General features: G+C 64.2%; 51 protein-coding genes and 1 rRNA gene (1 of these 52 running past the window's edge). 16 read left to right on the top strand and 36 right to left on the bottom strand.

Annotated features, from left to right (window positions below; translation table 11 throughout):
• From GTP90_RS10905 to GTP90_RS10890, 4 genes are all read right to left on the bottom strand, one after another.
• A protein-coding gene (locus tag GTP90_RS10905) for an arginine N-succinyltransferase (RefSeq protein WP_161083543.1) crosses the window boundary here: on the bottom strand, nucleotides 1–993 show its 5' portion. The gene continues 45 nt to the left of window position 1, outside the view; only the first 993 of its 1,038 coding nucleotides appear in the window; its start codon is at nucleotides 991–993; its stop codon lies beyond the left edge, outside the window.
• A gap of 145 nt (nucleotides 994–1,138) precedes the next feature.
• Nucleotides 1,139–2,383: an acetylornithine/succinylornithine family transaminase gene (gene astC, locus GTP90_RS10900; protein WP_161083542.1), complete on the bottom strand. Its 1,245-nt coding sequence runs from the start codon at nucleotides 2,381–2,383 to the stop codon at nucleotides 1,139–1,141.
• Nucleotides 2,384–2,525: 142 nt separating this feature from the next.
• Nucleotides 2,526–3,470, bottom strand: coding sequence for a GlxA family transcriptional regulator (locus GTP90_RS10895; RefSeq protein WP_161083541.1), 945 nt, complete (start codon nucleotides 3,468–3,470; stop codon nucleotides 2,526–2,528).
• 7 nt (nucleotides 3,471–3,477) lie between these two features.
• On the bottom strand, nucleotides 3,478–4,392 hold the full coding sequence (locus GTP90_RS10890) for a DMT family transporter (protein WP_161083540.1): 915 nt from the start codon (nucleotides 4,390–4,392) through the stop codon (nucleotides 3,478–3,480).
• An 80-nt stretch (nucleotides 4,393–4,472) separates the two neighbouring features.
• On the opposite strand from GTP90_RS10890, the gene GTP90_RS10885 reads away from it, so the two are divergent.
• From GTP90_RS10885 to GTP90_RS10875, 3 genes are all read left to right on the top strand, one after another.
• Complete coding sequence (locus GTP90_RS10885; protein WP_161083539.1) at nucleotides 4,473–4,946, top strand: MarR family winged helix-turn-helix transcriptional regulator; 474 nt, start codon at nucleotides 4,473–4,475, stop codon at nucleotides 4,944–4,946.
• Entirely contained in the window at nucleotides 4,943–5,224 is a 282-nt protein-coding gene (locus GTP90_RS10880; RefSeq protein WP_161083538.1) for a hypothetical protein, read from the top strand. Before GTP90_RS10885 ends, GTP90_RS10880 begins: the two co-directional genes overlap by 4 nt.
• A gap of 85 nt (nucleotides 5,225–5,309) precedes the next feature.
• Nucleotides 5,310–6,146, top strand: coding sequence for an HDOD domain-containing protein (locus tag GTP90_RS10875; protein ID WP_161083537.1), 837 nt, complete (start codon nucleotides 5,310–5,312; stop codon nucleotides 6,144–6,146).
• A 130-nt stretch (nucleotides 6,147–6,276) separates the two neighbouring features.
• Here GTP90_RS10875 and GTP90_RS10870 read toward each other — a convergent pair whose 3' ends face one another.
• From GTP90_RS10870 to eat, 6 genes are all read right to left on the bottom strand, one after another.
• On the bottom strand, nucleotides 6,277–6,894 hold the full coding sequence (locus tag GTP90_RS10870; protein WP_161083536.1) for a glutathione S-transferase family protein: 618 nt from the start codon (nucleotides 6,892–6,894) through the stop codon (nucleotides 6,277–6,279).
• A 61-nt stretch (nucleotides 6,895–6,955) separates the two neighbouring features.
• Complete coding sequence (locus GTP90_RS10865; RefSeq protein ID WP_175048049.1) at nucleotides 6,956–7,651, bottom strand: helix-turn-helix transcriptional regulator; 696 nt, start codon at nucleotides 7,649–7,651, stop codon at nucleotides 6,956–6,958.
• 43 nt (nucleotides 7,652–7,694) lie between these two features.
• On the bottom strand, nucleotides 7,695–8,540 hold the full coding sequence (gene eutC, locus GTP90_RS10860) for an ethanolamine ammonia-lyase subunit EutC (RefSeq protein WP_161083535.1): 846 nt from the start codon (nucleotides 8,538–8,540) through the stop codon (nucleotides 7,695–7,697).
• An 11-nt stretch (nucleotides 8,541–8,551) separates the two neighbouring features.
• Nucleotides 8,552–9,943, bottom strand: a complete 1,392-nt coding sequence (locus GTP90_RS10855; protein WP_161083534.1) for an ethanolamine ammonia-lyase subunit EutB — start codon at nucleotides 9,941–9,943, stop codon at nucleotides 8,552–8,554.
• 10 nt (nucleotides 9,944–9,953) lie between these two features.
• The gene (locus tag GTP90_RS10850) at nucleotides 9,954–10,781 is read right to left on the bottom strand and encodes a TorF family putative porin (RefSeq protein ID WP_161083533.1); all 828 of its coding nucleotides are present in this window, start codon (nucleotides 10,779–10,781) and stop codon (nucleotides 9,954–9,956) included.
• A 23-nt stretch (nucleotides 10,782–10,804) separates the two neighbouring features.
• Nucleotides 10,805–12,184 (bottom strand): ethanolamine permease, encoded by a 1,380-nt coding sequence (gene eat / locus GTP90_RS10845; RefSeq protein WP_161083532.1) that lies wholly within the window; start codon nucleotides 12,182–12,184, stop codon nucleotides 10,805–10,807.
• A gap of 205 nt (nucleotides 12,185–12,389) precedes the next feature.
• On the opposite strand from eat, the gene GTP90_RS10840 reads away from it, so the two are divergent.
• Entirely contained in the window at nucleotides 12,390–13,301 is a 912-nt protein-coding gene (locus GTP90_RS10840; protein ID WP_254451817.1) for a helix-turn-helix domain-containing protein, read from the top strand.
• Here GTP90_RS10840 and GTP90_RS10835 read toward each other — a convergent pair.
• Together GTP90_RS10835 and GTP90_RS10830 are read right to left on the bottom strand one after the other, a co-directional pair.
• Entirely contained in the window at nucleotides 13,298–13,831 is a 534-nt protein-coding gene (locus GTP90_RS10835) for a chromate transporter (RefSeq protein WP_161083530.1), read from the bottom strand. The genes GTP90_RS10840 and GTP90_RS10835 overlap by 4 nt on opposite strands.
• Complete coding sequence (locus GTP90_RS10830; protein WP_161083529.1) at nucleotides 13,828–14,382, bottom strand: chromate transporter; 555 nt, start codon at nucleotides 14,380–14,382, stop codon at nucleotides 13,828–13,830. The genes GTP90_RS10835 and GTP90_RS10830 overlap by 4 nt, the downstream gene beginning before the upstream one ends.
• 92 nt (nucleotides 14,383–14,474) lie before the next feature.
• On the opposite strand from GTP90_RS10830, the gene GTP90_RS10825 reads away from it, so the two are divergent.
• Nucleotides 14,475–15,365: a LysR family transcriptional regulator gene (locus GTP90_RS10825; protein WP_161083528.1), complete on the top strand. Its 891-nt coding sequence runs from the start codon at nucleotides 14,475–14,477 to the stop codon at nucleotides 15,363–15,365.
• A gap of 32 nt (nucleotides 15,366–15,397) precedes the next feature.
• Here GTP90_RS10825 and GTP90_RS10820 read toward each other — a convergent pair whose 3' ends face one another.
• From GTP90_RS10820 to queA, 6 genes are all read right to left on the bottom strand, one after another.
• Entirely contained in the window at nucleotides 15,398–17,467 is a 2,070-nt protein-coding gene (locus GTP90_RS10820) for a tetratricopeptide repeat protein (RefSeq protein WP_161083527.1), read from the bottom strand.
• 62 nt (nucleotides 17,468–17,529) lie between these two features.
• Nucleotides 17,530–18,552: a protein translocase subunit SecF gene (secF, locus tag GTP90_RS10815; RefSeq protein WP_161083526.1), complete on the bottom strand. Its 1,023-nt coding sequence runs from the start codon at nucleotides 18,550–18,552 to the stop codon at nucleotides 17,530–17,532.
• A 13-nt stretch (nucleotides 18,553–18,565) separates the two neighbouring features.
• Nucleotides 18,566–20,428 carry a protein translocase subunit SecD gene (secD, locus tag GTP90_RS10810; RefSeq protein WP_161083525.1) on the bottom strand — a complete coding sequence of 621 codons (1,863 nt, stop codon included), beginning with the start codon at nucleotides 20,426–20,428 and terminating at the stop codon, nucleotides 18,566–18,568.
• A 66-nt stretch (nucleotides 20,429–20,494) separates the two neighbouring features.
• Entirely contained in the window at nucleotides 20,495–20,830 is a 336-nt protein-coding gene (gene yajC / locus GTP90_RS10805; protein WP_161083524.1) for a preprotein translocase subunit YajC, read from the bottom strand.
• 116 nt (nucleotides 20,831–20,946) lie between these two features.
• Nucleotides 20,947–22,086: a tRNA guanosine(34) transglycosylase Tgt gene (tgt, locus tag GTP90_RS10800; RefSeq protein ID WP_161083523.1), complete on the bottom strand. Its 1,140-nt coding sequence runs from the start codon at nucleotides 22,084–22,086 to the stop codon at nucleotides 20,947–20,949.
• Between the two features lie 8 nt (nucleotides 22,087–22,094).
• The gene (queA, locus tag GTP90_RS10795; protein ID WP_161083522.1) at nucleotides 22,095–23,123 is read right to left on the bottom strand and encodes a tRNA preQ1(34) S-adenosylmethionine ribosyltransferase-isomerase QueA; all 1,029 of its coding nucleotides are present in this window, start codon (nucleotides 23,121–23,123) and stop codon (nucleotides 22,095–22,097) included.
• Nucleotides 23,124–23,252: 129 nt separating this feature from the next.
• Here queA and recG point away from each other — a divergent pair, with 129 nt between their 5' ends.
• A complete protein-coding gene (recG, locus tag GTP90_RS10790) occupies nucleotides 23,253–25,319 on the top strand; it encodes an ATP-dependent DNA helicase RecG (protein WP_161083521.1) in 2,067 nt (688 codons plus the stop codon).
• Between the two features lie 115 nt (nucleotides 25,320–25,434).
• On the opposite strand, the gene GTP90_RS10785 is transcribed toward recG, so the two are convergent.
• From GTP90_RS10785 to pyrC, 4 genes are all read right to left on the bottom strand, one after another.
• Nucleotides 25,435–26,652 carry an MFS transporter gene (locus GTP90_RS10785; protein ID WP_161083520.1) on the bottom strand — a complete coding sequence of 406 codons (1,218 nt, stop codon included), beginning with the start codon at nucleotides 26,650–26,652 and terminating at the stop codon, nucleotides 25,435–25,437.
• A gap of 70 nt (nucleotides 26,653–26,722) precedes the next feature.
• Nucleotides 26,723–27,718 carry a Gfo/Idh/MocA family protein gene (locus GTP90_RS10780; RefSeq protein WP_161083519.1) on the bottom strand — a complete coding sequence of 332 codons (996 nt, stop codon included), beginning with the start codon at nucleotides 27,716–27,718 and terminating at the stop codon, nucleotides 26,723–26,725.
• 46 nt (nucleotides 27,719–27,764) lie between these two features.
• A complete protein-coding gene (locus GTP90_RS10775; RefSeq protein WP_161083518.1) occupies nucleotides 27,765–28,562 on the bottom strand; it encodes a DUF3025 domain-containing protein in 798 nt (265 codons plus the stop codon).
• A 3-nt stretch (nucleotides 28,563–28,565) separates the two neighbouring features.
• Nucleotides 28,566–29,618 (bottom strand): dihydroorotase, encoded by a 1,053-nt coding sequence (pyrC, locus tag GTP90_RS10770; RefSeq protein WP_161083517.1) that lies wholly within the window; start codon nucleotides 29,616–29,618, stop codon nucleotides 28,566–28,568.
• Between the two features lie 116 nt (nucleotides 29,619–29,734).
• On the opposite strand from pyrC, the gene GTP90_RS10765 reads away from it, so the two are divergent.
• Nucleotides 29,735–29,977, top strand: coding sequence for a type II toxin-antitoxin system Phd/YefM family antitoxin (locus GTP90_RS10765; RefSeq protein ID WP_161083516.1), 243 nt, complete (start codon nucleotides 29,735–29,737; stop codon nucleotides 29,975–29,977).
• Entirely contained in the window at nucleotides 29,974–30,237 is a 264-nt protein-coding gene (locus GTP90_RS10760) for a Txe/YoeB family addiction module toxin (protein WP_161083515.1), read from the top strand. The genes GTP90_RS10765 and GTP90_RS10760 overlap by 4 nt, the downstream gene beginning before the upstream one ends.
• 15 nt (nucleotides 30,238–30,252) lie before the next feature.
• Here GTP90_RS10760 and GTP90_RS37395 read toward each other — a convergent pair whose 3' ends face one another.
• Nucleotides 30,253–32,235, bottom strand: a complete 1,983-nt coding sequence (locus tag GTP90_RS37395) for an oxidoreductase (RefSeq protein WP_161083514.1) — start codon at nucleotides 32,233–32,235, stop codon at nucleotides 30,253–30,255.
• A gap of 105 nt (nucleotides 32,236–32,340) precedes the next feature.
• On the opposite strand from GTP90_RS37395, the gene GTP90_RS10750 reads away from it, so the two are divergent.
• Nucleotides 32,341–33,243, top strand: coding sequence for a LysR family transcriptional regulator (locus GTP90_RS10750; RefSeq protein WP_161083513.1), 903 nt, complete (start codon nucleotides 32,341–32,343; stop codon nucleotides 33,241–33,243).
• Between the two features lie 8 nt (nucleotides 33,244–33,251).
• On the opposite strand, the gene GTP90_RS10745 is transcribed toward GTP90_RS10750, so the two are convergent.
• Nucleotides 33,252–33,977, bottom strand: a complete 726-nt coding sequence (locus GTP90_RS10745; RefSeq protein ID WP_161083512.1) for an amino acid ABC transporter ATP-binding protein — start codon at nucleotides 33,975–33,977, stop codon at nucleotides 33,252–33,254.
• 217 nt (nucleotides 33,978–34,194) lie between these two features.
• On the opposite strand from GTP90_RS10745, the gene GTP90_RS10740 reads away from it, so the two are divergent.
• Entirely contained in the window at nucleotides 34,195–35,448 is a 1,254-nt protein-coding gene (locus GTP90_RS10740; protein ID WP_161083511.1) for a dicarboxylate/amino acid:cation symporter, read from the top strand.
• Nucleotides 35,449–35,504: 56 nt separating this feature from the next.
• On the opposite strand, the gene GTP90_RS10735 is transcribed toward GTP90_RS10740, so the two are convergent.
• Together GTP90_RS10735 and GTP90_RS10730 are read right to left on the bottom strand one after the other, a co-directional pair.
• Nucleotides 35,505–35,705, bottom strand: coding sequence for a hypothetical protein (locus GTP90_RS10735; RefSeq protein ID WP_161083510.1), 201 nt, complete (start codon nucleotides 35,703–35,705; stop codon nucleotides 35,505–35,507).
• Nucleotides 35,702–36,112, bottom strand: coding sequence for a hypothetical protein (locus GTP90_RS10730; protein ID WP_161083509.1), 411 nt, complete (start codon nucleotides 36,110–36,112; stop codon nucleotides 35,702–35,704). Before GTP90_RS10730 ends, GTP90_RS10735 begins: the two co-directional genes overlap by 4 nt.
• Nucleotides 36,113–36,300: 188 nt before the next feature.
• Between GTP90_RS10730 and GTP90_RS10725 the strand changes: the two genes are divergently transcribed.
• The gene (locus GTP90_RS10725) at nucleotides 36,301–37,860 is read left to right on the top strand and encodes a family 43 glycosylhydrolase (RefSeq protein WP_161083508.1); all 1,560 of its coding nucleotides are present in this window, start codon (nucleotides 36,301–36,303) and stop codon (nucleotides 37,858–37,860) included.
• Between the two features lie 8 nt (nucleotides 37,861–37,868).
• Here GTP90_RS10725 and GTP90_RS10720 read toward each other — a convergent pair whose 3' ends face one another.
• A complete protein-coding gene (locus GTP90_RS10720; RefSeq protein WP_161083507.1) occupies nucleotides 37,869–39,287 on the bottom strand; it encodes a M20/M25/M40 family metallo-hydrolase in 1,419 nt (472 codons plus the stop codon).
• 10 nt (nucleotides 39,288–39,297) lie between these two features.
• Nucleotides 39,298–41,160, bottom strand: coding sequence for an ABCB family ABC transporter ATP-binding protein/permease (locus GTP90_RS10715; protein ID WP_161083506.1), 1,863 nt, complete (start codon nucleotides 41,158–41,160; stop codon nucleotides 39,298–39,300).
• A gap of 61 nt (nucleotides 41,161–41,221) precedes the next feature.
• On the opposite strand from GTP90_RS10715, the gene GTP90_RS10710 reads away from it, so the two are divergent.
• Genes GTP90_RS10710 through GTP90_RS10700 form a run of 3 tightly spaced genes read left to right on the top strand, consistent with a single transcriptional unit; the run spans nucleotide 41,222 to nucleotide 43,614 of the window.
• The gene (locus tag GTP90_RS10710; protein WP_161083505.1) at nucleotides 41,222–41,671 is read left to right on the top strand and encodes an acyl-CoA thioesterase; all 450 of its coding nucleotides are present in this window, start codon (nucleotides 41,222–41,224) and stop codon (nucleotides 41,669–41,671) included.
• Nucleotides 41,672–41,682: 11 nt separating this feature from the next.
• The gene (locus tag GTP90_RS10705; RefSeq protein WP_161083504.1) at nucleotides 41,683–43,263 is read left to right on the top strand and encodes an alkaline phosphatase D family protein; all 1,581 of its coding nucleotides are present in this window, start codon (nucleotides 41,683–41,685) and stop codon (nucleotides 43,261–43,263) included.
• Between the two features lie 54 nt (nucleotides 43,264–43,317).
• On the top strand, nucleotides 43,318–43,614 hold the full coding sequence (locus GTP90_RS10700; protein WP_161083503.1) for a hypothetical protein: 297 nt from the start codon (nucleotides 43,318–43,320) through the stop codon (nucleotides 43,612–43,614).
• A 38-nt stretch (nucleotides 43,615–43,652) separates the two neighbouring features.
• Here GTP90_RS10700 and GTP90_RS10695 read toward each other — a convergent pair whose 3' ends face one another.
• The 4 genes from GTP90_RS10695 to GTP90_RS10680 all read right to left on the bottom strand — a co-directional run bounded on the left by GTP90_RS10695 (nucleotide 43,653) and on the right by GTP90_RS10680 (nucleotide 50,423).
• Nucleotides 43,653–45,323, bottom strand: coding sequence for a long-chain-fatty-acid--CoA ligase (locus GTP90_RS10695; protein ID WP_161083502.1), 1,671 nt, complete (start codon nucleotides 45,321–45,323; stop codon nucleotides 43,653–43,655).
• A 3-nt stretch (nucleotides 45,324–45,326) separates the two neighbouring features.
• Nucleotides 45,327–47,018, bottom strand: coding sequence for a long-chain-fatty-acid--CoA ligase (locus GTP90_RS10690; RefSeq protein ID WP_161083501.1), 1,692 nt, complete (start codon nucleotides 47,016–47,018; stop codon nucleotides 45,327–45,329).
• A gap of 189 nt (nucleotides 47,019–47,207) precedes the next feature.
• Entirely contained in the window at nucleotides 47,208–48,335 is a 1,128-nt protein-coding gene (locus tag GTP90_RS10685) for an aminopeptidase (protein ID WP_161083500.1), read from the bottom strand.
• 9 nt (nucleotides 48,336–48,344) lie between these two features.
• The gene (locus GTP90_RS10680) at nucleotides 48,345–50,423 is read right to left on the bottom strand and encodes a molybdopterin-containing oxidoreductase family protein (protein ID WP_161083499.1); all 2,079 of its coding nucleotides are present in this window, start codon (nucleotides 50,421–50,423) and stop codon (nucleotides 48,345–48,347) included.
• Nucleotides 50,424–50,570: 147 nt separating this feature from the next.
• On the opposite strand from GTP90_RS10680, the gene GTP90_RS10675 reads away from it, so the two are divergent.
• Entirely contained in the window at nucleotides 50,571–51,764 is a 1,194-nt protein-coding gene (locus tag GTP90_RS10675; protein ID WP_161083498.1) for a M20 aminoacylase family protein, read from the top strand.
• On the opposite strand, the gene GTP90_RS10670 is transcribed toward GTP90_RS10675, so the two are convergent.
• Nucleotides 51,761–52,657 carry an NAD(P)-dependent oxidoreductase gene (locus GTP90_RS10670; protein WP_256369099.1) on the bottom strand — a complete coding sequence of 299 codons (897 nt, stop codon included), beginning with the start codon at nucleotides 52,655–52,657 and terminating at the stop codon, nucleotides 51,761–51,763. The genes GTP90_RS10675 and GTP90_RS10670 overlap by 4 nt on opposite strands.
• A 114-nt stretch (nucleotides 52,658–52,771) precedes the next feature.
• On the opposite strand from GTP90_RS10670, the gene GTP90_RS10665 reads away from it, so the two are divergent.
• Nucleotides 52,772–53,317 (top strand): acyloxyacyl hydrolase, encoded by a 546-nt coding sequence (locus tag GTP90_RS10665; RefSeq protein WP_161083496.1) that lies wholly within the window; start codon nucleotides 52,772–52,774, stop codon nucleotides 53,315–53,317.
• 97 nt (nucleotides 53,318–53,414) lie between these two features.
• On the opposite strand, the gene GTP90_RS10660 is transcribed toward GTP90_RS10665, so the two are convergent.
• From GTP90_RS10660 to rrf, 3 genes are all read right to left on the bottom strand, one after another.
• Nucleotides 53,415–54,644 (bottom strand): L,D-transpeptidase family protein, encoded by a 1,230-nt coding sequence (locus GTP90_RS10660; protein WP_254451815.1) that lies wholly within the window; start codon nucleotides 54,642–54,644, stop codon nucleotides 53,415–53,417.
• On the bottom strand, nucleotides 54,644–55,972 hold the full coding sequence (locus tag GTP90_RS10655) for a L,D-transpeptidase Cds6 family protein (protein WP_161083593.1): 1,329 nt from the start codon (nucleotides 55,970–55,972) through the stop codon (nucleotides 54,644–54,646). The genes GTP90_RS10660 and GTP90_RS10655 overlap by 1 nt, the downstream gene beginning before the upstream one ends.
• A 183-nt stretch (nucleotides 55,973–56,155) precedes the next feature.
• Nucleotides 56,156–56,267, bottom strand: a 5S ribosomal RNA gene (rrf, locus tag GTP90_RS10650).

Raw genomic sequence — 56,267 nt, 5'->3', positions numbered from 1 at the left:
CGCTTCCAGCACATCGGCAGGCAGCGCCACGTTGACTTGCGATTCCAGCGCGGCGCAATGCGTGATCACCGCGCGGAAGTTATGTTCGGCGCCGGAGGCCACCGCGTAACGCACCTGCGGCTCGCGGCCGCGGTCCGGCGATTCGGCGGCGGTGGTCGCGCGGCGCTGCAGCGCGCCGTTGAAGGTGCGCAGCGAATTCTTGTGCGCCTGCAGGATCGGGCCGCCGTCGAAGATGTCGATGTAGTCGTCGGCTTCGAAGCCTTCGGCCGTCAGCAGGTTGAACGCCAGCTCGCCCGACGGATGGATCTGGCCCATGGCCGCCTGCGCGTCGCCCGGCAGCAGCGGCACGTAAACCGGATAGTGCGGCATCAGCTCGACGATCAGCGTGCGGTTGCGCGCGCCGCCGATCACGCGCTCGGCGTCGAGGAAGTCCATCTTGAAGAATTTGCGGCCCAGCGCATCCCAGAACGGCGAACCGCCGTCGGCATCGGTCACGCCGGCCAGCGGCACGAAGAAGCGGTCGGCGAAGCGGTGCGGCGCCAGCACGGCGAACATCAGCCGCGCGCGCGACAGCAGCGCCGCTTCCGGCGTGCCGTGTTCCTGCTCGCCGACGTAAAAACTCGACAGCTGCGAATAGCCGGTCAGCTCGGAGCACAGCGTCAGCGCGTGCACGCTGTGGCTGATGTTCAGGTCGCGCGAGACCTGCTGGATCACATCGTTACGGAAGGAGAAATAGGTGCCGTTGGAACCGGCCGCCGCGAAGATCGCGGCGGTGCCGACGATGGTCTTGTCCTTCGGCGACTCCAGCACCAGCAGGTAGGATTCCTCGCTGGGGATGTCGACGTGGGCGGCGAACGAGGCGATCGAGCGCTCGATCATGTCGGCGATCTTCTCGCGCGTTTTCGGCAAGGTGTGCACACCCGGCATGGTGACCGCGGCCAGCGCTTCGAGGGCAGCGATATCCGCAAGTTCGACCGGACGGACTACATACATGTGAACTCCTTAGTGCTTTGAATGCATGCAAGCCCGTGGCGAACGCCCGGGCCGTTAACGTCGTTCCCGCGTAGGCGGGAACCCATAGAACGCTGGCCAGGATGCTCAGCATGGATTCCCGCGTACGCGGGAATGACGGCGGTGATTACGCTGCCTTGAGCATGCCGTCCAGCGACAGGCGCAGGATGCGGTCGGCTTCGGCGATCTGCGCGTCGGTGACGATCAGCGCGGGCGCCAAACGCACCACGTCCATGCCGGCGATCAGTACCATCAGGCCATTGCCTTCGGCGGCGCGCTGGATGTCTTTCGAACGGCCCTTCCAGGCGTCGGTCACGACCAGGCCCAGCAGCAGGCCGGCGCCACGCACCAGCGTGAACACCTGTGGATAATCGGCCACCAGTTTTTCCATCGTCGCGCGCAGCTTGGCGCTGGCTTCCTTGACGCGGGCCAGGAAGGCCGGCTGGTTGATCGTGTCCAGCACGGTCAGCGCCACGGTCGCGGCCAGCGGATTGCCGCCGTAGGTGGTGCCGTGGCTGCCCACGCCCAGCGTCTTGGCCAGTTCGTCGGTGGTCAGCATGGCGCCGATCGGATAGCCGTTGCCCAGCGCCTTGGCCGAAGTCAGGATGTCCGGGGTGATGCCGTAGGTCATGTAGTGGAACAGGTCGCCGGTGCGGCCCATGCCGCACTGTACTTCGTCGAAGATCAGCAGGGCGCCGGTCTTGGTGCACAGGTCACGCAGCTCTTGCAGGAAGGCCTTGTCGGCAGGGACCACGCCGCCTTCGCCTTGCAGCGGTTCGACGATCACGGCGCAGACGTCGTCGCCGATGGCGGCGCGTGCGGATGCGATGTCGTTATAGGTGACGTGTTCGATCGCTGGCGGCAGCGGCTCGAAGCCTTCGGTGTACTTGGACTGGCCGCCGACCGACACGGTGAACAGCGTGCGGCCGTGGAACGACTGGTAGCACGACACGATGCGCGACTTGTGCGGGCCGAATTTGGTGTGGGCGTATTTGCGGGCCAGCTTCAGCGCGGCTTCGTTGGCTTCGGCGCCGGAGTTGCAGAAGAAGGCGCGGTCGGCGAAGGTCGCTTCGGTCAGCGCGAGGGCCAGGCGCAGCACTGGCTCGTTGGTGTAGCCATTGCCCAGGTGCCACAGGGTGTTGGCCTGGCGGGTCAGCGCCTCGACCACGATCGGGTTGCAGTGGCCCAGCGCGGCCACGGCGATGCCGGACGTGAAGTCCAGGTAGTGCTTGCCATTCTGGTCCCACAGGTCCAGGCCAGCGCCTCGGACCGGTACCATCGCTGCAGGTGCATAGGTTGGCACCAGAACTTCATCAAAAGTCTGACGAGTTACAGGACGGGTGGTTACGGTCGTATCGAGCTTGGCGTTCATGGCATTCCCTATCAATGTTGGGTAAGGCGCGGCACAGCACCGCGTGGACCCATTATAAAAAGCGGCATGCTAAAACTCTTTTCTAATGGCGACAAGGATTTTCACTTTTGGCCGCGAAAGTAAGATTGTCAGAACAACCAGTCTATACAGGTGGCGACAATTTACGCTGGCGCTCTTCGCGCGGGGTGTTGCCGAACAGGGCGCCGAAGGCGGTCGAGAAGTGTGAGCCGGACGAGAAGCCGCACATCAGCCCCACCTGCACGATGGAGTGGTTGGTCTCCAGCAGCAACTGGCGCGCGCGCTGCAGGCGCAGCTCCAGGTAGTAGCGCGACGGCAGGCTGCCCAGGTATTGCTTGAACAAGCGCTCCAGCTGGCGCCGCGACAAGCCGACCAGGTTGGCGATGTCGTCGGTGGACAGCGGCTCCTCGATATTGGTCTCCATCAGCGTGACCGCCTCGGACAGGCGCGGCTGCAAGGCGCCGAAGCGCGCCTGCAAGGCGACCCGCTGGCGCTCCTCGTGGCCGCGCACGCGCTCGATGCACAGGCTTTCCTTGACGGACGCCTGCACGGTGGCGCCGAACAGGTGCTCGATCATCGTCAGCGCGAAGTCGATGCTGGCGGCGCCGCCGCAGCAGCTCAGGTGGCGGCCGTCCAGCTCGAACAGGTGGGGCGTCAGGATGGCGCGTTCGGAGATGCCCTCGGTATCGGCGTACAGCGCCCACGGCAGCGCGATGCGCACGCCCGCCATCAGGCCGGCGGTGGCCAGCCACAGCACGCCGGCGCCCACGCCGCCCCAGTATTCAGCCGAGCGGCAGCGCTCGATGACGGCGCGGCTCAGCTCGGGCGCCAACGGCGATTGGCGCTCATCGGCCACCAGCAGCGCGATATGCCAGCCCGGCTGCGCCAGCACCACCTGCGACGGGGTCATGGTTTCCAGGTGCAGCACGTCGCGGCCGAGCACGGCGGCGGCCAGGCGCAGCGGCTGCACCAGGCCGGCCCAGGTGATGGCCTCCGCCTCGCCCGCGTTCACCAGCAGCATGCGCAACGGCCGCTCTTGCGTGACGCGGGATAAATTATCAAAAGACATAGAACACTTACTCCGGTGCCAGCGCGGCGGCGGGCCGCTCGGTGCTCCACTGGCTGACGATCATGCCGCCGATGAGCAGCATGGCGCCCAGCAGCCCGTTCCAGGCCAGCGTCTCGCCCAGCCAGAAATACGCGAAGATGGCCGCGCACGCCGGCTCGAAGGCGTAGATCACCGCCGCCTCGTTGGCGCTGCTGTGGCTCTGGCCCCAGGTCTGCAGCGAGATGATGGCCGCCGTGGCGACCACGCCCAGGTAGGCCAGGTTCAGGCCGTAGATCCGCAAGCCCTTGCCGATATAGCTCACATAGTCGGGCAAGTCCTGGCTGCGTTCGGCCAAGCCCAGCGGCACTTCGCGGATCAGCAGCCAGATCGCGGCGCACACGGCCACCGTCAGGATCTGCGACGCGGTCAGGACCATCAGCTTCTCGACCTTGCGGGTGGTGGACTCCATCAGCTTGACGTAGATGCCGAAGAACAGCGCGCACAGCAGCGCCAGCGTATCGCCGCGGCCCCAGGTGAAGCTGCCCTCCCAGCACAGCACGAACAGGCCGGCCAGCGCCAGCACCAGCGCGACCACGATGCGGCGCTCCAGCCGCGCGCCCATCAGCACGCCCAGCAGCGGCGGCACCAGCACGTTCAGGCCGGTGACGAAGGCGTTGCGGTTGGAGCTGGTCAGCGCCAGGCCCTCGATCTGGAACACGTAGCACAGGAACAACACTGCGCCGGCAACGATGCCCCATCGGACATCGTTCCACTTGGCGCGCCACATAAACGGCGACAACAGCAGGCCGGCCAGCGCGAAGCGGCACAGCACGATCCAGCTGGCCGACAGGTAGCCGGTCATATTCTTCATCGCAGGGAAAGTCGTGCCCCAAACCAGGGTCACGATCAGCAAAGCGGCGATGCCGCGCAAGTGTTGAGGCATGGTTTTTTTATTATGAATGTGCGTCCGCCATTATAGTCCCGGCCAAGATTGCCTGCGCGAACCGGCTATAATCACCGTCTATGGGTGAACGATTTTTGAAAAGTATCCGGCTGCTGGCCGATTGCTTACAGAGCTACGAACGGCTCTCTGGACAGTATGTGCGCCAGAGCGGCCTTACGCACGCCCAGTTCGACATCATCGCCACGCTGGGCAATACGCCCGGCATGTCCTATAAAGAATTGGGCGACAAGACGCTGATCACCAAGGGGACGCTGACCGGGGTGATCGAGCGATTGGAGCAAAAAGGTCTGGTGGAGCGTCAGCGCAATGATTGCGACAAACGTTCCTTCTTTGTCCGGCTGACGGCGGAGGGCGAGCAGGTGTTCTGCAATGTCTTCCCGAAAGTCGTCAAGGAAAGCGGAAAAGTGTTCGCGCACTACAGCGAAGACGATTTCGCCGCCCTTGAAAAAACCCTGACCGATCTTAAAACTGTAATCACGGCCGGCCATACCGAATGCCCGTCCACCCGCGACTCAACCAAGGAAATCATTTGAAAACGACTCTGCTCGAAGGCAAAAAGCCTGCCAAATTCGACAAACACATTATCGGCAACCTGCTGTTGAACCAATCGACGCCGGACGTGGTCCGCCAGGAAAAGCTGATCATCGGCATCCGCAACGAAGACGGCGAGATCTACCGCCTGATCGGCGCGACCAAGCACAACAGCTTCATGAACGCGATCGAGGAACTGTTCGACCTGGGCCTGACCGACGAACTGCAAGACACCGACGCCACCCAGGACGGCTGCGACGCCATCTTCAGCGAGCAGTAATCCCGCTGAAGGCTGTTGTTGTGCCAGGCAAAAGTATTTTCAGAAGAAGTGCCACATGGCAATATTCCGAGTATAATTTTTTGCAATGGACAGACTCGACGCCTTCAAGACCATTGCTGCTCAGGCGAGCCGGGGGGAGCTTTCGTTCCCGGCAAACGTCAATGCCTCGCTGCGCCTGCAGCAGGCGCTGAGCGATCCCGATTGCCACTTCGAGGCGGCAGCCAAACTCATCCAGGCAGACCCGTTGCTGGCGGCGCGCAGCGTCGCCATTGCCAACTCGGTGGCCTACAACCGTTCCGGTAATGAAATCTCCAGCGTGCGCGCGGCCGTGCAGCGGCTCGGCGTGCGCACCCTGCAATCGCTGGTGGCGGCGCTGATCGTGCGCCAGATCGGCAGCCAGGTCACGGAACCTTCCCTGCTGGCCAAGGTCAATCAACTGTGGGAACACACGGCACACGTGGCGGCCCTGTCGCAGGTGATCGCGCGCCGCGTCACCCGCGTCGATCCCGACACGGCGCTGTTCGCCGGCATCGTGCACGAGGTGGCGGGCTTCTACATGCTGTCCTGCGCCGGCGAGTTCCCGGAAGTGATGAACGGCGAGCCGGAAGACTGGGTCGAGCACGGCGAGGTGGAAATCGGCCGCGGCGTGCTGACCAAGCTGGGCGTGCCGGACGGCGTCTACAAGGCGATCGAATCGATGTGGGTCGGCCTGCGCGCGCTGCCGCCGGAAACCCTGGGCGATACGCTGTTGCTGGCCAATGATTTGTCGCCGGTGCATTCGCCGCTGTACCAGCGTCCGGGCGCGACCACGCTGCAGGGCGCGCGCACCATCGACTTCGTGGTCGGCGAGGGTACGCTGCATGCCATCATGAGCGAATCGGCGCTGGAAGTGCAGTCGCTGTACGCGGTACTGATGCTCTGAATAAAAAAAAGCCCGCTGGGGAGCGGGCAAAGTCCAAAACTAGGGATCTCCTCCAGAGGAGACAAACCCAGAATACCCGCCCTGCCGCGCCCGCTCTGTGCGCCAGTTCACATATGGAAGTACATTTCCATCACCACACCGGCTCGGTTTGTTTCCACGCATCCAGCTGCTGGATACGTCCCAGCCACGCCATCAATTTCGGATATTGGGTGACCGGCAATTTGGCTTGCTCGACATACATCAACGACGAGGCCACCGCGAAGTCCGCCAGGCTGAGTTTATCGCCGACCAGCCACTCGCGCCCCGCCAGATGCTGCTCCAGCACGGCGCCGAACTGCGCCACCTGGCGGCCGTAGCGCTCCAGCTCGTGCGCGTCCGGGCCGCCGGCGCCGGTCAGTCCCTTCCAGATGTTTTCATAAACAATGCCGCCCAGCGCCGGCGCGAAATGCTGCGACGACCACAGCAGCCAGCGGTTGATGTCGGCCCGCACCACGATATTGTCCGGATACAGCGTCTGCCCCAGCGTGCGGTCGGCCAGGTATTGCATGATGGCGCAGGATTCCCACAGGATGAAGTCGCCATCCTGCAGCACCGGCACCTTGCTGTTGGGGTTGATCGCGACCAGGCGGCGGCGGTCTTCCGGGCTCATCAGGTTTACTTCGGTCAGTTCCAGCGGCGTGCCCATGTGCAGGGCGGCCAGCATTACACGGCGCGAGCTGGTGGAAGCGGGGTGGTGGTATAAGCGCATGGCAGGTCTCCGATGTATGGGTTGAGGACTTCATCGTAGACCCAGGCTGCGACAGGTTTTGTCAGTAGTCTTCTTGCAGCTTCATTTCCTGGCGCCAGGTCTTGAGCAGGTCGCTGCGGCGGGCCGGATAGCGCTGTCCCAGCGACTCCACCTCCGCGATGCGGTCGATGCGGAAATGGCGGAAGGCCATGCGCAGCTCGCACCACGCAGCCAGCAGGCGCTTGCCCTCCAGGAAGGCCAGCGCGAACGGCCACACCACCCGGTCCGACGGCTTGCCGTGCTCGTCCTGGTAAGCCATGCGCAACCGGTGCTGGTAGCGGATCGCCTCGCGCACCGGGCGCACGTGGACGTCGCTGGCGCTGTCCTGGTCCTGGCCCAGCGGCACCCACAGGCTGGTCTCAGCCATGTCGTCGCGCAGGTCTTTCGGCGTGGCGGCGGCGATCTTGGCCAGCGCGTTGTTGGCGGCGGCGGCCAGCGCCTCGTCGCCCTGCCGGCGCACCCAGCGCGCGCCCAGCACCAGCGCCTCCAGCTCGTCGGCGCCGAACATCAGCGGCGGCAGGAAGAAGCCGGCCTTGAGCATGTAGCCGACGCCGGCCTCGCCCTCCAGCGGCGCGCCCAGGCCGGACAGGGTCTGGATGTCGCGGTAGATGGTGCGCTCGGAGACGCCCAGCTGCTCGGCCAGGCGGGCGGCGGTGACGGGGCGGCGGTAGCCGCGCATCGCATCCATCAGCATGAAAAGTCGGCCGGTACGGCTCATTGTCGGTCTCTCGCTAGTCGGTTGGCTGACGGCCGCCCGCCGACTAGTCGAGGTCGAGCAGGAAGTTGCGCGGCGGCGCGTCCAGCGTGGTGTTGTCGGTGGCTGTCTCATCCTTCAGCGCGACGCCGGACAATTGCCGCTGGCGCGATTCGGATAACAAGTAGTGAAGCTTGAAGGCTGCGTCGTCGTAGGTCAAGCCCGCCGGACGCACATTCGAGATGCAATTGCGGGCGGCGTCGGTCAGGCCGGTGCGCGGCGCCCAGGTCAGGTACAGGCCCATGCTGTCGGGCGAGCTCAGGCCGGGACGTTCGCCGACCAGCACCACCACCGCGCGCGCGCCCAGCAGCTCGCCCACCTCGTCGCCCACCGCCACCCGCCCCTGCCGCACGATGGACAGCGGCGCCAGCGACCACGACTCGGCGGCCAGCCGCGCCATCAGCACCTTCAGGAAGGGCACGGCGTTCTGCTCGATGGCCAGCGCCGACAGGCCGTCGGCGATGACGAAGGCCAGGTCGTAGCCGGCGCGGTCGTGAGGACGCTCCAGCAGCGCCTGGCGCGAGGCCTCGTCCAACCGCCGGCCCAGGTCGGGACGTTGCAGGTAGATGTCGCGGCTGGCGGCGGCGCTGTGCAGCGCCAGGCAGGGCAAGCCGGTCCCGGCCTGCAACGCGTCGCCCAGCGCGGCCTGATCCAGTGCCAGGTGCACGGCGTCGCGCGCGCGGGCGTGTGCGAGCTGGAACTCCAGCTGCGGCGCGGTCGGCTGGCTGACGCCGCTGCGTCCCAGTGCGATGCGCGCCGCCGTGAAGCGCCGCAGCGACAACCACGGATTGGCCGTCACCACGCCCTCATCGCCGGCAGGGCCGGAGGGCAGCAGGTGATCGTCGTCGTTCATGCGGGCTCCCATCAGTTCAGTCTGGCCAGCGCTTGCTGGAAGGAGGCCGGCAGCGCTTTGCCCAGTGTAACGTAATCGTCGCGGGTGAAGATCTCCATCTCCTTCAGCCAGGCCTCGAATTCCGGCGCCGGCTTCAGGCCCAGCACGCGGCGGGCGTACAGCGCGTCGTGGAAGGACGTGGTCTGGTAGTTGAGCATGATGTCGTCCGAGCCCGGGATGCCCATGACGAAGGTGCAGCCGGCCGTGCCCAGCAGGGTCAGCAGGATGTCCATGTCGTTCTGGTCGGCCTCGGCGTGGTTGGTGTAGCAGACGTCGCAGCCCATCGGCAGGCCCAGCAGCTTGGCGCAGAAGTGATCCTCCAGCCCGGCGCGCACGATCTGCTTGCCGTCGTACAGGTACTCGGGGCCGATGAAGCCAACCACCGAATTGACCAGCAGCGGCTGGAACTTGCGCGCCACCGCGTAGGCGCGCGTCTCGCAAGTCTGCTGGTCGACGCCGTGATGGGCGTTGGCCGATAGCGCGCTGCCCTGTCCCGTTTCGAAATACATGACGTTGTTGCCCACCGTGCCGCGCTGCAGCGACAGCGCCGCCTGCTGCGCCTCCGCCAGCAGGGCCAGGTTGATGCCGAAGCTGGCGTTGGCCGCCTCGGTGCCGGCGATCGACTGGAACACCAGGTCGATCGGCGCGCCGCGCTCGATGGCGGCGATGGTGTTGGTGACGTGGGTCAGCACGCACGATTGCGTGGGGATGCCGTAGCGGTCGATGATCTCGTCGAGCATGGTGACGATCTTGATCACCTGCGGGACGTTGTCGGTGGCCGGGTTGATGCCGATCACCGCGTCGCCGCTGCCGTACAGCAGGCCGTCCAGCACGCTGGCGGCGATGCCGGTGGCGTCGTCGGTCGGATGGTTCGGTTGCAAGCGGGTCGACATGCGTCCCGCCAGGCCGATGGTGTTGCGGAAGCTGGTGACGACGCGGCATTTCTTCGCCACCAGGATCAAATCCTGGATGCGCATGACCTTGGAAACGGCCGCCGCCATCTCCGGCGTGATGCCGGGGGCGACGGTGGCCAGCACGGCCTCATCGGCGGCGTCGCCCAGCAGCCAGTTGCGGAAGTCGCCCACGGTCAGGTGGGCGATGCGGGCGAAGGCCACGCGGTCGTGATCGTCGATGATCAGGCGCGTCACCTCGTCCTGCTCATACGGCACCACCATCTGGTTCAGGAACAATGAAAGCGGCAGCTCCGCCAGCGCCATCTGCGCGGCCACCCGTTCCTCGGCGCTGGCCGCCGCCAGCCCCGCCAGGTAGTCGCCGGAACGCGCCGGCGTCGCCTTCGCCATCAAGTCCTTCAGGTCGCGGAACTGGTATGTCCTGCTGCCTACCGTATGTGCAAAGCTGCTCATCGCCGTTCCTCTAGAAATTGCGCGAGGCCGTCACCACCAGGCGCTTTTGTGCCACGTTCTTGCCGCTGCCGTCGGCGTTGAAGAAGGTCCACAGGGGCGTGCCGTTCTTGCTGGCGTCGCCGCTGTTGTAGGTGCCCGCCGCCGTGAACGCCCACACGTCCATCGTCTTGGTCACGCCGACCTTGACGTCGAAGAAATTGAAGTCGCTCATGTTGCGTACTTGCTGGCGGCCCGCGTGCAGGTTCAGCGCCAGGCCCGGCATCAGTTCCGGATTCCAGTTCACTTCGGCGTAGGCGGTGCCGCGCGTGTTGGCCAGCTTGCCGGTGTCCGGCTGCACCGCGAAGCCGAACCAATACTGGCTCAGCGCCACCCACGCATAGGCGTTGAAGGCGCCGACGTTCACGCCCAGCTTGGCCTCCTGCGTATGGTACTTGATGTCCTTGCCACCCGCAGCGAAGTGCGCGCCGGGATACCAATAGGTGACCAGGCCGGCGTCAATGTTGCTGTCCGCGCTGAGCGGATAGCGATAGCCGCCGTAGAGGTCGATCTCCGAACCGCTGCCGTTGTTATAGGCCGCGTGCGAGACGCCGGATCCGAACAGGCCGACATAGAAGCCGCTGGCGTGCGTGAAGTCCAGGTTGGCCTGCACGGTTGGCTTGGCCTGGGTCTGCGAGATGCCGCGGAAAATATAGTCGGACACCACCGTCACGTTGCCGGTGTTGGTCCAGGCCGGCGCGGGCGCGGGCGCGGCCGGTGCGGCGTCGGCGGCCAGCGCGGCGCCTGCCACGCAGGCCAGGCATCCGGCCGCGGCCAGCAGGGAGGGTATGGATTTTGACATTGAAGAGGCTCCGTTGGTTTGGGTTAGACGGCGTCGTACACCGCGTGTTGCTGGCGATTACCCTTAGTGGCCAGGAAGAATGCATAGCCGACGGCCATGAAGCCGACGAACACACCGAAGATCAGCAGGTTGTAATAGATCATCGTCACCAGGCAGACCAGCGCGCCGATCAGCGCGAGCGCCGGGAACAATGGATAGAACGGCGCGCGGAACGGACGCACCATGTTCGGCTCCTCGCGGCGCAGCTTGAACAGGCTGAGCATGCTGAGGATGTACATGGTGATCGCGCCGAACACCGACATGGTGACGATGTTGGCGGTCAGGGTCTGGCCGCCGATCTTGATCAGCTCGTCGCTGTAGATGGCGGCGATGCCGATCACGCCGCCCGCAAGAATGGCGCGGTGCGGCGTCTTGAAACGCGGGTGGATCTTGGCGAAGTAATGCGGCAGGTAAGCCTCGCGCGCCAGGGCGAAGATCTGGCGCGAATAGCCCAGGATGATGCCGTGGAAGGAAGCGATCAGCCCGAACAGGCCCAGCCACACCAGCATGTGCAGCCAGTTGCTGTGTTCACCAACGATGATCTTCATGGCCTGCGGCAGCGGATCGTTGATGTTGGCGAGCTTGGTCCAGTCGCCCGCGCCGCCGGCGAACACCATCACGCCGACCGCCAGCAGCACCAGCGTGATGATGCCGGCGATGTAGGCGATGGGAATCGAACGCTTCGGATCCTTGGCTTCCTCGGCCGCCATGGCCACCCCCTCGATCGCCAGGAAGAACCAGATCGCGAACGGAATCGCCGCGAACATGCCGGGGATGGAAGCGATGCTGAAATGATCCTGCCCCGACCAGCCGCCCTTGACGAAGTTCACCACCGAGAAGCCCGGCGACACCACGCCCATAAACACCAGCAATTCAAAGATGGCCAGCAGCGTCATCAGCAATTCGAAGGTGGCCGCCACCTGCACGCCGACGATGTTCAGCGTCATGAACACAATATAGGCACCGACCGCCGCCGTCTTCGGATCGACAGAGGGGAACTGTACATTCAGATAGGCGCCGATCGCCAGCGCGATGGCCGGCGGCGCGAACACGAACTCGATCAGCGTGGCCGCGCCTGCCAGATAGCCGCCGGTCGGACCGAAGGCGCGCTTGCTGTAGGCGAACGGGCCGCCCGCGTGCGGAATCGAGGTGGTCAGCTCGGTGAAGCTGAAGATAAAAGTCGTGTACATCGCCGCGATGAACAGCGCCGTGATGGTAAAGCCCAGCGTCCCCGCCGAGGCCCAGCCGTAGCTCCAGCCGAAGTACTCGCCCGAGATCACCAGGCCCACCGCGATGCCCCACAACTGAAAGGTGCCTAGCGACTGTTGCAGCGCCGGTTGCCCGGCCGCCTGTTTTGCACTCATGAGTTTCTCCCTTTAGATAAAGCGTGTCTGGTATGGAAGTTGCAGCAGAATCGAGTATAGGAGCCAGCCAAACGCCAGCGTTATCGAAAATCGGCAAACATGCAGGGACTGGGCGCCTCGGGAAGAAATAACAACAGCGGAGAAAAATAATATGCACCAGACTGCGACAGAGTTGTTACACAGTGCGCCAGATTTGCGCACTGTGATGGCGCACGACGCCGATGAACTGGCCAGCAAGCTCACCAACTGGCAGCAGAGCTACGACCAGATCAGCTCCGGCCTGTTCCACGGCGCCCTCACCGAACTGCGGCTGCCGCAGTTGCAGGTGTTCCGTGAAAGCCTGAGCCAGTCGGTGCGCCAGTCCTGCCGCGTATGGCCGGACGCCATCTGGTTCGGCCTGCCCGACCACGGCGCCACCACCCGCATCAACGGCCGGCAAACCGCCGCCGACTGGATCATGGTGCAGCCTGGCAACGTAGAGTTCGAACTGGTAACACCGAGCGCGTACAGCATCTTCGGCATCGTCGCCAGCCGCGAGCTGCTGGCCGAGACGGCGCGGCGCCACGGCTGCCAGGTCGACTGGGAGCGCGTGCAATCGGCCGAGCTGTTGCAGGTGGATGCGCAAGCCCAGGCCAAGTGCCTGCGCATCCTGTCGCAGCTGCTGCCGGCCGATGGCAACACCACGGCCGATGGCGCGGCGCAGTGGCAGGAGACGGTGTTGTCCACCCTGCTCGACATGCTGGACCACAGCTGCGTGGAGCCGGCGCTGGCCGCGAGCCTGCAACGGCGCCGCCATGTGGTGGCGCTGGCGCGCGAGTACATCATGGCGCACCGCAGCGAGTCGATCACCGTGCCGGAGCTGTGCGAGCGGGTGCACGTCAGCCGCCGCACGCTGCAATACTGCTTCGAGGACGTGCTGGGCATGAGCCCCATGCTTTACCTGCGCATGGTGCGCCTGAACGGCGTGCGCCGCCAGTTGCAGGACGGCGTCGCCATCGGCGACGTGGCCGACTCGTGGGGGCTGAGTAACTTCAGCCAGTTTTCCAGCGACTACCGCAAGCTGTTCGGCCAGTGCCCGTCGGCGTCGCTGCGGTCGCGTTCAATGGCGCGCGCTTAGATGAGGCCCAGCGCGCCGCCCAATGCGCCGGCCGCGATCAGCAGCACCGGATTGATTTTTGTACGCAGCAGCACCAGCGCGGCCAGCACCGTCAGCGCGTCCGCATGCCAGCTGACGTTGGAGATGCGGGTGAACAGCCACGCGGTGGCGGCCAGGAAGCCTATCGATATCGGCGCGAAGGCATCGCCCAGCGCCTGCGTCAAGCGCCCGCCGGCATGGCGCGCCTGCAGGCGTATCGCGGTGAGCGTCAGCAGCGTGGATGGCACCAGCACCGCCAGCGTGGTGAAGACGGCGCCCATCCAGCCGGCGATCAGCCAGCCCACCAGCGATATGAACAACAGGTTGGGACCAGGCGCCGCCTGCGCGATCGCGTAGGCGGCCGAGAACTGCTCGTTGTTCAACCATTGTTTACCTTCGACGACATAGTGGCCGACCTGCGGCCCAAGCAGCACCACGCCGCCACCCACCGCCATCAGCGACATCAACGCGATGTGCAGCGACAGTTCCATGACTGGAGATTGCTCGTTCATTTTTCTTCTCCCAACAGGTAGGTCGCGGCGGTGCCCAGTGGCGCCAGCACGCAGAACACCAGCGCCAGCTGCCATTGCAGCAGACCCAGTCCGATAAAGGCCAGCGCCAGCAAGGCCGCCTGCAGGCGCGCACGGTTGGCGCGCCAGTCGGCCTTGGCGAACATGGACTTCGCCATCTTTACGGCGGTGGCGAGGATCAGCCCCGCCGCCACCGCCGCCATGCCGCGTATAGCGTGGCGGAACATGTCGATTTCGCCGAAGCGCTGGTACACCACGCCCAATGCGATGACCACCATGAACGGTCCGGTGATCATGCCGGCCAGCGCGGCCAATGCGCCGCTGGTGCCGGCGTAGCGGTTGCCCACCATCAGCGCGACGTTGCAGATGGTGGGACCGGGCAGCATCTGGCTGGTGGCGAGATACTTCGCGAACTCCTCGGCCGTCAGCCACTTGTGCTGCTCGACCAGCGCGCGGTAGGCGAACGGCATCACACCGCCAAAGCCCACCAGTGCCAGCCTGGAAAACACCAGGAAAATTGTTGATAGCGGCATGGTCTTCTCCTTCGGTTTCAATGGGGCGAATTTTCCGCTTCGGAGAAATATAAGTACAATGAATTTATTTAGACCATATATTCATTTTTCTGATGAAAATCGACACACTCGGCGTGCAGGCTTTTGTCGCGATTGCGGACTTCGGCGGATTCCAGAAAGCGGCGGAGACGCTGCACATCACGCAAACCGCCGTCACGCAGCGGCTGCGCAATCTGGAGGACTTCCTGGGCGTGATGCTGATCGAACGCACCACGCGCTCCATCGCGCTGACCGGCATCGGCAAGGACTTCCTGCCGCAGGCGAGACGGCTGCTGGATGAGCTGTCATCCACGCTGAACGAGATCCGCGAGACCGGCAAGGCGCAGCGCGGCGACGTCTCCCTCGCCTGCGTGCCGACGGTGGGCATCCAGTATCTGCCGCGGATCATCCAGGCCTATTCGGCGCGCTTCCCGGAGAACCGTATCAAGATCCTGGACTACGCCTCGTCGCGCGTGGCGGAGGCGGTGCAGCGGCGCGAAGCGGAGTTTGGCATCGGCCTTGGAGGCGGCGTGCATCCGGAGCTGGTATCGGAGCCACTGATGGAGGATGACTTCGTGCTGGTTTGCCGCGACGATCACCCGCTGGCCAAGCGGCGCTCGCTGACGTGGACGCAGATCCAGCCCTACCCGCTGATCTTCTCGGGTGATGTGAATGGCAACCGCGCGCTGCTCGACAGCTATTTGGGCAGCAAGAGCGCAGAACTGAATCTGCATTTTCAGTACGACGTGCAGCGCAGCGCGACGGCGGTGGGGCTGGTCGCGTCGGGCATCGCGGCGGCCATCGTGCCCGGGCTGGCGATCTTGAAGGGCAGCTATCCGCGCCTGCGCGCCATCAAGCTGAAGGAACCGACGATCTCGCGGCAGCTGGTGCTGATCACCCGCCGCGCCGGCCACCTGTCGCCAGCCGCGCAAGCGCTGTACGACATGCTCAAAACTGGCCGCTAACCCAATGGGGAATCCATACAACCGCCGAACAATCAAAAACCGATGCCGTATTCGCGGAACTTGGCCGACATGATGCGGCGCTCCTGTTCCTCCGCCTCGCGCTGCGCCGGTTCGCGGCTGGTGATCTCGGCCGGCATGCGGCCGGCGGCGGTTTCGAATTGTCCGCGCGCTTCTTCGCGGCGGCCCAGCGCTTCGTAGGCCAGCCCGCGCTGGAAGTATGCCGGCGCGTAACCCGGCTGCGACTGCAATCCCAGCGACAGCGCCTGCAAGGCCTCGTCGTATCGCTTCAGCGCATTCAACGTCAGGCCCAAGTGGTACTGCACCATCATCGACGGCTTGTTGAACAGGACGCGATTGAGCTCTTCCGCCTTGCGCACGATGCGCAGGCTCTCGCCGTACTTGCCTTCCTTGCGCGTTTGCGCAGCGTAGTTGATGTAGCGGTAGAAGACCCGCAATTGCCGCTTCTTGACCGTCTCGCGCAGGTCGGCCAGATAGTGGCTGGTGTCGTCGCCGGCATGGCGGGCGCATTCCTCGTAGGCGTGCGCGCCGCCCCTGCCCCAGCTGGTGAAAACGCGCCGCTCGCCGATGCGGTTCAGCAGCCCGGCCATGGTGGCGTAGTCGCCGGCTTGGCAGGCGAAATAGGCGTAGGCGTTCAGGTTCCACGGATCGGGATAGCGATCGACAAGCGCATCGAAGCTGGTCTTCATCTCGCTCCAGTCGGCAAGACTCTTTTCAAACAGCTTGTCGTCGTAGGCCATCTGGCTCATGTACCAGTAGACGCGCGCGTACATCGCGTCGGAATCGGCGGTTCGCATCGACATGGCGCTGCGGGCGATGTCGTCCACCGCGTCCGGCGCGCTGGCCCACATCTCGGTCGAGAAGAAGGCGGCGGAGAAGTAGGTCTCGTGATAGTTCGGGAATTCCTTGCGGGCGTCGGCCAGCAGGTGCGTCACGCCGAGGAAGCTGTAGTGGTCCGTGTAGGGCAGCACCTGCAGCACGGCCTTGTAGAACTCGGGATCGCGCTCCTTGAGCATCGGCTTCTCAAGCGTGTTGAGGATGCCCATCGCTTCGCGCGTGTCCGCGAGCATGCGTGCGATGTCCTCCTTGGGCACGTCCTTGAAATTGGCTGTGCCTCGGAAGGTGGTGGCGCGCCCGAGCAGCACGTAGACGTGGTACATGCGCGCCACGTTCGATTTGGGGAACTGCTTTTCCCAGGCCTTGGCCTCGCTCTCCATGCGCGTCCAGAAGGCCGCGTCGCGCGTGCCCTGCGGACGCCAGTGCAGCTGGTTGTAGAAGATCGCCAGCTTCCATACGCCGCTGCCCGTTCTCTGGGTCTGGTCCAGCAAGCGCTTGCGCAATGCCTCCAGGCTTTTGTAGTCAGCCTTTTGCAGGTAGCCCTGCACCTCGGCGATCAGCGCGTTGCGGGCGTTCAGTTCCGTGGTGTCCTGCGCAGGGGCGACGGGCCTGGCTGCGGGGGCGGCCTCCGCGACCACAGCGCCTTCCATCGCACGCGCCAGCGCCTGCTGCATGCGTCCCGCTTCCGGCCCGGCGGGCCGCGACTTGTCGAGCCGTTCCGCCCACTCGTCGCCGCCGATGGGACGCTGCGACGCCACGCCATCCACATACACGCTGACGTAGCCGAAGTAATTGAGCAGCATCGGCTTGCCGGGACCGAAGTAGTCCTTCTCCGCCACCAAGCCGTCGCCACGCGGTGGCCAAGGGTCGCTCATGTGCAGCACGTCGCGGATCGCCGCCTCGACGCGCGTGGGGTCGAGCTTCTGGCATGGGTCGTTCAGGCGCTTGGGATGGAAGCTGCACAGCTGCGCGCCGCTGCGCGTCTTGATGAACCACTGGGCGATCGGGTCACCGGCATGGCCGTCGGGCTGCTCGATCAGCATCGATGCTTCAATCGGCTCGCCCGCGTACTGCGCCAGCTTCTGATGGATGGGCCGCTGCGGATGCTGCTGCGGCCAGATGCGCATGAACTCATTCTCGGCGATCGGATGGTCGCGCAGCGCGGAGGTGTAGCTCAAGTCCCACGGCAGTTCGGCGCCATGCGCGGCGCAGCAGACCAGCAAACCGGCCAATAATCTGTACGACATAAAAAAATCCCCCAGAAGCTAAAAAGCGCTGGGGGATTCTACTATCGATTCGATAACGTTGTTTAAACTACAGCGCCATCGGTTTCGTCTTTTTCCTTGATAGGCTTGATCAGGTCTTCGCGCTTCACGCCCAGCCACATGGCCACCGCGGCAGCCACGAACACCGACGAGTAGATACCGAAGCAAATACCGATGGTCAGCGCGACAGCGAAGTAGTGCAGCGTAGGACCGCCCAGGAACAGCATCGACAGCACCATCATCTGCGTGCAGCCGTGGGTGATGATGGTACGCGAGATGGTCGAGGTGATCGCGTTGTCGATCACTTCATGCACCGACGACTTGCGCTGCTTGCGGAAGTTTTCGCGGATACGGTCGAAGATAACCACCGATTCGTTGACCGAGTAACCCAGCACCGCCAGCACCGCCGCCAGCACCGTCAGCGAGAACTCCCACTGGAAGAAGGCGAAGAAGCCGAGGATGATGACCACGTCGTGCAAGTTGGCGATGATGGCCGCCACGGCGAATTTCCATTCGAAGCGCACGGCCAGGTAGATCATCACGCCGATGATCACCATCACCAGCGCGTTCAAGCCGTTCTGCGCCAGCTCGTCGCCCACTTGCGGGCCGACGAATTCGACCTTTTGCAGCGAGACGGTTTCGGCGCCGGCGGCGTCCATGCAGGCGGATTTGACCACGTGCTCGCCCTTGGCGGTCACGGTGTCGATCTGCTTGGGCGCGCCCTGCTCGGCCGCGCACAGCGTGGTGAACACCAGCTGCGACGCGTCCTTGGAGGTGACCGACTTGATCACCGGCAGGCGCAGCATGACGTCGTGCGCGGTGCCGAAGCTGGTCACTTCCGGCTGCTCGTAGCCGATCTTCTCCAGCGAGTGGCGGATCTGCTCCAGCTTTGCGGGCTGCTGGTAGCGCAGTTCCATCACGGTGCCGCCGGTAAACTCCACCGAGAAGTGCAGGCCCTTGTGGATCAGGAAGAACACGGCCGCGACGAAGGTCAACGCGGAAATCACGTTGAACACCAGCGCGTGGCGCATGAACGGTATGTCTTTTTTGATGCGGAAAAATTCCATGTGAACCCCTGAGTTATTTCAGACCCGGTACCCAAACGGTACCGATGGCGATCGATTGCAGCTTCTTCTTGCGGCCATACCAGAGGTTGACCACACCGCGCGAGATGAACACGGCGGAGAACATCGAGGTCAGGATACCCAGGCAGTGCACCACGGCGAAGCCGCGGATCGGACCGGAGCCGAACACCCACAGGGCGACGCCGACGATCAGCGTGGTCACGTTGGAGTCGATGATGGTCGCCCATGCGCGGTCGAAGCCGGCGGAAATCGCCGCCTGCGGCGTGGCGCCGGAACGCAGCTCCTCGCGGATACGTTCGTTAATCAGCACGTTGGCGTCAATCGCCATACCCAGCGCCAGCGCGATAGCGGCGATACCAGGCAGGGTCAGGGTCGCCTGCATCAGCGACAGCAGGGCCACCAGCAGCAACAGGTTGCAGGCCAGCGCCAGCACGCTGAAGAAGCCGAACATCATGTAGTAGGCGATCATGAACAGGGCGATGGCGGCGAAGCCGTACATCGTCGAGTGCAGGCCCTTGCTGATGTTCTCGGCGCCCAGTTGCGGGCCGATGGTGCGTTCTTCGATCACGTCCATCGGTGCGGACAGCGCGCCGGAGCGCAGCAGCAGCGCCAGCTCGGCGGAGTTCTCCGCGTTGCCCATGCCGGTGATCTGGAAGCGGCTACCCAGTTCGCTCTGGATGGTGGCGACCGACAGCACTTCCGGCTTGCCTTTCTCGAACAGCACGATGGCCATCTTCTTGCCCACGCGGTCGCGGGTGGCGTCGCGCATCTTGCGGCCGCCGTCGCCATTCAGGTCGATGCCGACCGCTGGCTGCTGGTTCTGATCGAAGCTGGCGGTGGCGCTGGAGATGTAGTCGCCGGTCAGCACCACGTCCTTGGTCAGCACCACAGGCACGCCTTTGCCGACGGTGAACAGCTCGGAGTTGAACGGAATCGCTGCCGTCATCTCGGTGCCCGGGGTGACGGTTTCGTCGACCATGCGCACTTCCAGCGTCGCGGTGCGGCCGATCACGGCGCGCGCGCGGGCCACGTCCTGCACGCCAGGCAGCTGGACCACGATGCGGTCGGGGCCTTGCTGCTGCAGCACAGGTTCGGAAACGCCCAGCTCATTCACACGCTTGGACAGCGTCGAGATGTTCTGCTTGACGCCGTCGTCGATGGTTTGCTTGAGCGCGGCCGGCTTCAGGCTGACGGTGGTTTTCAGCGCATCGCCTTCGCCGGAATCGACGAACAGCAGGTCGGTCATCTGGCCTTGCAGGACGTCCTTGGCCTTCTGGCGGGTGGCGTCGTCGCGGAATTTGATTTCGATGGTATCGCCCACGCGGTCGATGCCGGCGTGACGCACGTTCTTGTCGCGCAGCAGGGTGCGGGACGCGGCCTGGATGCCTTGCACGCGCTTGGCCAGCACCGCCTTGGTGTCGACCTGCATCAGGAAGTGCACACCGCCGCGCAAGTCGAGGCCGAGGTACATCGGCAGCGCATGCAGGGCCTGCAGCCATTTCGGCGTGTCTTTTTGCAGGTTCAGCGCGACCAGGTAGGTCGGGTCGGCCGGATCGGCGTTCAGGCCTTTTTCCAGCACGGACTTGGCGCGGAACTGGGTGTCGGGATCGGCGAAGCGGGCGCGCACGGAAGCGTAGGTGCCGGTGCCGTCGAAGGCGATGCCGTTGGTGGCGATGCCGGCGCCCTTGAGCACCTCTTCCACCTTGGCGGTCATTTCGGACGACATCTTGACGGTCGATTTACCGCTCGTGACCTGGACCGCAGGCGATTCGCCATAGTAGTTGGGCGCGGTGTACAGCGCGCCCAGCAGGATGGCGACTACGATCAGTATGTATTTCCAGAGAGGATAGCGATTCATATTGTTCAACGTTCAGTGTTAGGCGTCGGATGCAATACGGCCCGCACGCGGCGGGCCGGGGCCTGATTACAGCGCCTTGAGCGTGCCCTTAGGCAGCAGCATGGTGACCGAATTCTTCTGCACCGTCATTTCGGCGCCGCTGGAGATTTCGATGGTCACGTACAGGTCGGTCACCTTGGAGACCTTGCCCAGCACGCCGCCGGCGGTCACGACTTCGTCGCCCTTGGCCAGCGCGTCCATCATGGCCTTCTGTTCCTTGGCGCGTTTTTGCTGAGGACGAATCATCAGGAAGTACATCGCCACAAACATCAGGATCAGCGGCAGGAAGCTGGTGAGGTTACCGCCCAGGCCGAGTGCGTCGAGTGGGGAAGCCGATTGGGCGTAAGCGTTGGAAATGAACACAGGTGACTCCGATAATAGTTTGAAAAAATAGCGCTGTATTCTAGCACTGGCCGGAAGCCGGGAGGACTTCCGGTTATCTGGGTAAGATAAATCTTTTTACAAGAGTTACAACAAAATTAAACGCCGCGCGCGCGGTCCGCATGGAATTGCAGCGTCCAGGCGTGGAAACGGTCCTCATCCAGCGCCTCGCGCATCTGGCGCATGATGTCCAGGTAGTAGTGCAGGTTGTGGATGGTGTTCAGCCGCGCGCCGAGGATTTCCTGGGTGCGGTTCAGGTGATGCAGGTAGGCGCGCGAGAAATTGCGGCAAGCATAGCAGGAGCAAGTGCTGTCCAGCGGTTCCTTGTCTTCTTTGTAACGTGCGTTCTTGATTTTCACGTCGCCGAAGCGGGTGAAGATCCAGCCGTTGCGGGCATTTCGGGTCGGCATCACGCAGTCGAACATGTCGACGCCGTTGGACACGCCGTTGACCAGGTCTTCCGGCGTGCCCACGCCCATCAGGTAGTGCGGCTTGTTGGCCGGCATTTTCGGGCCGACGTGGGCCAGGATGCGCATCATGTCCTCCTTCGGCTCGCCGACCGACAGGCCGCCGATGGCCAGGCCGGGGAAGTCGATCTCTTCCAGCTTGGCCAGCGATTCGTCGCGCAGGTTCTCGAACATGCCGCCCTGGACGATGCCGAACAGCGCGTTCGGGTTCTCGCCGCGCTTGAACTCGTCCATCGAGCGCTGCGCCCAGCGCAGCGACATGCGCATCGACTTGGCCGCCTCGTCCAGCGTGGCCGGGCGGTTGTCGATTTCATAAGGGGTGCATTCGTCGAACTGCATGACGATGTCGGAGTTCAGCACACGCTGGATCTGCATCGACACTTCCGGCGACAGGAACAGCTTGTCGCCGTTGATCGGCGAATTGAAATGCACGCCCTCTTCGGTGATCTTGCGCATCGCGCCCAGCGAAAACACCTGGAAGCCGCCGGAATCAGTGAGGATGGGCTTGTCCCAGCCCATGAAGTCGTGCAGGCCGCCGAACTTGGCCATGACGTCGTTGCCCGGGCGCAGCCACAGGTGGAAGGTATTGCCCAGGATGATCTGGGCGCCGATTTCCTTCAGCTCCAGCGGCGACATCGCCTTGACCGAGCCGTAGGTGCCGACCGGCATGAAGATCGGGGTCTGGACCACGCCGTGGTTCAGTTTCACCTCGCCGCGGCGGGCCTTGGTCAGGCCGCTGCTATCGGTCTTGTGTAATTTAAATTCCAGCATGTTGTTCCTTATTTTGCTCGTGCTTGTGTCGTCAACAGCATGGCGTCGCCATAGCTGAAGAAACGGTATTCGTTGGCGATCGCGTGGGCGTAGGCCTTGCGGATCTCTTCAAAGCCGGCGAAGGCCGACACCAGCATCAGCAGGGTCGACTTCGGCAGGTGGAAATTGGTGATCAGGCGCGTGACCGTCTTGAACTGGTAGCCGGGCGTGATGAACAGCGCGGTATCGGCGCTGCCCGCCTCCAGCTGGCCGCTCTGCGAGGCCGATTCCAGCGCGCGCAGGCTGGTGGTGCCGACCGCCACTACATCACGGCCGGCGGCGCGGGTGGCGCGCACGGCGTCCACGGTTTCCTGCGGCATGGTGTACCACTCGGTGTGCATCTTGTGCTCGGCCAGCACCTCGGCCCGCACCGGCTGGAAGGTGCCGGCGCCCACGTGCAGCGTGACGTAGGCGAAGTTGACGCCCTTGGCCTTCAGCGCGGCCAGCAGCTTCTCGTCGAAGTGCAGGCCGGCGGTCGGCGCGGCCACCGCGCCCGGCACCTTGTTGAACACCGTCTGGTAGCGGGTCTCGTCGAAGGAATCGGCGTCGTGCTCGATGTAGGGCGGCAGCGGCAGGCGGCCGTGGGCCTCGATCAGGTCGAACACGTCGGCGTCGAAATGCAGGGTGTAGAACTCGCCGGCGCGCTCGCCGACGGTGACGTCGAAGGCGTCGGCCAGGCGGATCTTGACGCCGGGGCCGGGCGACTTGGAGGCGCGCACCTGGGCCAGCACGGTGCGGTTGTCCAGCACGCGTTCGACCAGCGCCTCGATCTTGCCGCCGCTTTCCTTGACGCCGAAGAAGCGCGCCTTCAGCACGCGGGTATCGTTCATCACCAGCAGGTCGCCGGGCTGCAGCAGGCCGACGATGTCGGCGAACTGGCGGTCGATGATCTGCTCGCCGTCCAGGTGCAGCAGGCGGGAAGCGCTGCGGTCTGGCAGCGGGAATTGCGCAATACGCTCTTGCGGCAAGTTAAAATCGAAATCGGAAAGCGAGTACATTTGCGGACTTCTGGAAACTGTTGAAGAAAATTCGGATAGGCCCGAAGGCGGTGCAAGTCGTACAATACCGGCGTTGCTTTACTGCGGCCAACCCTCTATTTTACGCTAGTGCCCGAAAAACGCTCCAATATGCCTGTTTCAACCTCGAAAACCGTCAAAAAGACAGTCAGCCCTGAAGCCAAGCTGGCCAAGCTGGGCCTGCACACCGATATGGACCTGGTGCTGCACCTGCCCATGCGCTACGAGGACGAAACCCAGGTCATCACCATTGAAGAGGCGCGGCTGCATGGCGGCGAGACTTCGCAGGTCGAGGGCCTGGTGGTGAAGAATGAAATCACCTACAAGCCGCGCAAGCAGCTGCTGGTGCATATCGCCGACGAGACGGGCGACCTGCAGCTGCGCTTCATGAATTTCTACGGCAGCCAGGTCAAGCAGCTGGCCGAGGGCACGCGAGTGCGCGCGCGCGGTGAGCTGAAACACGGCTTCTTCGGCGCCGAGATGGTGCACCCGGCATACAAGGTGGTCAACGAAGGCGCGCCGCTGCCCACTTCCCTGACGCCGGTGTATCCGTCGGGCGAAGGCCTGTCGCAACCGATACTGCGGCGCGCCATCGGCGACGCGATGAAGCGCGTGGACTGGACCGACACGCTGCCGGAGCAGCTGCGCGCGCGGATGCAGCTGTCCGACTTCGAGCCGGCGGTGCGGCTGCTGCACTATCCGCCGCAGCAGGTGGACGAGCATGCGCTGCTCGACCGCTCGCATCCGGCGTGGACGCGCATGAAGTTCGACGAACTGCTGGCGCAGCAGCTGTCGTTGAAGCGCGCGCAGCGTGCGCGCCGCGCCAAGGGTGCGGCGGCGCTGACGGTGATCGGCGCGCTGTCCGAAAGCTTCCAGGCCGCGCTGCCGTTCAAGCTGACCGGCGCGCAGCAGCGCGTGCTCAATGAAATCCGCAACGACTTGCGCCACCCGTATCCGATGCAGCGGCTGCTGCAGGGTGACGTCGGCAGCGGCAAGACGGTGGTGTCGGCACTGGCCGCCGCGCAGGCGATCGACAGCGGCTACCAGGCCGCGCTGATGGCGCCAACCGAGATCCTCGCCGACCAGCACTTCCGCAAGATCGCCGCGTGGATGGAGCCGCTGGGCGTGAAGGTCGCGTGGCTGACGGGTAGCCTGAAGAAAAAAGATAAGCTGGCCGCGTACGCGCTGATCGAATCGGGCGAAGCACAGCTGGTGATCGGCACGCACGCACTGATCCAGGACGCGGTGAACTTCGCCAACCTGGGGCTGGTGATCGTCGACGAGCAGCACCGCTTCGGCGTGGGCCAGCGCCTGACCTTGCGCAACAAGGGCGTCGAAGGCGCCGTCCCGCACCAACTGATGATGTCGGCCACGCCGATCCCGCGCACACTGGCGATGACCTACTACGCCGACCTGGAAGTGTCGGTGATCGACGAGCTGCCGCCGGGCCGCAGTCCGATCGTCACGCGCGCCATCGACCAGCACCGGCGCGACGAAGTGATCGAGCGCGTGCATGCCGCCGCGCTGGAAGGACGGCAGATCTACTGGGTCTGTCCGCTGATCGAGGAATCGGAAGCGCTGCAGCTGCAAACCGCGACCGACACGCACGCCCTGCTGGCCGAAGCGCTGCCGGACCTGAACGTAGGCCTTGTCCACGGCCGCCTCAAGCCGGCCGAGAAGCAGGCGGTGATGGACGCCTTCAGCGCCAACGAAATGCAGGTATTGGTCGCCACCACCGTGATCGAAGTGGGCGTGGACGTGCCGAATGCATCGCTGATGGTGATCGAGCATGCGGAGCGTTTCGGTTTATCGCAGCTGCACCAGCTGCGCGGGCGTGTTGGGCGGGGCTCGGCGGCATCGGTGTGCCTGCTGCTGTACCAAAGCCCGTTGGGAGGCGTCGCCAAGCAGCGCCTGATGACGATGCGCGAAACCACCGACGGTTTCGAAATCGCGCGGCGCGACCTGGAGATCCGGGGCCCCGGCGAATTCCTGGGCGCCCGCCAGTCCGGCCAGGCGATGCTGCGCTTCGCCGATTTGGAGACGGACGGCTGGCTGGTCGACCAGGCGCGCGATGTCGCCCACGACCTACTCCACGCCAACACTCCCGAAAAAGCCGCCACGGTCGAAGCCCACTTGGCCCGCTGGCTGGGCGGCCGCGAAGAATTCCTTAAAGTCTAAAAGCACAGGTAGAAGCGGTTGGCGAGGTCCAGCAGGAAATCCGGCGTCAGGTAGGCCATGAACACCAGCGCCAGCACTACGGCGCCGGCTGCGCGCAGCAGCCAGGTTTTCATCGTCAGGCCGCTTTCAAGGCGCCGCGTTCGATGGCGCGCTCGTTGATCGGCAGGTTGATCAGCCCAGCCATCACGCTCAGCCCGATGGCGATGCCCCAGACGATGTCGTAGCTGCCCAGCTTTGCGAACAGGTAGCCGGCCAGCCATACGCCGATGAAGCTGCCCACCTGGTGCGAGAAGAACACCACGCCCGCCAGCATCGACATGTGCTTGACGCCGAAGATGCCGGCGATGATGCCGTTCGTCAGAGGCACCGTCGACAGCCAGATGAATCCTATCGCCGCAGCGAAGACGTACACCGAGTACGGCGTCAATGGCGCCAGCAGGAACAGGCCGATGACGACCGCCCGCGTGAAGTAGACCGCCGACAGCAGGTAGCGCTTGGGGAAGCGTCCTCCCAGCTTGCCCGCGTAGTAGGAGCCGAAGATGTTGAACAGGCCAATCAGCGCCAGCGCCATCACCGCGACACCAGGACTGGCGATGCCCTTGTCCTTCAGGTACGCCGGCATGTGCACGCCGATGAATACCAGCTGGAAGCCGCACACGAAATAGCCCGCCACCAGGAACAGGAAGGAGCGGTTGCCCACTGCCTCGCGCATCGCCTCGCGCACACTTTGCTGCGGGCCGGCGCCATGCTCCACCGCCGGTTCGCGCAGGTGGAAGGACATCGGCACCATCAGCAGCACCACCAGGCCGGCCAGCACATAGAAGGCGGTCTGCCAGCCCACCGCGGAAATCAGCTGCTGCTCGACCGGCATCATCAAGAACTGGCCGAAGGAGCTGGCCGCGCCGGAGATGCCGAAGGCCCAGGAGCGCTTTTCCACCGGCGCCACGCGGCCGATAATGCCGCTGACCGCGCCGAACGCGGTGCACGCCAGCCCCAGGCCGATGAACACGCCCGAGCCGAGGACGAACAAGGTCGGATCCTTCACCAGCGCCATCCACACCAGTCCCGCCATGTAGCTGAAGGCGCCCACTGCCACCACGCGCATGGTGCCGTAACGGTCCGCCGCCATGCCGGCGAACGGGCCGAATACGCCCCATAACAGGTTCTGCAAGGCCAGCGCCAGCGAGTAGGTTTCCCGCGTCCAGCCGTTGGCCTGCGAGATAGGCTGCAGCCAGAAGCCGAAGCCGTGGCGCACGCCCATGGCCAGCGTCAGGACAACGCCACTGGCCAAAAGGACGGTTTTAAGTGAGGGCGTGCGGGAGGCGACGAACATGATAGGGACCTGGTTATGGAAACGACATCTGTCGATTTTAACCAGTTCCCGCCGCCCGCGCTTGAAGGCCTTAAATGTCGGAGGGATACTTCAAGCCGATTTGCGCGCGGATGTCGTCCAGCGTGCCCATGATGGACAGCGTTTCCTCGTGCGGCATCACCGGGCTTTCGATCAAGCCGGCGCGGATGCAGCGCCCCACTTCCTGCGCTTCGTGCGTGTAGCCGTTGCCGCTGCGCGGCAGGTTGATGGTGCGCTCGCTGCGCGAGGCGCCGTCCACCAGCGTGACGGTGATCGTCTCCGTGTTGTGGAAGCGGTCGTGCAGGCGCACGAAACCCTTGGTGCCGGAGATCGTCAGCTCGGTCGGCGTGCGCGAACGCAGGCTGCATGCGCACGACGATACACCGCCGTCCTTGTGCGTGAGCGTGAACGCGGTCTGCATGTCGACGCCGGTGGCGGTCATCTCGGCCTGCGCCCTCGCACCCGTCACCGGGCCGAGAAAGAACGACGCCATCGACAAGGGATAGATGCCCAGGTCCAGCAGCGCGCCGCCGCCCAGCTCCGGCGCGAACAGGCGATGCTCCGGGCCCGCGTCCGAGGTAAAGCCGAAGTCCGCGCTGACATTGGCCGGCACGCCGATCTCGCCGCTGTCGACAATGCGCTTGGCCTCCACCACGGCCGGCATGAAGCGCGTCCACATCGCCTCCATCACGAACAGCTTTTTCTGGCGCGCGAGGTTGATGATGTCCTCGGCCTGGCGGCGGTTCATGGTGAACGACTTCTCCACCAGCACGCCCTTGCCGCCGTTTAGGCACATCAGCGCGTTCTCGTGGTGCATGGGGTGCGGCGTGCCGATGTAGATCACATCGACTTCGGGATCGTCCGCCAAGGCCTGGTAGCTGCCGTGGCAGCGCTCCACGCCGTATTCGGCGCCGAAGCTGGTAGCGCTATCTACAGTGCGCGAAGCAACGGCGGCCAGCTTGGCGCCAGGAGTCTCCTGCAAGGCGGTGGCGAAAGCCTTGGCGATCTTGCCGGTGCCGAGTATCCCCCAGCGAATTACCTGCGTCATGGCGTGCTCTTTCTGCCGCGTCGGCGGCGAAGTCGGTTGAAAAAATCTATTCTACCGCCGGTGCGCGCTTGGGGCGGAACACCGTTGCGTCGTCGTAGAAGGCGTCGTCCTGCTCCGGCCACCAGCCCGGCACGCCCAGCGCCTGCATCGGCGTGAAGTCGGCGGTGCTCAGGCCATGTTCGGACAGCTCCTGCGCCACCTTGGCATCGATCCAGTGGCGGCGGGCGTCGTGGTCCATGGCGAAGAAGTCGTCGCCGGCCACCACCACGCGGGTGTGCGCGGTGATCGCCTTGCGCGGCGCGACCAGCTTTTCCATCAGCGCGTGGCCGAACAGCCAGACTTGCGCGTCCGGCCCGAAACTGGCGCGCTGCTCGATGAAGGCGGCGCGCCATTGATGCTCGCGCAGCGCGGCCGTCAATGCGTGGCCTGCGGCGCTGTCGCGCACCACCAGCAGGGCGGCGTTTTCGTCGAAGATGGTGGCGCCGTCACGCGCGGGGCCGCGCGATTTGCCGACGCCGTCGCGCGCGATCTGCGCCGCCTGCAAGGCGTTCAGTTGCACTTTGATGCGCGGGAAACTAAGCCACACAAGGCCGTTGAAGAAGTCGTGCAGGTTGTCGCGCGTGGGCACGCCGCCGGTGGCGCCGATGAATTCCTCGTACGCCGTACCTTCCGGCAGCGATTCCTGCGGCACGAAGTGGACCGGCAAATCCTGGTGGTTACGCAGGCCCAGTGCGGCGGCCTGCGCGTTGAGCGTGTCGATGAACGGCACGTCCGCCGAGAGGTGGCCGGCCGCGGTGCGTATCGAGTCGTACCAGGGACGCGGCCAGTCTATCGCTTGCAGCACTGCTTATACCATTTTCCAGTTGATGGTTTCGCCGGCGTTGAGCGGCACCACCTGCTGGTCCGCCAGCGGCAGGGTTTCCGGCAGCGTCCACTGTTCGCGCTTGAGCGTAATGGTGTCGGTGTTGCGCGGCAGGCCGTAGAAGGCCGGGCCGTTGAAGCTGGCGAAGGCTTCCAGCTTGTCCAGCGCGCCGGCGCGTTCGAAGGCTTCAGCGTACAGCTCCATCGCGTGCAGCGCGGTGTAGCAGCCGGCGCAGCCGCAGGCGGCTTCCTTGGCGCCCTGCGCGTGCGGCGCGGAGTCGGTGCCGAGGAAGAAGCGCTCGTCGCCGCTGGTGGCGGCGGTGACCAGCGCCAGGCGGTGTTCTTCGCGCTTGAGCACCGGCAGGCAGTAGTAGTGCGGACGGATGCCGCCCTTGAAGATGTCGTTGCGGTTGTACAGCAGGTGATGCGCGGTGATGGTCGCGGCGATCGGGCCTTCGGCTTCGGCCACGTACTGCGCGGCGTGCTTGGTGGTGATGTGTTCGAAGACGATGTTCAGCGCCGGGAAGTCGCGGCGCAGCGGGCGCATCACGCGCTCGATGAAGACGGCTTCGCGGTCGAACAGGTCGATGTCCTGGTCGGTGACTTCGCCGTGGACCAGGAAGGGCATGCCCACTTCCTGCATCATCTCCAGCGTCTTGTAGCAGTTGGACAGGTCGGTCACGCCGGCGTCCGAGTTGGTGGTGGCGCCGGCCGGATACAGCTTGACCGCGTGGACGATGCCGCTTTCCTGCGCGCGCAGGATCTCGTCCGGCGGCGTGTTGTTGGTCAGGTAGAGCGTCATCAGCGGCTCGAATTTCATGCCCGCCGGCAGCGCGGCCATGATGCGGTTGCGATAGGCCTCGGCGGCGGCGGTGGTGGTCACCGGCGGCTTCAGGTTGGGCATCACGATGGCGCGGCCGAACTGGCGGGCGCTATGCGGCAGCACGCTGGCCAGGGTGGCGCCGTCGCGCAGGTGCAAATGCCAGTCGTCGGGACGGGCGATGGTGATGCTGTCTGGGGTGTGTTCGAGGTCGGACATGGCGGCGGGCTTTCAGGCTATCAATGACGAATCCCGCCATTTTACCTCTTTGCGCCGTTCGCTTGACAGCGCGTACGTTAAAGCGTACGTTTTGATCGGATCACACAGGAGCAACCATGGATACCATCTCCGCCAGCGACGCCCGCGCACGCCTCTACAATTTAATCGACGAAACCGCCGCCAGCCATACGCCGATCACCATCACCGGCAAGCGCAATAACGCGGTGCTGCTCTCCGCCGAGGACTGGAGCGCGATACAAGAGACGCTGTACTTGCTGTCCGTGCCGGGAATGCGCGAATCCATTCTCGCCGCACGCGCAGAGCCGCTGGACGACAGCGCCAAGGAATTGATCTGGTGAGCTGGCAGCTGGTGTACTCCCACCAGGCGCAAAAGGATGCAAAGAAGGTGGCCGCCGCCGGAATGAAGAAGCAAGTGCAGGCGCTGCTCGACCTGTTGGCCAACGATCCTTACGCGCGTCCACCGTCCTTTGAAAAACTGGTCGGGGACTTGGCGGGAGCTTACTCGCGCAGGATCAACATACATCACCGCCTCGTCTATGAGGTCTTCCCGGATCAGCATATTGTTCGCATCCTGCGCATGTGGACGCACTACGAGTAGCGCGTCCGGAACTACTTAGAAGCAGATCACCGTCTTCCCTGCGCCGTGGCCGGTTTTGTTGCGCTCGATGGCGGCCGCCGCCTCCCCTGCCGCGACAAGCTCCGATACCACCACGGTCAACTCGCCATTTGCCACCTGCTTGGCGATCCGCGCCAGCAGCTCGCCGTCGGGGTGCGTCGTATGCCAGGTGCCACGGCGGCCGGCCGGTGTGCGCTGGACGATGTCCGGTGCGGCGATGCTGACGATGCGGCCTTGCGGCGACAGCACCTGCCACGAACGGTCCAGCGTTTCGCCGCCCACCAGATCGAACACCAGGTCGACATCCTTCGCCACGTCCTCGAAGCGGGTGGTTTTGTAGTCGATGACTTCATCGGCGCCAAGGCTGCGCAGCAGGTCGGCATTACGGCCTTGCGCGGTGGCCAGCACACGGACGCCGGCCTGCTTGGCAAACTGCACCGCGTAGCTGCCGACGCCACCAGCCGCGCCATGAATCAGCACCGTCTCGCCCCGTTGCAGCTGGCCGGTTTCAAACAACGCCTGCCATGCCGTCATCGAGGCGACTGGAATCGCCGCAGCGGTGGCATCTTCAATGGCGGCGGGTGTCGGCGCCAGCTTCGAGGCCGCAACCGCCACGTAGCTGGCGTAGGCGCCCAGGCCGCCCAACGCGCCAAACACACGGTCGCCCGCCACGAAGCTGTCGACGCCATCGCCAACCGCGACCACCTCGCCGGCCAATTCCAGACCCAGCGTGGCGGGCAGCGGCAGCTGGAAAATATCCTTGACCAGTCCATCGCGAATTTTCCAATCGAGGCCATTGACACCGGCGGCGGCAACCCGCACCATCACCTCGCCCGGACCCGGCTGCGGCATCGGCACCTCATCCCACCCCATCACCTCCACGCCGCCGTACGCATGGATGCGCAGCGCGCGATTGCTTGGGGTGTCGTCCAGCGCGGGATAGTCGATATAGCCCTGCGCCCCCGGGGCGTAGAACAACGCCGGATTGGGCGTGTTGAGCGGCGCGTTCAACGCGAAGCGGCGCGGCAGGTCGGGATTGGCGAGGAAGGCACTGCCATATGCCACCGCATCAGCCTCGCCGGCCGCGATGCGCTGCTCGCCGGACTCGCGGGTCTGGCCGCCGCCCAGGATGTAGGCGCCGTTGAACAAAGGCCGCAGCGCGCCGTGGTAGTCATATTCAGGCTGGAACTTGGCCACGTGCAGATAGGCCAGGCCCAGTGGGGCGAGCTGGCGCACCAGGTAGGTGTAGGTCTCCACCGGCGTGTCGTCCTTGATGTCGTTGAATCCCATCTCCGGCGAGATCTTGATGCCGACACGGTCGCCGCCCGCTTCCGCGATCATCGCGCCGAGCACTTCCAGGATGAAGCGCGCGCGGTTGGGAATCGAACCGCCATACTGGTCGCTGCGCTGGTTGCTGCCCGACGCCAGGAACTGTTCCGGCAGATAGCCCGACGCCGCATGCAGCTCCACCCCATCGAAGCCCGCCTCCAGCGCGCGCCGTGTCGCCTGGCGGTATTCGGCCACCACGTCCGCCACCTCGGCAGTCTCCAGCGCGCGTGGCGTGACGTAATCCATCATGCCGGCGGCGGTAAAGGACTGCCCCGCAGGCTTGATCGCGGACGGTGCGACCGGCAGCGCGCCGCCGGGCAGCATGCTGGGATGCGAGATGCGGCCGGTGTGCATCAGCTGCATGAAGATGCGTCCACCTTCGGCATGCACCGCCTCCGTCACCTTCTTCCACGCGGCCACCTGTTCGTCGCTGTAGATGCCCGGCGTGCGCACATAGCCCTTGCCCATTGCGCTGGGGAAGACGCCTTCGGTGACGATCAAGCCCGCCGTGGCGCGCTGGCGGTAGTAGGTCACGGCCAGTTCGGACTGCACGCCGTCGTCGTTGGCGCGCGAGCGGGTCATGGGCGCCATCACCATGCGGTTGCGCAGGGTGTAGCGGCCGATTTGCACTGCTGTCGATAAGGTGTTCATTGGGAGCCTCGCTAAGTGAGTGAATGTGCAGCCATCATCCATTGATTCCCCCATGGGATAAATAGCTTAAAATGAAATCACTGATCCACGGATGGAGCAATCGCAATGTCACTTTTATCGAGCATGGAATTGTTCGTGGCGGTCGCCAACGCCAAAGGGTTCCGGCGCGCCGCCGAGACGCTCGACATGCCCAACTCCACGCTGTCGCGCCGCATCTCGGAGCTGGAAAAGGAAATCGGCGTGCGCCTGTTCCACCGCTCGACCCGCAAGGTCGAGCTGACCGAGGCCGGGCAAGCCTATTTCCGCCGCTGCGAAAGCATCGTGGCGGAGGCGCGCCTCGCGCACGAATCGCTGCAGGAACTGGCGGAGCGCCCCACCGGCACGCTGCGGGTATCGATGCCGGTGGATCTGGCGATCACCTACCTTGCGCCGTCGCTGAAGGCGTTCAGCGCGCAGTATCCGCAAATCGATTTCGAAATGGACCTGACGTCGCGCCGCGTCGACCTCGTGACCGACGGCTTCGATTGTGCGATCCGCATAGGCACACCGCCGCCGACGCCATCAACGCTGATCGCCCGGCAGGTGGGCCTGCTGCCACGCTACCTGTTTGCGTCGCCGGAATATCTGCGCGGCGCGGCGCCGCTGAACCATCCCGACGACCTGGTCAACCATCAATGCATCATCCCGTTCCCGGTCGGAGGTAAGGCGCAATGGACGCTGTCCTCGCGCAAGAAGACGGTCACCATCGAGGTCGGCGGGCGCTATGCCACCAACAACGTCGGCATGTGCAGGAAACTGGCCTCGCTGGGCCTGGGTGTGGCGATTTCCGCCGGCCCCGAGGCGGCCGGGGCATTGGAGCGGGACCAGCTACAGCGGGTGCTGCCGGAATGGGACTTCGCGCCGGTACCGGTGTACGCGATCATCGAATCGCGCCTGATCCCGTCGCGGGTGCGGCTGTTCATCGATTTCGTGCAGGCCAGCCTGAGGGGATACTCCGCGCCGCTGTAGATAAAATACTAATGAATTATCCGGGCGAGAAAATCGCGCGCCCGTTCCGAGCGGGGCGCGGCGAAGAATTCATCCTTGGCGCTATCCTCCAGAATGCGGCCCTGGTCCATGAACACCACGCGGTTGGCCACCTTGCGGGCGAAGCCCATTTCATGGGTGACCACCATCATGGTCATGCCCTCCTGCGCCAGGCCGACCATCACGTCCAGCACCTCGTTGACCATTTCCGGATCCAGCGCGGAGGTGGGCTCGTCGAACAGCATGGCGATCGGGTCCATCGACAGCGCCCTGGCGATGGCCACGCGCTGCTGCTGGCCGCCGGAGAGCTGGCTGGGGAATTTGTCCTGCTGCGCCAGCAGTCCGACCCGGTCCAGGTAGCGCTGGCCGCGCTCGGTGGCCTCGTCGACGCTGCGGCCCAGCACCTTGACCTGCGCCAGGTTCAGGTTGTCGCGCACCGACAAATGGGGGAACAGCTCGAAATTCTGGAAAACCATGCCGATCCGCGCCCGCAGCGCCGGCAGATCGGTGTTTTTGTCGCCGACCGAGACGCGGTCGACGGTAATCCGGCCCTGCTGGAACGGCTCCAGCCCGTTGACCGTCTTGATCAGCGTCGATTTGCCGGAGCCGGAAGGCCCGCAAATCACCATCACATCGCCCTTCACCACACTGGTGGTGCACTCCGCCAGCACCTGAAACTGGCCATACCACTTACTGACGTTATCGATTTCAATCATATACACGCTGAATAAAAAAGCCGGTCCGCACCCGTGCGGGTACGGCTCTACATGCGCTTGACAGCGCCTCTGCCCACAAGGATACTGCGGAACTTGCCCATAGTTTCATCAGCCGGACCATAAAATACCGGTTGCAGCCAATGCAGAATACCCGCAGCGGCGGACACCCCGCCCTCTGCGCAGGCCCAGAGAGACACTACCACAGGAAGCTCATAACATGCATAAACAAAGCCGATTGACCACCTACATCCTCGTCGGACTGGCGCTGGGTATCTTCGCCGGTTACCTGGCCAATACCCAGCTGGCCAAGCCCACCGACTTCGCCGACTACATGTCGCTGATCACCACGCTGTTCCTTCGCCTGATCAAGATGATCATCGCGCCGCTGGTGTTCTCGACGCTGGTCTGCGGCATCGCCAAAATGGGCGACGCCTCCGAGGTGGGCCGCATCGGCATCAAGACGCTGGGCTGGTTCTTCATCGCTTCGGTGATGTCGCTGAGCCTGGGCCTGGTGCTGGTCAACCTGTTCCGCCCCGGCGACGCGCTGCTGGGCCACATGGCCGCCACCAGCGCCAAGTCCGACCTGGTCGTGTCCGGCCTGACGCTGAAGGAATTCGTCACCCACCTGGTGCCGTCCTCCATCGTCGAAGGCATGAGCAAGAACGAGATCCTGCAGATCGTGATCTTCTCGCTGTTCTTCGGTTCGGCCGCCGCGGCGGTCGGCGAGAAAGCCAACGTCATGGTCGCCGCGCTGGACGGCGTGGCCCACGTGATGCTCAAGGTGACCGGCTACGTGATGCAGTTCGCGCCGATCGCCGTGTTCGCGGCCGTGTCGGGCGTGATCGCCAAGAGCGGCCTGGGCGTGCTGTCGACCTACGGCGTGTTCATGGCCGAGTTCTACTTCGGCATCGCGCTGCTGTGGATCTTGCTGATCGCGATCGGCTTCGTCTTCCTGAAGACCCGCATCTTCGGCCTGCTCAAAGAGCTGCGCAGCCCTGTGCTGCTGGCTTTCTCGACCGCGTCGAGCGAGGCGGCCTATCCTAAAACGCTGGAAGGCCTGGAGCGCTTCGGTGTACGCAACCGCCTGGCCGCCTTCGTGCTGCCGATCGGCTACTCGTTCAACCTGGACGGCTCGATGATGTACTGCACCTTCGCCACCGTGTTCATCGCGCAGGCTTACGGCATCGAGATGTCGCTGGGCCAGCAGATGTCGATGATGATGGTGCTGATGCTGACCTCCAAGGGCATGGCCGGCGTGCCGCGCGCTTCGCTGGTGGTGATCGCCGCGACGCTGGGCCAGTTCAACATTCCTGAAGCGGGCATGCTGCTGTTGCTGGGCATCGACCACTTCCTGGACATGGCGCGCTCCGCGACCAACGTCATCGGCAACGGCGTGGCCACCGCGGTGGTCGCCAAGTGGGAGGGCGAACTGGCCGCTCCCGGCGACGTCGAGCTGGTCAAGGCCGCGTAAGCAATACAGGCAACTGCAAGAAAGCCACCTCGTTCAGCGAGGTGGCTTTTTTTTCGTCACAGCCAGGTGCGCTTGCCCTCGGGCTTGGCGCCCATATCCCGCAACCGGCGACGCAATCGCGCGTTGTCGACAAGGACAGAGACCAGCGTCAGCAACGTGATGACGTTGAAAGCCTCGCTACCGAAAAGTCTGAAGAACAATGCCGCGCCACCTGCGCAAATCAAACCGGCAATCAATAAAATCAAACCATCTTTCATCGGACTCTCCTCACCTGCACGACTCGGCGCTTTTTATAAATCTCGGGATGACGCATCATAACGGCCGGCAGCCAAGGGCGGTGCAGGTGATTCGTCTGAGCGTTAAGCAGAACGTCAGCCAGTGAAACTCCGCCTGCCAAACTGCGCCCCGTTGCAACAGCAATACTCCCGATTACGGCGCCGAGATAGTACGAGGCACTCATTGCACCGATAACCAGTAATTTTTCACCGCGAATTCCGGCACCTACCATCTCCGCCACTGTCACGTTCTTGCCGAACTTTTCGGCGAGACCGATCAACGTTGAAGCCGTTGCGGTTGCCAGCTGCACGTTTCCAAAAATACTCTCTGGCGCAGGCAATCCTAAGCCATCCATATTTTCTTTGAAGTATTTGTAAAAGTCAGACATATAGCCTCCTTGGGGAATTCCATAGGAGCGTAGTCCGAATATTCATGATGCGCCTTGTGCGGCCTCACAGCAAGCGGGCGTTGGCACCGTTGTGCGGAATCGTTATCTGGCTTGGTGAGTTTTGTAATTGCATGTCCGCGTCACTCTAGGCACCATGGCCGCGACAATATCCTGGATGCGGAGACATCATGAAATCAACACGGCGCACCGCGCTGAAAACACTGCTGTCGGGCGCCGCACTGGGGCCGCTGGCGGCCAACGCCAAGCCCACCTGGGGACGCGGCGTCGAAGGCCAGCGCAAGGCCGACCTGGGCAACGGCACCTACCTCAACCCCATCCTGTCCGGCGACCATCCCGATCCCACCATCCTCAAGGACGGCGACGATTACTACATGACGTTTTCGTCCTTCCTGTCCTACCCCGGCGCCGTCATCTGGCATTCGCGCGACCTGGTGAACTGGGAACCCATCGTCGCGGCGCTGACCAAACCAATCGGCAGCGTGTGGGCGATGGACCTCGTCAAGCACAACGGCCGCTACTTCATCTACATCCCCGCCGAAGGCAGCATCTACGTCATCTGGGCCGACAACATCCGTGGCCCCTGGAGCGATCCGGTCGACCTGCACATCGACGCCATCGATCCCGGCCACGCGGTCGGCGAGGACGGCAAGCGCTACCTGTTCGTCAACGGCGTGCGCCGCATCGGCCTGACCGACGACGGCCTGGCCACCGTCGGCACGCTGGGAAAAATCTACGAGCCGTGGCGCTATCCGTCCGACTGGGTGGTGGAGATGTTCGCGCCCGAGGGACCGAAGCTGTTGCGCCGCAATGGCTGGTACTACCTGGTGCTGGCGGTCGGCGGCACTTCCGGCCCGCCGACCAGCCATATGGTGATCGCCGCCCGTTCGCGCTCCATCCACGGTCCATGGGAAAACTGCCCGCACAATCCGCTGGTGCGCACCCGCAGCGACAGCGAGATGTGGTGGTCGCGCGGCCACGCCACATTGGTCGAAGGCCCTGCCGGCGATTGGTGGATGGTCTATCACGGCTACGAGAACGGCTACCGCACGCTGGGCCGCCAAGCCTTGCTGGAGCCGATCGAATGGACCAGCGACGGCTGGTTCAAGCCCAAGGGCGGCGACCTGTCATCACCGCTGCCGATGCCGAGGAAAGGCAGCGCGGTTCCGCACGGCCGCGCATGGTCCGACGATTTTACGCAGGACCGCTTCGGCATGCAGTGGAGCTTCTTCAATCCGGGACCGGACGAGATGCGGCGCGCGCGCCGCGAAGCGGGCAGCCTGACCATCGCGGGCAAGGGAACATCACCGGCCGACTGCTCGCCGCTCACCTGCACGGCCGGCGACCGCAGTTATGAAGCCACCGTCACGCTCGACATTTCAGGCGAAGGCCATGGCGGCCTGCTGCTGCACTACAACGAGCGCATGTTCGTCGGCATCGGCTTCAGCACCACCCACATGCGGACCTACCACTACGGCCAGGAGCAAAGCTGGATGCGCGAGAAGATGGCCGTGTCCACGGTGCGCATCCGCGTGCGCAACGACCGCAACATCGTCACCTTCTGGTACGCGCTCGGCGCCGGCGAATGGATCCAGCATCCGTGGCAGATGGAGGTATCGGGCATGCACCACAACGTGTTCGGCGGCTTCCTCAGCCTCAAGCCGGGCGTCTACAGCGCCGGCGAGGGCGCTGTGCGCATGTGCGATTTCCGCTACCGCGCGCTGGCCTAGGTTCCGGCCTAGTTCTGGCCCGCGTAGACCTTCACCAGGTCGTACAGGAAGGTGCGGCCTTCCATCAGCGACTGCACGCCGATGTATTCGTTCAGGCCGTGGATGTTGCCCAGGTCCGGCGTCAGGAAGATGCCGCTGATGCCGTAGGTCGGAATGCCGGCCGCATTCAGGAACTGGCCGTCGGTGGCGCCCGATTGCAGGATGGGCAGCACCGGCACGCCGGGCCACATCTTCGCGGTCAGCTTCTCGACCGGCTCCATGATGGCGCGCGTCAGTTCAGGCGGCGCTGAATTCTCGCCACGTATTTCCAGCGTCTCCACCTTCACCGCCGGATCGTTGATGGCCTTGGCCAGCGCCTCGCGCACCGTCTCCTGCGTCACGCCGGGGAAGATGCGGCAGTTGATGTTGGCGCGTGCGCGCTGCGGCAGCGCATTGGTGGCGTGGCCCGCGTCGAGCATGGTCGCCACGCAGGTGGTGTGCAGCATCGCACCCCAGCTGCTGTTGCGCTCCGAGAGCAGCGCCACCGCCTTGGCGTCGTTGGGATTCTTCACCACGGCCAGCATTGCCGCCGCCACGTCCTTGTGGCCCTCGTTCGACTGGATCTTCGACATGCCCTTCAGGTAGCCGCGGCTGCCGTCGGCCAGCTGAATCGGGAAGGTGTAGCCTTCGATCTTCTTCAGCGCGCCGGCCAGGTGGTAGATCGCATTGTCCTTCTGCGGCCGCGAACTGTGGCCGCCGCGATTGGTCACCTCCAGCCGGTAGTTCTGCGACACCTTTTCGCCCGCCTGCACCGTCATCGACACGCGCTTGCCCGCCGCATCGAGCTCGCCACCCGCGCCTTCGTTGATGGCGAAGCCGGCGTCGATCAACTCGCGGCGGTTCTTGGTCAGCCACTCGGCGCCGTTGAAGGCGCCGCCGGTCTCCTCGCCGCAGGTCAGCGCCATCTTCAGAGTGTGGCGCGGCACGTAGCCTTCGGTCTTGAAGCGCACCAGCGTGTCGGCCCAGATGGCCGCCTGCGCCTTGTCGTCCAGCGCGCCGCGCGCGTAGAACTTGCCGTCCTCCTCGATCAGCGTGAACGGGTCGCGCACCCAGTCCTCGCGCTTGGCCTCGACCACGTCGATGTGCGCCAGCAGCAGGATGGCCTTCGCCTTCGGATCGCTGCCCGGCATGACGGCCACCAGACCGCCCTCCTTCGGATGCGCCGGATCGGCGTACAGGTGCAGCTGCGAATCGGTGAAGCCCGCCGTCTTCAATCGCGCCGCGACACGTTCGGCGGCCAACGTGCAGCTGCCCGCCGATAGCGTGGTGTTGGTTTCGACCAGCTCCTTGTAGAGGGCGCGGAACTTCTGCTCCGTGGGATCGGCGTGCGCGCTCTGCACGCAAGCCATCATGACAGACACCGCACCCAGCACAAAACGAGACTTCATCGTCGATTCCTTAGTTAGAGACTGCGTCCACGGCGTCGTCGGGCGACGACACCAGTTCTTCATCGGCCTTGGCCTGCTGCCGTTGCCACATCTGAGCGTACAAACCATCCGCCGCCAGCAGCGACTGGTGCGTGCCGCGTTCGACGATGCGGCCGTGGTCCAGCACCAGGATCTGCTGCGCGTCCGCCACCGTGGACAGGCGGTGCGCGATCACCATCGTCGTGCGGCTCTTGGCGATTTCCTTCAACTGCGCCTGGATCGCCTGCTCGGCCTTGGAGTCCAGCGCGGAGGTGGCTTCGTCGAAGATCAGGATGGCGGGATTCTTCAGCAGCGTGCGGGCGATCGCCACGCGCTGCTTCTCGCCGCCGGAGAGTTTCAGGCCACGCTCGCCGACCATGGTCGCGTAGCCGTCCGGCAGGCTGTCGATGAAATCGTGGATCGATGCAGCGCGCGCCGCCGCCACGATCTGCTCCTTCGTCGCGCCGGGCTGGCCGTAGGCGATGTTGTATTCGATGGTGTCGTTGAACAGCACCGTATCCTGCGGCACGATACCGATCGCGTGGCGCAGCGTGTCCTGCGTGACCGAGCGCAGGTCCTGGCCGTCGATGGTGATGCCGCCGGCGTTGACCTCGTAGAAGCGGAACAGCAATCGCGACAAGGTCGACTTGCCAGAACCGCTGTGGCCCACCACCGCCGTCGTGGTGCCCGGCGCGATGGTGAAGTCCACGTCGAACAGGATCTGGCGCTTGGATTCGTAGCTGAAGTCCACGTGGTTGAAGCGCACCTGCGCGCCGTGCGTCAGCAGCGGCTGCGCGTCCGGCGCGTCGGCCACTTCGCGGTTCTGGTCCAGCAGCGCGAACAGCTTCTCCATGTCGGCCAGGCTTTGCTTGATCTCGCGGTAGATCACGCCGAGGAAGTTGAGCGGTATGTACAGCTGGATCATGAAGGCGTTCACCAGCACCAGGTCGCCCAACGTCATCTTGCCGTCGATGACGCCCTGCGTGGCGCGCCACAGGATCAGCGTGACGGCGGTGGCGATGATCAGCGACTGCCCGGTGTTCAGCAGCGACAGCGATGTCTGCGACTTGACGGCGGCCGATTCATAGCGCTGCAAGCCCTCGTCGTAGCGCTTCGCCTCGTAGTCTTCGTTGCCGAAGTATTTGACGGTCTCGTAGTTGATCAGCGAGTCGATGGCCTTGGTGTTGGCTTTCGAATCCAGCTCGTTCATGGTGCGGCGGAAGTGCGTGCGCCAGTCGGTGATGAAGATGGTGAACGAGATGTAGGTCACCAGCGCGACGAAGGTGATCACCGAGAACCAGATGTCGTAGTGCGTGACGAGGTAGCCCAGCACCAGCGTGATCTCCACCAGCGTCGGCAGAATGTTGAACAGCGTGTAGCTGATCAACGAACCGACGGCGCGCGTGCCGCGTTCGATATCGCGCGTCATGCCGCCGGTCTGGCGGTTCAGGTGGAAGCGCAGCGACAGCGAGTGCAGGTGGCGGAACACCTGCAGCGCGATGGTGCGCACCGCGCGCTGCGTGACGCGCGCGAACAGGAACTCGCGCAACTCGGTGAAGAAGGTGGTGGACACGCGCAGCACGCCATACGCCACCAGCGCGCCGAGCGGCAGCACCAGCAGCGCCTGCGGGTGCGTCGGCGAAATGGTCAGGCTGTCGATCAGGCGCTTCATCACCACCGGCACGCCGACGTTGGCCAGCTTGGCGCCGACCAGGCAGCCCAGCGCCAGCAGCACGCGCCATTTGTAGACCCACAGGTACGGGAAGAGCGTTTTCAGCGTCGCCGTGTCGCTGCGCGGGGTGGCGCTGCCGGCGTTGTTGACGGGTTCGGGCGGGGAGTTCGGGTAACGGCGCATGGCGGATGTCGGCTTTTTATGGTTCAATCCCGGTAATTGTAGCCCTTCAAGAGAATTCACGATGACCTCCCCCGAAAATCCCACCACCATCAAAGTCGAAACCGTCAACCGCGGCCTGCCAGCGGGGAAAATGCCGGAATTGCGCATGATGCCGGCGCCGTCGGATGCCAACGTCTACGGCGACGTGTTCGGCGGCTGGATCATGGCGCAGGTCGACATCGCCGGCTCGCTGCCGGCCACCCGCCGCGCCAACGGCCGCGTCGCGACCATCTCGGTGAACTCCTTCGTGTTCAAGAACCCGGTGTTCGTCGGTGACCTGCTGTCGTTTTATGCTGATATTGTCAAGGTTGGCAATACGTCCATTACCGTCAACGTCGAGGTGTACGCGGAGCGCAACCGCCTGCAGGCGTGCACCGTCAAGGTCACCGAGGCCACGCTGACCTACGTCGCCACCGACTCCGACCGCAAACCGCGCAAGGTGCCGCCGATCGAAACGCTGATCCACTCCTGATCCGGCGCGGCATGCACCAGCCTCGCCGCGCATTCCTGCTCACCGCCAGCCGCCTGGCCGCGCTGGCCGCCGGCTGCGGCGCGGGTTCCGCTGCCGGCCAGACCGTGCCATCCAGCGCCAGCAAGTCCTATCCGTTCAGCCTCGGCGTGGCCTCCGGCTCGCCGTTGCCGGACGCCGTCATCATTTGGACCCGCATCCTGCACGATCCGCTCAACGCGGCGGCCACGCCGCAGCTGGCCTTCAGCGTGCGCTGGGAGATGGCCGAGGATGAGCGCTTCAGCCGCATCGTCGCCAAGGGCATGGCCAGCGCCGTACCGGAGCTGGCGCACAGTGTGCACGTCGATGTCACCGGCCTGGCGCCGGCGCGCTGGTACTGGTACCGCTTCATGCTGGGCGACGCCGTCAGCCCGGTCGGCCGCACCCGCACCGCGCCCGCCGCCGGCGCCATGCCGGACCAGTTGAAGCTGGCCGTGGCCTCATGCCAGCACTGGGAGTTCGGCAGCTACGCCGCGCACCGCCACATCGCGGCCGCAGCGCCCGACCTGGTGGCCTTCCTGGGCGACTACATCTACGAGTGGGGCCCGTACCAGCTGGCGCATCCGCAAACGGCGCTACGGACCGCTGAGAGCTTCTCGCTGGCCGAGTACCGCGCCCGCTACGCCCAGTACAAGACCGACCGCGACCTGCAGGCCGCGCATCTCGCCGCGCCGTGGGTCGTGACCTGGGACGATCACGAAGTCGCCAACGATTACGGCAGCGACCGCGACGAGCGGCTGGACCCGCGCTTCCCCGAGCGCCGGGCCGCCGCCTACCAGGCCTTCTACGAACACATGCCGCTGCGCGTGCCACCGGCCGACTTCGCGCACCTGCGCATGTACCAGCGCTACGACTGGGGCCGCTTGGCGCGCTTCCATGTGCTGGACGACCGGCAGTACCGCTCACATCATGCCTGCACGCCCGCCGGACGCGGCGGCTCCAGCTCCGTGCTCAAGCGCGAGTGCGCCGAGCTGGGCGATCCGAGCCGCACCATGCTGGGCACCGAGCAGCAGCGTTGGCTGGAGCAAGGGCTGGCGTCATCGCCGGCGCGCTGGAACATCCTGGCGCAGCAAACGCTGATGGCGCAGAACAGCCAGGTGCCGGTGATCAAGGAATCCGACGGCCGCTTCTGGACCGACGGCTGGGACGGCTACCCGGCCGCACGCCAGCGCCTGTTCGACGCGCTGCATGCCAGCAAGGCCAGCAACCCGCTGATCCTGGGCGGCGACGTCCACAGCTTCTTCGCCGCCGAGCTCAACCGAATCCCCACGCGGCCGCGATCGGCGGGCAATCCCGTCATCGCCACCGAGTTCGTCGGCACCTCGGTCACTTCGCCGTCGCGCCCGCAGGCGCGCACCGAGCAATATGTCGCCATGAACCACAGCCTCAAGTACGGGCGCAGCGACAAGCGCGGCTTCATGCTGCTCAACATCACGCCATCCGACACCACCACCTTGTTCCTGGCGCTGGACGATGTCCGCAACGCAGCCAGCCCCATCAAGACCATCGCCAGCTTCCTGGTGCGCGACGGCAGGCCGGGACTGGTTAGCGCTTGATTCGGGGCCGGCACGGCCTATACTGGCTAGACCATCACCGCATGGAGGCGCTACATGTTGAAAGTCACGGAGAGTGAAATCGCGCAAGAGCTGGATAGCTATTTGCACCAGGCTCTGACGCAGACGATAGTTGTGGAACACGCCGAGCGCGACCCGGTGGTCGTGCTGTCACTGGCCGAGTTCAAGAGGCTGCAAGACGTCGACGACCAGCACTGGGCAGATTGTGCCCGCAAGGCCAACGTCGAAGGATATGTCGATCACGATCATGAAGTGCGGCAGCGGCTGGCCGCCGCCATGAAGGACAAACGGCTCGCCTGCATCAGGAAGGGGCTGCATTTCGAACGCCACTAGCTAAAAAAATCGCCTGTCTCAGCAGGCGATTTTTTTTGTTACGCTGCGACTTTTTCGTCGCGCAGCTGACGGCGCAGAATCTTGCCGACGTTGGTCTTCGGCAGCTCATCACGGAACTCGATGTACTTCGGCTTTTTGTAGGCGGTCAGCTCGTGCTTGCAGAAGTCCAGCAGCTGCTCGGCGGTCAGGTTCGGATCCTTGCGCACCACGAACAGTTTAACGGCCTCGCCGGAGTTCTTGTCCGGCACGCCGATGCACGCCACTTCCAGCACGCCCGGATGCGAGGCCACCACGCCTTCCACTTCGTTCGGATACACGTTGAAGCCGGACACGATGATCATGTCCTTCTTGCGGTCGACGATGCGCGTGAAGCCCTGCTCGTTCATGATGCCGACGTCGCCGGTCTTGAAGAAGCCGTCGGGCGTCATCGACTTGGCGGTCTCGTCCGGACGGTTCCAGTAGCCGGCCATCACCTGCGGGCCGCGGATGGCGATCTCGCCGGTGGCGCCCAGCGGCAGCACGTTGCCGTCGTCGTCCAGGATGCACACTTCGGTCGATGGAATCGGCAGGCCGATGGTGCCGGTGAATTCCTTGATGTCCACGCGGTTGGCGGTGGCCACCGGCGAGGTTTCCGACATGCCGTAGCCTTCGATGATCGGCGTGCCGGTCAGCTTGAGCCAGCGGTCGGCCACGGCTTGTTGCACGGCCATGCCGCCGCCGTTGCAGACCGAGTAGGAGGAGAAGTCCAGCTTGGCGAACTCGGCGTTGTTGAGCAGCGCGTTGTACAGCGTGTTCACTGCGGGGAACACGGCCACGCGGTACTTGGCCAGCTCCTTGACGAAGCCGGGAATGTCGCGCGGATTCGGCACCAGCAGGTTCAGGCCGCCCATGCGCATGCCCATGAAGGCGCTGATGGTCAGCGAGTAGATGTGGTACAGCGGCAGCGCGCACACGAACACCAGCTGCTCGGCCTGCGGCTTGAATTGCAGCCAGGCTTCGTTCTGCAGCACGTTGGCGATGATGTTACGGTGCAGCAGCACGGCGCCCTTGGAAACGCCGGTGGTGCCGCCCGTGTATTGCAGGAAGGCGATGTCGTCATGGCCCTGCTTGACCGGATCCAGCGCCAGGCGCGCACCTTCGGCCAGCACCTGCTTGAACGAGACCGAGTTCGGCAGCGAGTACGATGGCACCATCTTCTTGACGTTGCGGACCACGAAGTTGACCAGCATGCCCTTCAGCGTGCCCAGCATGTCGCCCATGGTGGCGACGATCACGTGCTTGACCTGGGTGTGCGCCAGCACCTGCTCCACCGTGGTGGCGAAGTTCTCCAGCACGATGATCGCTTCCGAACCGGAGTCCGTCAGCTGGTGCTGCAACTCGCGCGGCGTGTACAGCGGATTGACGTTGACCACCGTGTAGCCGGCGCGCAGGATGGCCGCCATCGCCACCGGATACTGCAGCACGTTCGGCAGCATGATCGCCACGCGCGCGCCCGGCTTCAGGCCCTTGCTTTGCAGCCAGGCGCCCATCTGCAGCGACAGCTTGTCCAGCTCGCCGTAGGTGAGGAACTTGTCCATGCAGACGTAGGCGTTGCGGTCGGCGTACTTGCGGAACGATTCCTCCAGCAGGTGCGTGACCGAGCGGTACTGCGTGCTGTCGATCTCGGCGGGTACGCCTTCGGGGTAGGACTTGAGCCAAATCTTTTCCATGTCTTATGCAGCTTTCTTGTTCTGGCCGGGAGGTTCGTCGCGCAGCATGCGCCGCAGGATTTTCCCGACGTTGGTTTTGGGCAGCTCCTCGCGGAACTCGATATATTTTGGCTTTTTATAGCCGGTAAATTGTTCTTTGCAATAGGCCATCAACTGCTCGACCGTGAGGTTCGGATCCCGGCGCACCACGAAGATCTTGACCGCCTCGCCCGAGTGCTCGTCCGGCACGCCGATGCAGGCGCATTCCAGCACGCCCGGATGCGCGGCGATCACGCCCTCCAGCTCGTTCGGGTAGACGTTGAAGCCGGACACCAGGATCATGTCCTTCTTGCGGTCGACGATCTTCACGAAGCCGTTCTCGTCCATCACGCCGACGTCGCCGGATTTGAAATAGCCGTCGGCCGTCATGACCTTGGCGGTTTCGTCCGGGCGGTTCCAGTAGCCCGCCATCACCTGCGGGCCGCGGATAGCGATCTCGCCCGGCTGGCCCAGCGCCACTTCGTTGCCGTCGTCGTCGAGGATAGCGATTTCGGTCGACGGCACCGGCAAACCGATGGTGCCGGTGAAGGCCATGCTGTCGGCGCGGTTGCAGGTAGCCACCGGCGACGTTTCAGACAGGCCATAGCCTTCGATGATGGACACGCCCGTCACCTTCAGCCAGTTATCGTTGACGGCCTGCTGCACCGCCATGCCGCCGCCGTTGCAGATCTTCAGGCCCGAGAAATCCAGGTTGCCGAACGACGGATGGTTCAGCAGCGCGTTGTACAGCGTGTTCACCGCCGGCAGCATGTTGAACTTGTACTTGCTCAGCTCCTTGATGAAGCCGCCGATGTCGCGCGGATTCGGGATCAGGATGTTCAGCGCGCCCACCCGCGTGCCCCACATCGCGCAGCAGGTCAGCGCGAAGATGTGGTACAGCGGCAGCGCGCAAACAATGGTGATCTGTTCGGTCACATTGCCCAGCGCCGGCTTGGACCAGGCCTCGTTCTGCAGCAGGTTGGCCACCAGGTTGCGGTGCGTCAGCGTGGCGCCCTTGGAGACGCCGGTGGTGCCGCCCGTGTACTGCAGGAAGGCCGGATCGCCGGGCTCCAGCGACACCGGCGTGAGCTTCATGCGGCCGCCCTGCGACAGCGCATCCTTGAAGCGCACCGCGTTCGGCAGCGAGAACGGCGGCACCATCTTCTTGACGCTGCGGACCACGAAATTGACCAGCGCCCCCTTGAGGCCGCCGAGCATCTCGCCCATGCTGGCCACCACGATGTGCTTGACTTGCGTGCGGCCCAGCACCTGCTCCAGCGTGGTCGCGAAATTTTCCAGGATCAGGATGGCCTCGCAACCCGAGTCGTTGAGCTGGTGCTCCAGTTCGCGCGGCGTGTACAGCGGGTTGATGTTGACCACGGTGTAGCCGGCGCGCAGGATGGCGGCGATGGCGATCGGATACTGCAGCACGTTCGGCATCATCACGCCGACGCGCGCGCCCTTCTTCATGCCGCGGCTTTGCAGCCAGGCGCCCAGGCGCTTGGAGTAGGCGTCGACTTCGGCATAGGTGAGGAATTTATCCATGCAGACGTAGGCGTTGCGGTCTGCGAACTTGTGGAAGGACTCTTCCAGCAGCTGGACCAGCGAGCGGTACTGAGTCGTGTCTATCTCCGTCAGCATGCCGGGCGGGTACGACTTCAACCAGATTTTTTCCATCCTGTGCCTCGTGTCTCGAATTATCGTTGTAAGGTCCGGCGCACAGTGCCGGTTCAGGGTCGGTCATTCGTCTATGCGAACTTCGAGAGCCTACTTATCACGATGCTATCGGGCAGCAAGCTCGGACGCAAGCGCATTTAACCATATTTGAATGCGGCTTCTAACGGCTTTTTATGCTGCATTGCAGCATCAATGTGCGCCTTGCGGCGTGGCATCCGGCTGCTGGGTGGCCTCCGCGTTGAGCAATACCGGGCGGCCCAGTTGCTGCAACTGCTGCTGGCGTTGAACTAGATCAAGAGAAGCTAATTTTTGCACTGCACCATAAAAACGCACGAACGTTCGTTCCTGCTTCAGCAAAGAACGGAAAGCGGGCAGATAATCGTGGTAAGTTCCCACAGCGCTGAGGTGGGCGTTGGTCAGCGGCTCGGCAAACCAGCGGTCATAGCCGGCGTAGCCGCCCCAGCTGTCCTTCAACTTCTGGTAATCGGATTTCAGGTGGGCGAAGATGCGCGCCTTCTCCGCGCGCTTGTGGCGGGTGCTGGTTTTGCTGGCGTAGGTGTCGGCCAGCATTTTGCGGTGGCGTACCAACAGTTCCAGGAAATCCTGGCGGCGCGCGTTGTAGCGGGTGTAGGCCTCGCGCATCGGATCGGTGCCGTACAGCTCCAGCCAGCGCGCCACGCCGGCCTCCTCCACCGCCGTCGCGAAGCCTTCGTTGAACTGGGAGTCACCCTGCACGTACACCACCTGGTGCGCCAGCTCGTGAAACACCATGCGCGCCAGCTCGGCGTCGGAATAGTTGATGAAGGTCGACAGCAGCGGATCGCTGAACCAGCCCAGCGTGGAATAGGCCGGCACGCCGCCGACCTGCACATCGTTGCGCTCCTTGCGCAGCTCGTCGGCGTAGGCCATCGCGTCTTCCTTGCTGTAGTAGCCGCGATAGCTGACGCAGCCGGCGATCGGGAAGCACCACTGGATCGGCCGCAACGACAGCTCCGGCGTCGCCACCACATTCCACAGCACGAAGGGGCGCGTGAGCGCGGCGTAATTTTTGTAGCTGGCGTTGTCGGGCAGGCCCAGTTCCTTCACGGCGAAGCGGCGTATCAACAACGCTTTTTCGAGGCGGGCCTTGAGCTGGGGATCGGTGGTTGGATCGCCCAGCCAGTCTTCAATCGGACGGGCGTCCGACCACAGCGCATACTGGCCCTGGGCGGCCTGCATGTAGTACTTAAATTGCGCGCAACCAGCCAGCATAAGTGCTGCGCAGCCCGCCGCCACCCAGTATCTGGCGCGGACGATTCGGCGGGCTAAGTTGCGCATACATTACCTTCAAGCAGCGACTCTTTCGACTTGTACCAGTGTATCGTAAAAAGTTGGTGCGCGGCCCATATCGGTTAACTGTTGGCTGGTAACCTCATTGGCGTTTTTACCATCCCTGCCTAGTTTTTTCCACCACACTGACAAGCCTACAACAAGGCCCGCGCGCGCCTTGTCCGTGACCCGCGCCTTGGCGATGAAGGTGCCGCGGTCATTGAAGATGCGCACCATGTCGCCGTCGGCGATGCCGCGCGCGGCGCTGTCGTCCGGATGGATGTCCAGGTGCGGCTCGCCCTCCGCCGAACGCAGGCTTTTCACGTTGACGAAAGTGGAGTTGAGGAAGTTGCGCGCCGGCGGAGAAATCATCGCCAGCGGATAGCGCTTGGCCAGCTCCGGATTGCTGGCCACCGACTCATACGGCGGCAGGTAGGCGGGCAGCGGATCGAGTCCGTCGGCCGCCATCGTTGCGGAGTAGAACTCGCACTTGCCGGACGGCGTGGGGAAGCCGCCGTGCGCGAACGGCGCGTCGGGCATGTTGAGTTTCTGCCAGCCCTTGCGCTTCAGCGATTCCCAATCGAAGTTGACCGCGCGGACGTCCCGCGCGTCGAAGGCCATCGCCGCCAGCTGGTCGTCGCTGTCCTGGAAGCACGGGTCGTCAAAGCCCATGCGCGCGGCCAGCAAGCGGAAGATCTCGGTGTTGGCCTTGGCCTCGCCCATCGGCGCGATGGCGGCGTTGTTGGCCATCATGTACAGGTGGCCGTAGGCGGTGTGCGTGTCGATGTGCTCCAGCTGCGTGGTGGCCGGCAGCACGATGTCGGCATAGTCCACGGTGTCGGTCTGGAAGTGCTCCAGCACCACGGTGAACAAATCCTCGCGCGCGAAGCCGGCCATCACCTTGCCCGAATCGGGCGCGATCGCCAGCGGGTTGGCGTTGTAGACGATCACCGCCTCCACCGCCGGCCCGAACTCGGGCGAGCCCGCGCGCAGCAGGTCGTCGCCGATGGTGGTCATGTTGATGGTGCGCGGTTGCTTTGTCAGCAGGTCCGGCCGTTGCAGCGCCGCCTTGTTGGTCGGGAACGAGCCGCTGGACGACAGCTGGATGCCGCCGGCCGGATGGCGCCACGCGCCAACCAGCGCGGGCAGGCAGGCGATGCTGCGCACCGACATGCCGCCGCCGCGCACGCGCTGCACGCCGTAGTTGGCGCGGATCGCCACCGGCTCGCCGGCGCGCGCCATGCCGCCGTACAGCCGCGCCAGGTCGACCACCTCGGCCACGCTGATGCCGCAGGTTTCAGCGGTGCGTTCCGGCGTCCATTCGGCCGCGCGTTGCTTCAGTTCCTCAAAGCCCAGCGTGTGCTGCGCGATGTAGTCGTGGTCGAGCAGGTCTTCGGCGATCAGCACGTGCATCAGGCCCAGCGCCAGCGCGGCGTCGGTGCCGGGCAGCAGCGCGATGTGCTGGTGGCATTTCTCCGCCGTCAGCGAGCGGTAGGGATCGATGGCGATCAGCCTGGCGCCGTTGCGCTTGGCCTCTTGCGCGCGGGTCCAGAAGTGCAGGTTGGAGGCGATCGGATTGCCGCCCCAGATCACGATCAGTTTCGCGTTCTGGAACTGTTCAAGGTCAATGCCGATCGAGCCGCCGATGGTGTACTTGTAACCGGTGGCGCCGGCGGTCGCGCAGATGGTGCGGTCCAGCAGCGAGGCGCCGATGCGGTTGAAGAAACGCATCGACATCGACTCGCCCTGCACCAGCCCCATCGTGCCGCAATAGCTGTACGGCAGGATGGCTTCCGGCGCGCGCTCGGCCAGCGGCTTGAGCCGGGCGGCGATGGTGTCGAGCGCCTCGTCCCAGCTGATGCGCTCGAACTTGCCCTCGCCCTTCTTGCCGATGCGGCGCAGCGGATGCAGCAGACGGTCCGCGTGGTAGGTGCGCTCGGTGTAGCGCGCCACCTTGGTGCACAGCACGCCGGCCGTGGTTGGATGGTCGGGGTCACCCTTGACGGCGGTGGCCACGCCATCCTCGACCGTCACCAGCAGCGCGCAGGTGTCGGGGCAATCGTGCGGGCAGGCCGCGCGGACTTGTGTCGTTGTCATGTCTTGGATCAAAAATCGTGGACGGAAAGCAGTATGGTAAACGAAATGGAGACGATTCCGTCCGCTCTGGATTTGTTCGCCTGACAAGGGCTACAATGGCTGTTCTCGCCGCCCAAAAGGCTGGCGAACCCGATCTTGGAGAAGCAGATGAAACTAGTTGATCCCATCATTGCATTTCAATCTGAAATACAGCAAATCCGGCGTGACCTGCACGCCCATCCCGAGCTGTGCTACGAGGAGCAACGCACCTCGGACATCATCGCCGACAAGCTGAGCGAATGGGGCATCCCGGTGATCCGCGGGCTGGGCCTGACGGGTGTGGTCGGCATCATCAAGCACGGCAGTTCCAAGCGCGCCATCGGCCTGCGCGCCGACATGGACGCGTTGCCGATGCAGGAGGTCAATACCTTCGCCCACGCCTCGCGCCATCCCGGCAAGATGCACGCCTGTGGCCACGACGGCCACACCGCCATGCTGCTGGGCGCGGCCAAGCACCTGGCCGAGCACCGCAATTTCGACGGCACGGTTTACCTCGTTTTCCAGCCGGCCGAGGAAGGCGGCGCCGGCGCACGCCGCATGATCGAGGACGGCCTGTTCGAGCAATGCCCGATGGATGCGATCTACGGCATGCACAACTGGCCGGGCGCGCCGGCCGGCACGATGAGCGTGGTCGAAGGGCCGATGATGGCTTCCAGTAATGAGTTTTACGTCACCGTAAAGGGCAAGGGCGCGCACGCGGCCCAGCCGCACAAGGGCATCGATCCGGTGATGGTGGCGGTGCAGATCGCGCAGAGCTGGCAGACCATCATCAGCCGGCAGAAGAGTCCGCTGGACACGGCCGTGCTGTCGATCACGCAGATCCACGCGGGCAGCGCCACCAATGTGATTCCCGACGAGGCCGAGCTGGTCGGCACGGTGCGCACCTTCACCCAGCCGGTGCTGGACATGATCGAGCAGCGCATGGGCGAGATCGCCCAACACACGGCGGCCGCGTTTGGCGCCGAGGTGGAGTTCAAGTTCCGCCGCAATTATCCGCCGCTGGTGAACCATCCGGCCGAGACCAAGTTCGCGGTCGAGGTGATGAAGTCGGTGGTGGGCGCGGACAAGGTCGACGACAACGTCGAGCCCACCATGGGCGCGGAAGACTTCGCGTTCTTCCTGCAGGCCAAGCCGGGCTGCTACGTTTTCATCGGCAACGGCGAGGGCGAGCACCGCGACGGCGGGCACGGCCTCGGCCCGTGCGTGCTGCACAACGGCAGCTACGACTTCAACGACAACCTGCTGCCGATCGGCGCCAGCTTCTGGGTGCGGTTGGCGGAGATGAGTCTGCCGGCCGCTTAAGCCAGCTTGTCCGGGGCGGTGCCGACGCGCTGCCCCGGGTTCAGGGCTTCCAGTCCCAGCAGGGCCGCCGAATGATCGGCCTGCGGGACAGTCTCCACCAGCGCTTGATAACGTTCGGTCACCAATTGCGTCACCGGCAAGGTGATGCCGGCAGCTTCCGCCGCAGCCAGGATATTGCGCTGATCCTTCAGCTGCGTCTTTACCTGTCCGCCCGCGACAAAATTCCGGTCCAGCATGCGCTGGCCATGCACATCGAGGATTTTGCTTTCGGCGAAGCCGCCGCGTATCGCCGCCCGCATCGCGCCCGGATCGGCGCCGGCCGCCTGCGCCAGCAGCAAGGCCTCGGCCACGATGTTGATGGTGGCGCCGACAATCAACTGATTGCACAGCTTGGCCACCTGGCCGCTGCCGGCCGGGCCCACCAGCGTTGGCCGGCCCATCACGGCCAGCACCGGCTCCAGCTCGGCGAAATCATCCGCACTGCCGCCTGCCATGATGGCCAGCGTGCCGGCCGCCGCGCCGCCCACGCCGCCGGACACCGGCGCATCGACAAAGCGCCGGCCCTGCGCCGCCAGCAGCGCATGGAAGTCCTGCGCCTCGGATTGACGGGTCGAGCTCATGTCCACCCACAGCGCGCGCGGCGCCAGCGCCGGCAGCGCGGCGCGCATCACCTCGCCAACGATGGGGCCGGCCTCCAGCATCGAAATCACGATGCCGGCATCACGCACCGCCTCGGCCAGTTCGGGCACCGCGTGCGCGCCGGCATCGGCCAGCGCGGCGGCCTTGGCGAAGGTGCGGTTCCAGACCGTGACCTTGTGGCCGGCCGCCAGCAGGCGGCGCACCATCGGATCTCCCATCAAGCCAATACCAAGAAAGGCGATTCGCGTAGACAATTCCAACTCCTGAGATGATCAAAAAAGCAGCCACCCCGGAATATTTTCTGGAACCCCGGTACAATCTTGGCAGCCGTATAAATTGAGATACAGCACTAACTACGCAAGGATACTATGTTCACTAAAAAATTGATTGCCGCCGCCGTCGCCCTGGTCGCGATGCAAGGCGCCTACGCCGATGACAAACTGGTCGACTCCGTCGCCATCGACTACGGCAACGCCGCCAAGGTGCAGATGGTGCGTTTCAGCGCCGCCAAGGACTGGAGCGCACGCTGGTTCCAATCGAACGGCACGCACCTGAGCGGCTACTGGGAAGCCAGCGCCGGTTTCTGGAAAGAGAGCCAATACCAGAACATTTCGGGCAACACCGCGCACCTGTGGGACGTGGGCTTCACGCCAGTGTTCCGCTTCGAGAACGACAACAAGAAGGGCCTGTACTACGAAGGCGGCATCGGCGTGCACCGCCTGTCCAAGCTGTACGACAACGACACCTACCGCCTGTCGACCCACTTCCAGTTTGGCGACCACATCGGCATCGGCTACGTATTCGACAACAACTGGGAAATCGGCGGCAAGATCCAGCATTTCTCGAACGGCGGCTACAAAAAGCCCAATACCGGCGTGAACTTCCTCGAAGTCAAAGCGGCCTACCACTTCTAAAAATTTGGGGTCAAGTCTGACATTCGGACACGAGCCCTACCGTAGTACTACGCTACGGTAGGGCTCGTGTCCGAATGTCAGACTTGACCCCAATGTCTTATACGTTCGTTTCGGCGACGATCTTCCAGCTCTTGCCTTCCTTGGCCCAGTATTGCTTCTTGCGCACCGCGTGGCGGAACTTGCCCACCACGATCTGCTGGGTGAAATTGCTGACGATGACTTCTTCCTGGCTCGGCTGGCGGAAATAGCTCGGCTCGGTCACGGTCACGCTGATCTTCTTGGCACCCGGCAGGAAACGGTTCTTGTCCAGCCAGGTGTTCACATCCTCGTCGGCCGCCGACTTGAAGCGCGGCGAATATAACGCCCGCAGGCCGGCATCGTCGCGGTTCTCGACATCGCGGCGCCACGATTCCACCAGCGAGCTGGCGACACGCAGGTCGCGCTCCATCTGCTCCTTGCTGACGAACTCGACCTGGTCGCCGATCAGGATCGGTGTCTTGCCGATTTCCACCGTGCGGGTCAGCGTGTTGAGGTCGTCGTTGCTCACCACCACGCAGCCATCGGTCGACAGTGGCGGACGGCTGAAGGTCTCAGGCGGCGTGCCGTGCACCCAGATGCCGGAACCGCTGCGGCCCTGCGCCTTGTCCCAGTCGTTCGGATAGTCGAGCGGCAGTGCTCCCTTGCCGTACATGTCGGGCAGCTTGATGCCGGGCAGGCGGCCGATGATGTAGTACACGCCCACCGGCGTGCGCATGTCGCCTTCCTTGAGCTTGTTGATACCCAGCTTGCCCTGGCTGACGTAGAAGTCGGATAGCAGGCGGATCTGGTCGTTGCGGTTCTCGTACAGGTAGAGCCGCGAATGCTTGGCGTCGACGATCAGCGCGTGACGCTGGTCCTTGCGCATCTGCAGCAGCGCACGCGGCAATAACGCAGGCGACGGACGGCCGGGCTCGGCCTGCAGGCGCACGGCCGCCTCGCGGCGCAGGTCGGCCAGCTTGGAATCCTCGCCCGGCGGCACGGCGGCGCCCAGCGAGGTCACCGCGCGGGTATGCATCAGCAGGATGTCGCCGCGGACCAGGTGGCCGAGGCGGAAGTTCGGGTAGGCCTCCACCAGCGCATCGGCCTTTTGCTGGGCCACGCGCAGGTTGTGCTCGGCCAGCTCGCGGTAGATATCGGACAGCAGCTCTTCGGGATTGGCTTTACGGACGACCGGCGCCCGCGCAGGCTTTTTTGCGGCGTAGCTGGCCTCTCCTCCCAAGACACTGAGAAGTACCGCGCACAGCAACGCACTGGCACGCCAGTGTTGTGTCAATCTAAAGTGTGACATCAGCTACCCGAAGCTTCCTGCTTGATCTGCCATTTTCCACCATTTTTGACCAGTACAAGCGTCTTTCGGCTTCTGGCCGTCAGGCGATCCGATTCATAAGTCTGGTGGAAGGTCACTTTGGCGGTATTGCCGTTTACGACCACTTCCGGCGCACCCACGTCGACGCGGATGCGGCCTTTGCCTTCAATGCGGGCGCGGCGCTCATCGGCCCATGCCTTGCGCGACAAGCCTTTGGGCGGTTCGAACTCCTGGCTGTAATAGCCGAGGTAGGAATCGACGTTCTGCGCGGTCCAGGCCTTGGCCCAGCCGTGGACCTGTGCCAACACGGCGTCGCGGTCGGCCGTGTCCGGCTTCGCGGCTTTTTCCGGCTCGTGCTTGGCGGGCTTCGGCGGCTCCACCTTGGCGGGCTTGGCGGCTTCAGCCTGGGCGACCACTACCGGCGCGGCTTTGACGGGCGCAGGCGCTGGCGCAGGGACAGGGCTCGGCTTCGGTGGTTCGACTTTGGCCAGCACTGGCGCCGGGACTGGTGCGGCGGGCTTGGCCGGCGCGGCGGTTGGCGCGGGTGCGGGCGGTTTGGCCGGTGCCGGTACGGGCGCAGGCACGGTGGCGGCGGCCACTTTGACGACCGGCGCTGGCGGCGTGACGGACAAGGCCGGTATGCGCTGCAGCGTGGTCGATTTGCCGGCATCGGCAGGAATTTGCGAGATCAGCGGCGGAGCCGCATTGGCTGGCGCGCGCGGCGCGGTCGCCGCCTGGGCCACCTGCGGCGCCGGAGCAGGAACTGGCGCTGCGGTCTCGGGCGCGGCGAACTTGGCGCCCGTGCTGCTGGAGAAATTGCGCAACAGTGTCAACTTGGACTTGGCCGGCGGCGCATTGTTAGCTCCCAACGCCAGCGCCTTGTCATAAGCCTGGCTGGCCATCTTGCCATAGACATCGCCCAGGTTTTCATAGGCCGTCATATAGCTTGGATTGGTGCGCATCGCCTTTTCCAGCGCTACGCGCGCCTTGTCATACTGCCCGCTGGCGGCGTACAGCACAGCCAGGTTGTTGTATGGTTCCGGCAGATCTTTGTAATCCTCGGTCAACTTGGTGAAGACGGCGATGGCCTCGTCCGACTTGTTTTGCTCGGTCAGCAGCACGCCCTTCATGAAGCGCATCTGCGGATCGGACGGGTGTTTGCTCAGGTATTCGTTGGTCTTATTGAGTGCTTCGACAACCTTGCCAGCCTTGGCCAATTTGCTGACGTCGGCCATCTCGTCGGCGCTCGCTGGCGCAGTCGCGAAGATGGTTGCCACGATGCCGGCGGACGCCAGGGCACGGTACAGCATGGATTGGGCTGTCTTGTTTTTCATTGAGGTATAAGGCAAGCACGGAAGAGTACATGGTACACCTTTCGTTTCTTCAGATCAAAATCTAGCTTGTATCTTATATGCCTCTTTTTACGACAAAACACTGCCGGAGAAAGCAAAAAACCCCACCTGGATCACCGGGTGGGGTTCTTTATATAACTAGCCTGACGATAACCTACTTTCACACTGGTTGCAGCACTATCATCGGCGCAGAGTTGTTTCACGGTCCTGTTCGGGATGGGAAGGGGTGGGACCAACTTGCTATGGTCATCAG

The sequence above is a fragment of the Duganella vulcania genome (assembly GCF_009857655.1).
GTDB lineage: Bacteria > Pseudomonadota > Gammaproteobacteria > Burkholderiales > Burkholderiaceae_D > Rugamonas > Rugamonas vulcania.
Note: the sequence above shows the minus strand (reverse complement) of the source record. Positions and strands in the feature narration are given on the sequence as shown.

Coding starts and splice junctions, on each gene's coding strand:
- GTP90_RS10715 (WP_161083506.1), bottom strand. CDS start 41,160: ATGCGCCGTTACCCGAACTCCCCGCCCGAACCCGTCAACAACGCCGGC.
- GTP90_RS10675 (WP_161083498.1), top strand. CDS start 50,571: ATGAAACTAGTTGATCCCATCATTGCATTTCAATCTGAAATACAGCAA.
- GTP90_RS10765 (WP_161083516.1), top strand. CDS start 29,735: ATGGATACCATCTCCGCCAGCGACGCCCGCGCACGCCTCTACAATTTA.
- GTP90_RS10785 (WP_161083520.1), bottom strand. CDS start 26,652: ATGTTCGTCGCCTCCCGCACGCCCTCACTTAAAACCGTCCTTTTGGCC.
- GTP90_RS10875 (WP_161083537.1), top strand. CDS start 5,310: ATGGACAGACTCGACGCCTTCAAGACCATTGCTGCTCAGGCGAGCCGG.
- GTP90_RS10700 (WP_161083503.1), top strand. CDS start 43,318: ATGTTGAAAGTCACGGAGAGTGAAATCGCGCAAGAGCTGGATAGCTAT.
- pyrC (WP_161083517.1), bottom strand. CDS start 29,618: ATGTCCGACCTCGAACACACCCCAGACAGCATCACCATCGCCCGTCCC.
- GTP90_RS10825 (WP_161083528.1), top strand. CDS start 14,475: ATGAAAATCGACACACTCGGCGTGCAGGCTTTTGTCGCGATTGCGGAC.
- GTP90_RS10865 (WP_175048049.1), bottom strand. CDS start 7,651: ATGAGCCGTACCGGCCGACTTTTCATGCTGATGGATGCGATGCGCGGC.
- GTP90_RS10870 (WP_161083536.1), bottom strand. CDS start 6,894: ATGCGCTTATACCACCACCCCGCTTCCACCAGCTCGCGCCGTGTAATG.
- GTP90_RS10665 (WP_161083496.1), top strand. CDS start 52,772: ATGTTCACTAAAAAATTGATTGCCGCCGCCGTCGCCCTGGTCGCGATG.
- astC (WP_161083542.1), bottom strand. CDS start 2,383: ATGAACGCCAAGCTCGATACGACCGTAACCACCCGTCCTGTAACTCGT.
- GTP90_RS10735 (WP_161083510.1), bottom strand. CDS start 35,705: ATGAAAGATGGTTTGATTTTATTGATTGCCGGTTTGATTTGCGCAGGT.
- GTP90_RS10725 (WP_161083508.1), top strand. CDS start 36,301: ATGAAATCAACACGGCGCACCGCGCTGAAAACACTGCTGTCGGGCGCC.
- GTP90_RS10890 (WP_161083540.1), bottom strand. CDS start 4,392: ATGCCTCAACACTTGCGCGGCATCGCCGCTTTGCTGATCGTGACCCTG.
- GTP90_RS10850 (WP_161083533.1), bottom strand. CDS start 10,781: ATGTCAAAATCCATACCCTCCCTGCTGGCCGCGGCCGGATGCCTGGCC.
- GTP90_RS10660 (WP_254451815.1), bottom strand. CDS start 54,644: ATGTCACACTTTAGATTGACACAACACTGGCGTGCCAGTGCGTTGCTG.
- GTP90_RS10840 (WP_254451817.1), top strand. CDS start 12,390: ATGGCGCACGACGCCGATGAACTGGCCAGCAAGCTCACCAACTGGCAG.
- GTP90_RS10680 (WP_161083499.1), bottom strand. CDS start 50,423: ATGACAACGACACAAGTCCGCGCGGCCTGCCCGCACGATTGCCCCGAC.
- GTP90_RS10690 (WP_161083501.1), bottom strand. CDS start 47,018: ATGGAAAAAATCTGGTTGAAGTCGTACCCGCCCGGCATGCTGACGGAG.
- GTP90_RS10695 (WP_161083502.1), bottom strand. CDS start 45,323: ATGGAAAAGATTTGGCTCAAGTCCTACCCCGAAGGCGTACCCGCCGAG.
- GTP90_RS10830 (WP_161083529.1), bottom strand. CDS start 14,382: ATGCCGCTATCAACAATTTTCCTGGTGTTTTCCAGGCTGGCACTGGTG.
- GTP90_RS10730 (WP_161083509.1), bottom strand. CDS start 36,112: ATGTCTGACTTTTACAAATACTTCAAAGAAAATATGGATGGCTTAGGA.
- GTP90_RS10710 (WP_161083505.1), top strand. CDS start 41,222: ATGACCTCCCCCGAAAATCCCACCACCATCAAAGTCGAAACCGTCAAC.
- queA (WP_161083522.1), bottom strand. CDS start 23,123: ATGTACTCGCTTTCCGATTTCGATTTTAACTTGCCGCAAGAGCGTATT.
- GTP90_RS10740 (WP_161083511.1), top strand. CDS start 34,195: ATGCATAAACAAAGCCGATTGACCACCTACATCCTCGTCGGACTGGCG.
- secD (WP_161083525.1), bottom strand. CDS start 20,428: ATGAATCGCTATCCTCTCTGGAAATACATACTGATCGTAGTCGCCATC.
- eat (WP_161083532.1), bottom strand. CDS start 12,184: ATGAGTGCAAAACAGGCGGCCGGGCAACCGGCGCTGCAACAGTCGCTA.
- GTP90_RS10895 (WP_161083541.1), bottom strand. CDS start 3,470: ATGTCTTTTGATAATTTATCCCGCGTCACGCAAGAGCGGCCGTTGCGC.
- GTP90_RS10855 (WP_161083534.1), bottom strand. CDS start 9,943: ATGAGCAGCTTTGCACATACGGTAGGCAGCAGGACATACCAGTTCCGC.
- GTP90_RS10720 (WP_161083507.1), bottom strand. CDS start 39,287: ATGAAGTCTCGTTTTGTGCTGGGTGCGGTGTCTGTCATGATGGCTTGC.
- GTP90_RS37395 (WP_161083514.1), bottom strand. CDS start 32,235: ATGAACACCTTATCGACAGCAGTGCAAATCGGCCGCTACACCCTGCGC.
- GTP90_RS10780 (WP_161083519.1), bottom strand. CDS start 27,718: ATGACGCAGGTAATTCGCTGGGGGATACTCGGCACCGGCAAGATCGCC.
- GTP90_RS10655 (WP_161083593.1), bottom strand. CDS start 55,972: ATGCTGTACCGTGCCCTGGCGTCCGCCGGCATCGTGGCAACCATCTTC.
- GTP90_RS10750 (WP_161083513.1), top strand. CDS start 32,341: ATGTCACTTTTATCGAGCATGGAATTGTTCGTGGCGGTCGCCAACGCC.
- GTP90_RS10745 (WP_161083512.1), bottom strand. CDS start 33,977: ATGATTGAAATCGATAACGTCAGTAAGTGGTATGGCCAGTTTCAGGTG.
- GTP90_RS10705 (WP_161083504.1), top strand. CDS start 41,683: ATGCACCAGCCTCGCCGCGCATTCCTGCTCACCGCCAGCCGCCTGGCC.
- GTP90_RS10685 (WP_161083500.1), bottom strand. CDS start 48,335: ATGCGCAACTTAGCCCGCCGAATCGTCCGCGCCAGATACTGGGTGGCG.
- secF (WP_161083526.1), bottom strand. CDS start 18,552: ATGGAATTTTTCCGCATCAAAAAAGACATACCGTTCATGCGCCACGCG.
- GTP90_RS10885 (WP_161083539.1), top strand. CDS start 4,473: ATGGGTGAACGATTTTTGAAAAGTATCCGGCTGCTGGCCGATTGCTTA.
- eutC (WP_161083535.1), bottom strand. CDS start 8,540: ATGAACGACGACGATCACCTGCTGCCCTCCGGCCCTGCCGGCGATGAG.
- tgt (WP_161083523.1), bottom strand. CDS start 22,086: ATGCTGGAATTTAAATTACACAAGACCGATAGCAGCGGCCTGACCAAG.
- GTP90_RS10820 (WP_161083527.1), bottom strand. CDS start 17,467: ATGTCGTACAGATTATTGGCCGGTTTGCTGGTCTGCTGCGCCGCGCAT.
- recG (WP_161083521.1), top strand. CDS start 23,253: ATGCCTGTTTCAACCTCGAAAACCGTCAAAAAGACAGTCAGCCCTGAA.
- GTP90_RS10835 (WP_161083530.1), bottom strand. CDS start 13,831: ATGAACGAGCAATCTCCAGTCATGGAACTGTCGCTGCACATCGCGTTG.